51 protein-coding genes and 1 tRNA gene (1 of these 52 only partly in view) are annotated in these 55,857 nt (G+C 71.8%); 31 read left to right on the top strand and 21 right to left on the bottom strand.

The window, feature by feature from the left end; genetic code table 11:
- A protein-coding gene (locus ACZ3OF_RS19925; RefSeq protein WP_361672038.1) for an NAD(P)/FAD-dependent oxidoreductase crosses the window boundary here: on the top strand, positions 1–177 show its 3' portion. The gene continues 1,203 nt to the left of window position 1, outside the view; 177 of the gene's 1,380 nt are visible here — the last part of the coding sequence; its start codon lies beyond the left edge, outside the window; it ends in the stop codon at positions 175–177.
- 176 nt (positions 178–353) lie between these two features.
- Positions 354–1,652 carry a cyclopropane-fatty-acyl-phospholipid synthase family protein gene (locus ACZ3OF_RS19920; protein WP_361672040.1) on the top strand — a complete coding sequence of 433 codons (1,299 nt, stop codon included), beginning with the start codon at positions 354–356 and terminating at the stop codon, positions 1,650–1,652.
- Positions 1,653–1,715: 63 nt separating this feature from the next.
- Here the strand turns inward: ACZ3OF_RS19920 and ACZ3OF_RS19915 are convergent, their stop codons facing one another.
- Together ACZ3OF_RS19915 and ACZ3OF_RS19910 are read right to left on the bottom strand one after the other, a co-directional pair.
- Positions 1,716–4,253 carry an ABC transporter permease gene (locus ACZ3OF_RS19915; protein WP_467305910.1) on the bottom strand — a complete coding sequence of 846 codons (2,538 nt, stop codon included), beginning with the start codon at positions 4,251–4,253 and terminating at the stop codon, positions 1,716–1,718.
- A gap of 237 nt (positions 4,254–4,490) precedes the next feature.
- A complete protein-coding gene (locus ACZ3OF_RS19910; protein ID WP_361672046.1) occupies positions 4,491–5,261 on the bottom strand; it encodes an ABC transporter ATP-binding protein in 771 nt (256 codons plus the stop codon).
- Positions 5,262–5,649: 388 nt separating this feature from the next.
- Here ACZ3OF_RS19910 and ACZ3OF_RS19905 point away from each other — a divergent pair.
- Both ACZ3OF_RS19905 and ACZ3OF_RS19900 read left to right on the top strand, forming a co-directional pair.
- Positions 5,650–5,731, top strand: a tRNA-Leu gene (locus ACZ3OF_RS19905).
- Positions 5,732–6,045: 314 nt separating this feature from the next.
- Positions 6,046–6,933 (top strand): Bax inhibitor-1/YccA family protein, encoded by an 888-nt coding sequence (locus ACZ3OF_RS19900; protein WP_361672049.1) that lies wholly within the window; start codon positions 6,046–6,048, stop codon positions 6,931–6,933.
- A gap of 93 nt (positions 6,934–7,026) precedes the next feature.
- Here the strand turns inward: ACZ3OF_RS19900 and ACZ3OF_RS19895 are convergent, their stop codons facing one another.
- On the bottom strand, positions 7,027–7,590 hold the full coding sequence (locus tag ACZ3OF_RS19895) for a TetR/AcrR family transcriptional regulator (RefSeq protein ID WP_361672052.1): 564 nt from the start codon (positions 7,588–7,590) through the stop codon (positions 7,027–7,029).
- 59 nt (positions 7,591–7,649) lie between these two features.
- Positions 7,650–7,880: a DUF4287 domain-containing protein gene (locus tag ACZ3OF_RS19890; RefSeq protein WP_352188531.1), complete on the bottom strand. Its 231-nt coding sequence runs from the start codon at positions 7,878–7,880 to the stop codon at positions 7,650–7,652.
- A gap of 100 nt (positions 7,881–7,980) precedes the next feature.
- Here ACZ3OF_RS19890 and ACZ3OF_RS19885 point away from each other — a divergent pair, with 100 nt between their 5' ends.
- Entirely contained in the window at positions 7,981–8,319 is a 339-nt protein-coding gene (locus tag ACZ3OF_RS19885) for a hypothetical protein (protein WP_361672055.1), read from the top strand.
- Between the two features lie 77 nt (positions 8,320–8,396).
- On the opposite strand, the gene ACZ3OF_RS19880 is transcribed toward ACZ3OF_RS19885, so the two are convergent.
- The 3 genes from ACZ3OF_RS19880 to ACZ3OF_RS19870 all read right to left on the bottom strand — a co-directional run bounded on the left by ACZ3OF_RS19880 (position 8,397) and on the right by ACZ3OF_RS19870 (position 11,904).
- On the bottom strand, positions 8,397–9,251 hold the full coding sequence (locus ACZ3OF_RS19880; RefSeq protein ID WP_361672057.1) for a hypothetical protein: 855 nt from the start codon (positions 9,249–9,251) through the stop codon (positions 8,397–8,399).
- Between the two features lie 268 nt (positions 9,252–9,519).
- Positions 9,520–10,740 (bottom strand): acetyl-CoA C-acetyltransferase, encoded by a 1,221-nt coding sequence (locus ACZ3OF_RS19875; RefSeq protein ID WP_361672060.1) that lies wholly within the window; start codon positions 10,738–10,740, stop codon positions 9,520–9,522.
- A gap of 153 nt (positions 10,741–10,893) precedes the next feature.
- Entirely contained in the window at positions 10,894–11,904 is a 1,011-nt protein-coding gene (locus ACZ3OF_RS19870; protein WP_361672174.1) for an SGNH/GDSL hydrolase family protein, read from the bottom strand.
- Positions 11,905–12,023: 119 nt separating this feature from the next.
- Between ACZ3OF_RS19870 and ACZ3OF_RS19865 the strand changes: the two genes are divergently transcribed.
- Positions 12,024–13,424 carry a cystathionine beta-synthase gene (locus tag ACZ3OF_RS19865; protein ID WP_361672062.1) on the top strand — a complete coding sequence of 467 codons (1,401 nt, stop codon included), beginning with the start codon at positions 12,024–12,026 and terminating at the stop codon, positions 13,422–13,424.
- 300 nt (positions 13,425–13,724) lie between these two features.
- Here ACZ3OF_RS19865 and ACZ3OF_RS19860 read toward each other — a convergent pair whose 3' ends face one another.
- On the bottom strand, positions 13,725–14,153 hold the full coding sequence (locus ACZ3OF_RS19860; protein WP_361672064.1) for a hypothetical protein: 429 nt from the start codon (positions 14,151–14,153) through the stop codon (positions 13,725–13,727).
- 95 nt (positions 14,154–14,248) lie between these two features.
- Between ACZ3OF_RS19860 and ACZ3OF_RS19855 the strand changes: the two genes are divergently transcribed.
- Entirely contained in the window at positions 14,249–15,112 is an 864-nt protein-coding gene (locus ACZ3OF_RS19855) for a MurR/RpiR family transcriptional regulator (protein ID WP_467305903.1), read from the top strand.
- Positions 15,113–15,119: 7 nt separating this feature from the next.
- Here ACZ3OF_RS19855 and ACZ3OF_RS19850 read toward each other — a convergent pair whose 3' ends face one another.
- The 7 genes from ACZ3OF_RS19850 to ACZ3OF_RS19820 form a co-directional block, all read right to left on the bottom strand.
- Entirely contained in the window at positions 15,120–15,491 is a 372-nt protein-coding gene (locus ACZ3OF_RS19850; protein WP_361672069.1) for a hypothetical protein, read from the bottom strand.
- Positions 15,492–15,577: 86 nt separating this feature from the next.
- Entirely contained in the window at positions 15,578–16,024 is a 447-nt protein-coding gene (locus tag ACZ3OF_RS19845) for a roadblock/LC7 domain-containing protein (protein WP_361672072.1), read from the bottom strand.
- Positions 16,024–16,782, bottom strand: coding sequence for a transcriptional regulator (locus ACZ3OF_RS19840; protein WP_361672073.1), 759 nt, complete (start codon positions 16,780–16,782; stop codon positions 16,024–16,026). Before ACZ3OF_RS19840 ends, ACZ3OF_RS19845 begins: the two co-directional genes overlap by 1 nt.
- The gene (locus ACZ3OF_RS19835) at positions 16,779–17,264 is read right to left on the bottom strand and encodes a hypothetical protein (RefSeq protein WP_361672076.1); all 486 of its coding nucleotides are present in this window, start codon (positions 17,262–17,264) and stop codon (positions 16,779–16,781) included. Before ACZ3OF_RS19835 ends, ACZ3OF_RS19840 begins: the two co-directional genes overlap by 4 nt.
- Before the next feature lie 170 nt (positions 17,265–17,434).
- Positions 17,435–18,808, bottom strand: coding sequence for an APC family permease (locus tag ACZ3OF_RS19830; protein WP_361672078.1), 1,374 nt, complete (start codon positions 18,806–18,808; stop codon positions 17,435–17,437).
- Positions 18,809–18,952: 144 nt separating this feature from the next.
- Positions 18,953–19,417, bottom strand: coding sequence for an SRPBCC family protein (locus ACZ3OF_RS19825; protein WP_361672080.1), 465 nt, complete (start codon positions 19,415–19,417; stop codon positions 18,953–18,955).
- Between the two features lie 41 nt (positions 19,418–19,458).
- The gene (locus ACZ3OF_RS19820) at positions 19,459–20,781 is read right to left on the bottom strand and encodes a type III PLP-dependent enzyme domain-containing protein (RefSeq protein WP_361672083.1); all 1,323 of its coding nucleotides are present in this window, start codon (positions 20,779–20,781) and stop codon (positions 19,459–19,461) included.
- Positions 20,782–20,882: 101 nt separating this feature from the next.
- Between ACZ3OF_RS19820 and hutU the strand changes: the two genes are divergently transcribed.
- From hutU to ACZ3OF_RS19760, 12 genes are all read left to right on the top strand, one after another.
- Positions 20,883–22,547: a urocanate hydratase gene (hutU, locus tag ACZ3OF_RS19815; protein WP_361672086.1), complete on the top strand. Its 1,665-nt coding sequence runs from the start codon at positions 20,883–20,885 to the stop codon at positions 22,545–22,547.
- A gap of 17 nt (positions 22,548–22,564) precedes the next feature.
- Positions 22,565–23,755, top strand: a complete 1,191-nt coding sequence (locus tag ACZ3OF_RS19810; protein ID WP_361672176.1) for an allantoate amidohydrolase — start codon at positions 22,565–22,567, stop codon at positions 23,753–23,755.
- Positions 23,746–25,113 (top strand): formimidoylglutamate deiminase, encoded by a 1,368-nt coding sequence (locus ACZ3OF_RS19805; RefSeq protein WP_467305898.1) that lies wholly within the window; start codon positions 23,746–23,748, stop codon positions 25,111–25,113. The genes ACZ3OF_RS19810 and ACZ3OF_RS19805 overlap by 10 nt, the downstream gene beginning before the upstream one ends.
- A gap of 26 nt (positions 25,114–25,139) precedes the next feature.
- On the top strand, positions 25,140–26,387 hold the full coding sequence (gene hutI / locus ACZ3OF_RS19800; RefSeq protein ID WP_361672090.1) for an imidazolonepropionase: 1,248 nt from the start codon (positions 25,140–25,142) through the stop codon (positions 26,385–26,387).
- Positions 26,388–26,441: 54 nt separating this feature from the next.
- Positions 26,442–27,470 carry a S66 family peptidase gene (locus tag ACZ3OF_RS19795; protein WP_361672092.1) on the top strand — a complete coding sequence of 343 codons (1,029 nt, stop codon included), beginning with the start codon at positions 26,442–26,444 and terminating at the stop codon, positions 27,468–27,470.
- Positions 27,471–27,659: 189 nt separating this feature from the next.
- Complete coding sequence (locus ACZ3OF_RS19790) at positions 27,660–28,796, top strand: GNAT family N-acetyltransferase (protein ID WP_361672094.1); 1,137 nt, start codon at positions 27,660–27,662, stop codon at positions 28,794–28,796.
- Positions 28,797–28,817: 21 nt separating this feature from the next.
- Positions 28,818–30,101: a glycosyltransferase family 2 protein gene (locus ACZ3OF_RS19785; RefSeq protein WP_361672095.1), complete on the top strand. Its 1,284-nt coding sequence runs from the start codon at positions 28,818–28,820 to the stop codon at positions 30,099–30,101.
- Positions 30,098–30,904, top strand: coding sequence for a polysaccharide deacetylase family protein (locus tag ACZ3OF_RS19780; RefSeq protein WP_467305893.1), 807 nt, complete (start codon positions 30,098–30,100; stop codon positions 30,902–30,904). The genes ACZ3OF_RS19785 and ACZ3OF_RS19780 overlap by 4 nt, the downstream gene beginning before the upstream one ends.
- Positions 30,905–31,013: 109 nt before the next feature.
- Positions 31,014–32,954, top strand: a complete 1,941-nt coding sequence (locus tag ACZ3OF_RS19775) for a hypothetical protein (protein ID WP_361672099.1) — start codon at positions 31,014–31,016, stop codon at positions 32,952–32,954.
- Between the two features lie 86 nt (positions 32,955–33,040).
- Positions 33,041–33,505 (top strand): hypothetical protein, encoded by a 465-nt coding sequence (locus ACZ3OF_RS19770; protein WP_361672101.1) that lies wholly within the window; start codon positions 33,041–33,043, stop codon positions 33,503–33,505.
- A complete protein-coding gene (locus ACZ3OF_RS19765; protein WP_361672102.1) occupies positions 33,502–34,566 on the top strand; it encodes a glycosyl hydrolase in 1,065 nt (354 codons plus the stop codon). The genes ACZ3OF_RS19770 and ACZ3OF_RS19765 overlap by 4 nt, the downstream gene beginning before the upstream one ends.
- Before the next feature lie 103 nt (positions 34,567–34,669).
- Positions 34,670–36,094, top strand: a complete 1,425-nt coding sequence (locus tag ACZ3OF_RS19760) for a hypothetical protein (protein WP_467305889.1) — start codon at positions 34,670–34,672, stop codon at positions 36,092–36,094.
- Positions 36,095–36,156: 62 nt separating this feature from the next.
- Here the strand turns inward: ACZ3OF_RS19760 and ACZ3OF_RS19755 are convergent, their stop codons facing one another.
- The 3 genes from ACZ3OF_RS19755 to ACZ3OF_RS19745 all read right to left on the bottom strand — a co-directional run bounded on the left by ACZ3OF_RS19755 (position 36,157) and on the right by ACZ3OF_RS19745 (position 40,421).
- On the bottom strand, positions 36,157–38,226 hold the full coding sequence (locus ACZ3OF_RS19755; RefSeq protein ID WP_361672106.1) for a lipopolysaccharide biosynthesis protein: 2,070 nt from the start codon (positions 38,224–38,226) through the stop codon (positions 36,157–36,159).
- Complete coding sequence (locus tag ACZ3OF_RS19750; RefSeq protein ID WP_467305887.1) at positions 38,219–39,391, bottom strand: DegT/DnrJ/EryC1/StrS family aminotransferase; 1,173 nt, start codon at positions 39,389–39,391, stop codon at positions 38,219–38,221. Before ACZ3OF_RS19750 ends, ACZ3OF_RS19755 begins: the two co-directional genes overlap by 8 nt.
- A 118-nt stretch (positions 39,392–39,509) precedes the next feature.
- Positions 39,510–40,421, bottom strand: coding sequence for an RNA polymerase sigma factor SigF (locus tag ACZ3OF_RS19745; protein WP_467305885.1), 912 nt, complete (start codon positions 40,419–40,421; stop codon positions 39,510–39,512).
- A 209-nt stretch (positions 40,422–40,630) separates the two neighbouring features.
- Here ACZ3OF_RS19745 and ACZ3OF_RS19740 point away from each other — a divergent pair, with 209 nt between their 5' ends.
- The 6 genes from ACZ3OF_RS19740 to ACZ3OF_RS19715 all read left to right on the top strand — a co-directional run bounded on the left by ACZ3OF_RS19740 (position 40,631) and on the right by ACZ3OF_RS19715 (position 45,634).
- Positions 40,631–40,999: an STAS domain-containing protein gene (locus tag ACZ3OF_RS19740; RefSeq protein ID WP_361601230.1), complete on the top strand. Its 369-nt coding sequence runs from the start codon at positions 40,631–40,633 to the stop codon at positions 40,997–40,999.
- A 97-nt stretch (positions 41,000–41,096) separates the two neighbouring features.
- A complete protein-coding gene (locus ACZ3OF_RS19735) occupies positions 41,097–41,570 on the top strand; it encodes an ATP-binding protein (RefSeq protein WP_361672112.1) in 474 nt (157 codons plus the stop codon).
- 134 nt (positions 41,571–41,704) lie between these two features.
- Positions 41,705–42,388 (top strand): peptidase, encoded by a 684-nt coding sequence (locus ACZ3OF_RS19730; RefSeq protein ID WP_467305881.1) that lies wholly within the window; start codon positions 41,705–41,707, stop codon positions 42,386–42,388.
- A complete protein-coding gene (locus ACZ3OF_RS19725; protein ID WP_361672116.1) occupies positions 42,388–43,257 on the top strand; it encodes a COG1470 family protein in 870 nt (289 codons plus the stop codon). The genes ACZ3OF_RS19730 and ACZ3OF_RS19725 overlap by 1 nt, the downstream gene beginning before the upstream one ends.
- A complete protein-coding gene (locus ACZ3OF_RS19720) occupies positions 43,254–44,333 on the top strand; it encodes a hypothetical protein (protein ID WP_467305878.1) in 1,080 nt (359 codons plus the stop codon). Before ACZ3OF_RS19725 ends, ACZ3OF_RS19720 begins: the two co-directional genes overlap by 4 nt.
- Positions 44,334–44,347: 14 nt before the next feature.
- Positions 44,348–45,634 carry a hypothetical protein gene (locus ACZ3OF_RS19715; RefSeq protein ID WP_361672121.1) on the top strand — a complete coding sequence of 429 codons (1,287 nt, stop codon included), beginning with the start codon at positions 44,348–44,350 and terminating at the stop codon, positions 45,632–45,634.
- Positions 45,635–45,716: 82 nt separating this feature from the next.
- Here the strand turns inward: ACZ3OF_RS19715 and ACZ3OF_RS19710 are convergent, their stop codons facing one another.
- The gene (locus tag ACZ3OF_RS19710; protein WP_361672123.1) at positions 45,717–47,234 is read right to left on the bottom strand and encodes a peptide MFS transporter; all 1,518 of its coding nucleotides are present in this window, start codon (positions 47,232–47,234) and stop codon (positions 45,717–45,719) included.
- Between the two features lie 426 nt (positions 47,235–47,660).
- Between ACZ3OF_RS19710 and ACZ3OF_RS19705 the strand changes: the two genes are divergently transcribed.
- Together ACZ3OF_RS19705 and ACZ3OF_RS19700 are read left to right on the top strand one after the other, a co-directional pair.
- On the top strand, positions 47,661–48,338 hold the full coding sequence (locus tag ACZ3OF_RS19705) for a response regulator transcription factor (protein ID WP_260230159.1): 678 nt from the start codon (positions 47,661–47,663) through the stop codon (positions 48,336–48,338).
- Positions 48,339–48,716: 378 nt separating this feature from the next.
- The gene (locus tag ACZ3OF_RS19700) at positions 48,717–49,988 is read left to right on the top strand and encodes an ATP-binding protein (RefSeq protein WP_361672126.1); all 1,272 of its coding nucleotides are present in this window, start codon (positions 48,717–48,719) and stop codon (positions 49,986–49,988) included.
- Between the two features lie 103 nt (positions 49,989–50,091).
- Here ACZ3OF_RS19700 and ACZ3OF_RS19695 read toward each other — a convergent pair whose 3' ends face one another.
- A complete protein-coding gene (locus ACZ3OF_RS19695) occupies positions 50,092–50,610 on the bottom strand; it encodes a GtrA family protein (protein WP_467305873.1) in 519 nt (172 codons plus the stop codon).
- Positions 50,611–50,772: 162 nt separating this feature from the next.
- On the opposite strand from ACZ3OF_RS19695, the gene ACZ3OF_RS19690 reads away from it, so the two are divergent.
- Genes ACZ3OF_RS19690 through ACZ3OF_RS19675 form a run of 4 tightly spaced genes read left to right on the top strand, consistent with a single transcriptional unit; the run spans position 50,773 to position 54,234 of the window.
- Entirely contained in the window at positions 50,773–51,912 is a 1,140-nt protein-coding gene (locus ACZ3OF_RS19690) for a 5-(carboxyamino)imidazole ribonucleotide synthase (protein ID WP_361672130.1), read from the top strand.
- Positions 51,909–52,439: a 5-(carboxyamino)imidazole ribonucleotide mutase gene (gene purE, locus ACZ3OF_RS19685; RefSeq protein ID WP_361672133.1), complete on the top strand. Its 531-nt coding sequence runs from the start codon at positions 51,909–51,911 to the stop codon at positions 52,437–52,439. Before ACZ3OF_RS19690 ends, purE begins: the two co-directional genes overlap by 4 nt.
- Positions 52,436–53,662: a dipeptidase gene (locus ACZ3OF_RS19680; RefSeq protein WP_361672136.1), complete on the top strand. Its 1,227-nt coding sequence runs from the start codon at positions 52,436–52,438 to the stop codon at positions 53,660–53,662. The genes purE and ACZ3OF_RS19680 overlap by 4 nt, the downstream gene beginning before the upstream one ends.
- A complete protein-coding gene (locus ACZ3OF_RS19675; RefSeq protein WP_361672139.1) occupies positions 53,659–54,234 on the top strand; it encodes a membrane dipeptidase in 576 nt (191 codons plus the stop codon). Before ACZ3OF_RS19680 ends, ACZ3OF_RS19675 begins: the two co-directional genes overlap by 4 nt.
- A gap of 56 nt (positions 54,235–54,290) precedes the next feature.
- Here ACZ3OF_RS19675 and ACZ3OF_RS19670 read toward each other — a convergent pair whose 3' ends face one another.
- On the bottom strand, positions 54,291–55,619 hold the full coding sequence (locus ACZ3OF_RS19670; protein WP_361672141.1) for a UDP-glucose dehydrogenase family protein: 1,329 nt from the start codon (positions 55,617–55,619) through the stop codon (positions 54,291–54,293).
- Between the last annotated feature and the right edge of the window lie 238 nt (positions 55,620–55,857).

Here is a 55,857-nt window from a genome sequence, read left to right as displayed (position 1 = left end):
GTGCCGACCTGGAACCGCAAGATCCGCGTCTTCGCCGACTGGACCCTCGCGATGTTCCTGAAGCGTGAGGTCGTCTCCCTCGGTGCCATGGAGACGCCGCGCGAGGAGTTCTACGAGGCGGCCAAGCCCGCCCCGGCTCCCGCCACCCCGGCGCAGGAGAAGGCCAAGGCCTCCTGACGCGCTGACAGCAGGACCCGACGTTCACCGAAAGGGCCGTCCGCCATCCGTGGTGCGGACGGCCCTTTCGCGTGTTTTGCGGAGTCGTTGTGCGGCGGCGGGACTGTTTTCGCCTACGGACGGTGTTTACGTGGTGACGAGCATTTCTGGGGCACGACATCACGGAGGTGTGCACCATGGCCGACGCCGCATTGCGGCTGACCACTCTCGCGGAGGATCTGCTGGGGTCCCCGCTCCCGGTGCGGCTGCGAGCCTGGGACGGCAGCGAAGCCGGCCCCGCGGACGGCCCCGTTCTGATCGTCCGGGAGCGGCGCGCCCTGCGCCGGCTGCTGTGGAAGCCCGGCGAACTGGGCCTCGCACGGGCCTGGGTGGCCGGTGAGATCGACGTCGAGGGCGATCTCTACGAGGTCCTGGACCGGCTCGCGGGGCTGCTCTGGGAGCGGGGCGAGGGGACCAGGAGCGCCCTGGAGTCCGTACGCGACCCGAAGCTGCGGGCCGCCGCGGCGGCGTTCCTGAAGCTGGCCGGGCCGCTGCCGCCCCCGGCGCCGCCCGCCGAGGAGGTGCGCCGGCGCACCGGGTCGCGGCACAGCAAGCACCGCGACAAACAGGCGATCAGCCACCACTACGACGTGGGCAACGACTTCTACGCGCTGGTCCTCGGGCCGTCGATGGTCTACTCGTGCGCGTACTGGACCGAGGGCGGGACCCTGGAGGACGCCCAGCGCGACAAACTGGACCTCATCGCCCGCAAGCTGAACCTGAAGGAGGGCGACCGGCTCCTCGACGTCGGCTGCGGCTGGGGCTCGATGGCCATGCACGCGGCCCGCGAGTACGGCGCCCAGGTCGTCGGCATCACCCTCTCCCGCGAGCAGGCCCTCTACGCCCGCAAGCGGATCGCCGAGGAGGGCCTGACGGACCGGATCGAGATCCGGGTCCAGGACTACCGGGACGTCAAGGACGGGCCGTACGACGCGATTTCGTCCATCGGCATGGCCGAGCACGTCGGCGAGGCCCGCTACCGCGAGTACGCCGACGTACTGCACGCCCTGCTCAAGCCCGGCGGGCGGCTGCTCAACCACCAGATCTCCCGCCGCCCCGAGCCGGACGAGGAGGCCTACCAGGTCGACGCCTTCATCGACGCGTACGTCTTCCCCGACGGCGAACTCGCCCCGATGGGACGCACGCTGACGACGCTGGAGGACGCCGGCTTCGAGGTGCGCGACGTCGAGGCCATCCGCGAGCACTACGCCCTGACGCTGCGCCGCTGGGTGGCCAACCTGGAGAGCGACTGGGCGAGAGCCGTACGGAGCACCTCGCCGGGCCGGGCGCGGATCTGGCGGCTCTACATGGCGGCCTCCGCGGTCTCCTTCGAGCGCAACCGGATCGGCGTGAACCAGTTCCTCGCCGTGAAGACGCCGGAGTCGGGCACCTCGGGCGTGGCGCTGCGGCCGCGGGTGTGGAACGAGGAGGCGTAACCGTGGGAACGGCGAAGGGCCGGACTCCCGTGGGGGAGCCCGGCCCTTCGCTTCGAGGCGCCGCTACTCGGTCTTGATGGCCGTCAGCATGTTCAGCCTCGCCGCGCTGCGGGCCGGCCACAGGGAGGCCAGCACGCCGACCAGTCCGGCCAGGACCAGGAAGATCCCGATCCGGTCCCAGGGCAGGACCAGTGCGTAGCCCGGCAGGCTGTTCTTGAACGTCTCGCCGATCGCCCAGCCCAGGAACGAGCCGAGACCGATGCCGACCACCGCGCCGAAGAGCGAGATGACCACGGCCTCCAGACGGACCATCCGCTTCACGCGGCGCCGGTCGAGACCGATCGCCCGCAGCATGCCGATCTCCTGCTGACGCTCGAAGACGGACATGGCCAGGGTGTTGACGACGCCCAGGATCGCGATGATCAGGGCCATAGCCAGCAGGCCGTACATGATGTTCAGGAGCAGGTTGATCTGGCCGCCGAACAGGTCACGGATGTCCTTCTGGTCCATGACGGTGATGGCCGGGTTGTCGCCCATGGCCTTCGCCAGCGCCTTGTCGTTGGCCGCCGAGGAGCCGCCGTCCATCGAGACGAAGATCTGCGGGATGTAGGACTGCTGCTCGTGGGCGGTGACGATCTTCGCGTCGATGACGACCGGCGAGACGAACTCGCTGTCCTCGAAGATCGCGCCGACCGTCAGATTCCCCTTCTTCTTGTCCCCGAACTCGACCGGCAGCGTGTCGCCGACCTTCCAGCCCTGCTTGGTCGCGGTCTTCTCGGCGATCGCGATCCGGCCCTCGCCCAGCGAGCCGAGCGAGCCCTTCACGGTGTTGAGCTTGATGAGCTTCTCGATGTCGCCGGGGGTGACACCGGAGGCCGAGACGTCCTTGCCCTTGAGCGTGAACCAGCCGGCCAGCTGCGGCGAGACGGCGGTGGCGCCCGGCGTCTTCCTGATCGCCTCGAGGGCCGACGCGTCCAGGCCGTCACCCGCGCCGTCGGCCATGGTGATCATGTAGTCGGCCCGGATCTGATCCGTCGTCATCTTGTCCAGGGCCGCGCCGACGGTCGTACCGAGCACGGTCAGACCGGTGACCAGGGTCAGACCGATGGCGAGCGCGGAGGCGGTGGCGCCGGTACGGCGCGGGTTGCGGACCGCGTTGAGGCCGGCGAGCTTGCCGGAGACCCCGAAGAGACCCACGAACAGCGGACGGATCAGGGCGATCACCGGGCGGGAGAGCAGCGGGATCAGCACGATCACACCGATGAGGGTGGTGAACGCACCGCCCGCGATGAACATCCGGCCGTCGTCGCCGCCCTTGCCGGCGCCGAGCACGATCAGGACCGCGCCGAGCGCGGTGATCGCGGCGCCGATGGAGTTGCGGACCACCAGGGACTTGGTCGTCGCGGCGGCGTGGACGCTGCTCATGGCGGCGACCGGCGGGATCTTGGCGGCGCGGCGGCCGGGCAGCCAGGCGGCGAACATGGTGATCAGGACACCGACGCCGAGCGCGGCGACGAGCGGGGTCGCACCGAGGACCAGCGGGCCGCCCGGAACCTTCAGGTCGAAGGCGTTCATGCCCGCGCGGAGCCCCACGGCGAGCGCGATGCCCAGGCCGTAGCCGACGGCAGAGGCCACCAGGCCCACCAGACCGGCCTCGGCGAGGACGGAGCGGGTGATCTGCTTGCGCGAGGCACCGACGGCGCGCATCAGCGCGAGCTCCTTGGTGCGCTGGGCGACCAGCATGGTGAAGGTGTTGGCGATCAGGAAGACGCCGACGAAGAGGGCGATGCCGGCGAAGCCGAGCAGCACCTGCTTCAGCGCGCCGAGCCCGGCCTCGATGTCCTTGGCCTGCTGGTCGGCGAGCGCCTGGCCGGTCTGGGCCGTGGCGGCCTTCGGGACGACCTTCAGGACCTCGTCCAGGAGCTTGTCGGCGTCGGTGCCGGGGGCGGCGACGACGATGGCGTCCCGGTAGAAGCCCGGCTTCACGTACTGCTTCTGCGCGACGGTGTTGTCGAAGAGGACCAGGCTGCCGCCGGCGCTGACCGCGCCGTCGTCCGTGGTGAAGATGCCCGAGAGGGTGTACTCCTTCACCGGGCCGTTGGTGGCGACGCGGACGGTGTCACCGACCTTGTAGCCGCCCTTGGCCGCGGTCTCCTTGTCCAGGGCGATCTGGCCGTCCTGGAGCGGGCCCGCGCCCTGGGTGAAGTCGTACGCCCGGTCCTTGCCGTCGGCGCCCGGGGCGAAGTTGGTGCCCTTGTTCGACCAGCCGACGCCGATCAGCTTGCCGTTCTTGTCGGGCACGCCGGCGAAGCCGTCGACCCGGCCGGTGACGGAGGTGACGCCGTCGAGCTTCTCGATGCGGTCGATCACGGCCTGGGAGAGGCCGGGCGTCTTCGCGGCCTCCTCCTGGCTCGGGTAGAGGTTCACGGCGACGGCGACGTCGTCGTAGCTCTTCGCGGACTGGTTGCGGAAGGCCTGGGAGAGGGTGTCGGTGAAGACCAGGGTGCCGGAGACGAAGGCGACGCCGAGCATGACGGCGAGCACGGTCATCAGCAGCCGGGCCTTGTGCGCGAGCACGTTGCGCAAGGCGGTACGGAACATGTGTGTGTCCTGGGGTGGTGGCCGGCGCCTGCGGGGCGGGCCGGGAGGGAGAGGGCTGGAAGGGCGGGGGCGCACGCGGCCGGAGGCCGTTCACCGGTCGCCGCCGGGGTGCCGGGGTGCCCGGCGTCGGGCGCCGGTACGTTTCGCCCGCGGGCGGGGGCGTCGGTCGGCGTGACGTTTCGCCGCGCGGGCGGGGCGTCGGGGCCGGGGCCCGGGCGGCGCGGCGGCGCCGCTGCCTCAGCTCGTACGGCCCTTGGCGTCGAAGGCCTTCATGCGGTCCAGCACGCCGTCCGCCGTCGGGGCGATCATCTCGTCGACGATCCGGCCGTCCGCGAGGAAGATCACGCGGTCCGCGTAGGACGCGGCGACCGGGTCGTGGGTGACCATGACGACCGTCTGGCCCAGCTCCCGTACCGAATTGCGCAGGAAGCCCAGGACCTCGGCGCCCGAGCGCGAGTCCAGGTTTCCGGTCGGCTCGTCGCCGAAGATGATCTCGGGGCGGGAGGCGAGCGCGCGGGCGACGGCGACGCGCTGCTGCTGGCCGCCGGAGAGCTGCGTGGGGCGGTGGTGCAGCCGGCCGGACAGGCCGATCAGGTCGATGACCTTCTCCACCCACTGCTTGTCGGGCTTGCGGCCCGCGATGTCCATCGGCAGCGTGATGTTCTCCAGCGCCGTCAGCGTCGGCAGCAGGTTGAACGCCTGGAAGATGAAGCCGATCTTGTCCCGGCGCAGCTGCGTCAGCTGCTTGTCCTTGAGGGTGCCGAGCTCCGTCTCGCCGAGCCGGACCGATCCGGAGCTGAAGGAGTCCAGACCCGCGACGCAGTGCATCAGGGTCGACTTGCCGGAGCCGGAGGGGCCCATGATCGCGGTGAACTCGCCCTGCCGGAAGTCCACGGTGACCTGGTCGAGGGCGACCACCTGGGTCTCGCCCTGTCCGTAGACCTTCGAGAGATCCGTGGCGCGGGCGGCCACCGCGGTGGCGCGGGACACGGTGGGGGTGGTGGTCACGAGGGACTCCTGTCACTGCGGGATGTTCGGGAACCACTCCATCCTGTCGAGCGTTGAGGGCCGGGTCGTCCGCCCACATGCCCGTTCCCGGGGGCGACTGGAGTCGGACCGGGGAGCCCTGCCCTCCTCCTGAGGTATGACGGGGTCCCTGAGAACCGGTACCCCCCGGGGGAGTGCCGCTCCCGGCGGTGTCGAGGCGGCGACTTTCCGTCATTCCGGTGGGCGGGCCTTTGCGGCCGCGAGCCCTGTCACACTCCGTCAGACCAGGCTCCACCTGCGCTGACGCACACTCAGACGTCAATAAAATAAGACAACATCGGGCCGGCGCTCCGCTGAACGGGCGAAGCATCCCGATAGGCTCATGTGCCGACGCGGAGCCGCGCGCCATGCCCGGATGGTGGAATGCAGACACGGCGAGCTTAAACCTCGCTGGCCTTCGGGCCGTACCGGTTCGAGTCCGGTTCCGGGCACTCACGTGGACACACGGCGTGACGTGCGAGAACGGTGCGTGACACGGCACCGAGTGCCTCATCCCCCGAGGGCGGCGGCATGCGCGGCCTCATCCCGGGCAGGCGGAACGGGGAGATCACCGGCCGAACGGAGCCGGAGCGGACGCTCCGGCCGGGTCCCGGCCGGGCGGGCCCGTCCGAGGGACAGCCGACCGCTGTCACCCCGGCGATTCCCTAACGATCTCGGAAAGATCCTCCCCGAGCACTAGGGAGTTTCTTTTGCTTGCGCATTACTCTTGACGCAAGGCCGCGCAGTGCGGCCATGGAGGAGTGAGATGAGGAGCAGCAACCCGGTCTTCTCGCGACGGGGGTTCAGCCGCGACAACGGCCACGCCGGCTTCAGCGCGCCGCCGCAGCCGCAGGCCGGGGGCCCCGCCGTCGGAACCAACCCGTACGCCGAAGGCGCGACGAACCCGTACGCGACCAACCCGTACGCGCAGGACACCCAGCTCGGCGCCCCGCAGCAGGCACGCGGCAATGTGATGACGATCGACGACGTCGTGAGCCGTACGGCCATGACGCTCGGCACGGTCGTGGTCACCGCCGCCCTGGCGTGGTTCCTGCTGCCGGTCGACGAGGCGAACCTCGGCAAGTCCTACGGCATCGCCATCGGCGCCGCCCTGGTGGCCTTCGTCCTGGCGATGGTGCAGTCCTTCAAGCGCAAGCCCTCGCCGGCCCTGATCCTGGCGTACGCGGCGTTCGAGGGTGTCTTCCTCGGCGTGATCTCGGCCACCGTCTCGACGTACATCTCGCCCGGTGTCGTCGCGCAGGCGGTGCTCGGCACGATGGCGGTCTTCGCCGGTGTGCTGATCGCGTACAAGATGCGCTGGATCCGCGTCACGCGCCGCTTCTACGGCTTCGTGATGGCGGCCGCGATCGGCTTCATCCTGCTGATGGCGGTCAACGCGCTCTTCTCGCTCTTCGACGGCGCCGGTGACGGCCTGGGCTTCCGCAGCGGCGGCCTCGGCATCCTCTTCGGTGTCATCGGCATCATCCTCGGTGCCTGCTTCCTCGCCCTGGACTTCAAGCAGGTCGAGGACGGCGTGAACTACGGCGCCCCGCGCGAGGAGTCCTGGCTGGCGGCCTTCGGCCTCACCCTGACCCTGGTGTGGATCTACCTCGAGATGCTGCGTGTGCTGTCGATCCTGCAGGGCAACGACTGACGCACGACGCGTGCGCACACCCATGTGTGACGAAGGGCCCGTCCGGCTTCCGCCGGGCGGGCCCTTCCGCGTCTCCGTGTCACGTGGGCACGGTCAGCCCCTGAGCGCCGCGTCCAGGAGGACGTGTGCCGCGTCCTTCGCCCGGGCGGCCGGCTCGGGGGAGCCGTCGATGCCCGCGACGACCATGGCGCCGTTGGCGAGCAGCGCCAGCTGGTCGGCCAGCTCCCCGGGAGCCCCGAGGGCGACGGTCTGCTCGGCGAAGTACCCCCGCAGGGCCTGCTTGTGCCCGCGGGCGATGCCGGCGACGTCCGGTGAGATGCCGCCCATCTCGCCGAAGGTGTTGATGAAGGCGCAGCCTCGGAAGCCGGGGTCGGCGAACCACTCGCCGAGGTAGTCGAAGACCGCCAGGACGCGCTCGTACGGGGTGGTGGCGCGGGCGGCTCCGTGGGCGGCGATGGCCTCGCGCACGGCGACGTCGCGACGGTTCAGGACGGCCCACACCAGATGGTCCTTGGACGGATAGAGCTGGTAGAGGCGCTTGAGCGAGACGCCGGACGCGGTACGGATGGCGTCCATGCCGACCGCCTGCACCCCGCGCTCGTCGAAAAGCTCCTCGGCGGCCTCCAGAAGCCGCGCCTCGGCGGTCTCGGTGTCCATCGTCGCTTCACCCCCGGGGGTGGGAGATCCATCGTTCTCCCACTCTACCCGGGGCGCCGTCAGAGCAGTCTGCGGGCCGCTCGTCGAAGGTCGTACTCGTGGATGATCGCCTTCGCGTGGCCGTACGCGAGGTCGTGCTCGCCCCGGAGCCAGCTGACCTTCTCCTCGAAGCGGACGAGGGAGGGGCCTTCCTCGACGGTGCGGAGCCAGTCGGAGATCTCACGACCGGTGCAATGCGGGATACGGGCGAGCAGGTTGCGGTGGGTCTCTTCGGAGAATGCGTGGGACATCGGCGCCTCCGGACGCGTGTTGCCGTGTGCTCCTTCCCGACACCGTGCCCGAGCGTCGGCGCGTTGGCAACAGTGCGTGGAGGGCGCGTAGGGTCGCGGAGTGCTCGATACGACTGAACTGACCGCCGCCGTCGAACGGTTCGCCGACCGGCTGCGGGCCGCCCCGCAGAGCCGCCTCCAGCGTGGCGCCGCCGCCGAAGGGCTGGCGCTGGCCAGGGAGTTGGCGCTGTGGGCGCAGCGGATCGAGGAGCCGGGGGCGGTGCGGGACGAGGGCCGGATCATGCCGGACGCGGGCGTGTTCACCGTCGCCGACCAACTGCTCGTCGCGGGAACCGATCTGGCGGAGGCTCTGCGAACGGCCCCGGCCGGCCCCCGGGAACGGGAACTGGGCGAGGCCGTGAGGCTGGTACGTGAGGCGGTGGGGCGCTCGGGACTGTAGGCGCCTGCTGGGCGCCGGTGCCGGCGCCGGCTCGGGACCGCCGGTGCCCGTGGCGGCCGTGCGGCCGCCGGGCCGGGTCAGAGCGAGGCGATCACGCGGTCGGCGAGGATGTAGACGTTCTCGTCGTCCGCCTCTCCGAAGGAGAACGTCAGGGCGTACGCGCCCGATACGCCGGAGCCGCCGAGCAGGACCGGCGTACGGCCGGCGCGCAGGGCCTCGGCGAGGCGCTCCGCGGTCTCCCGGTGGCCGGGCGTCATGCAGAGCGTGGTGCCGTCGGCGAAGACGTACACGTCGAGCGTGCCGAGCGGGCCGGGGCGTACGTCCGTCAGCGCGGTGCGCGTGTCGGCGAGCTCCTCCAGGCGGGCCACGGTGCGCTCGTGGTCGGTGACGACGGGCGTCTGCACCGGGACGAAGTCCGGGTGCGAGGGGTGGCGGCGGCGGGCCGCGGCGAGCTCGGGGGAGTCCTCCGCGTACTCGGTCAGCTCCGGGAACTCCTCCAGGACGCTGTCGACCCCGGTGCCGTCGAGCGCGGCGGCCTCGGCCTCCATCGCCTCCAGGGCCATGGCCTCCAGGCCCGCGAAGTCGGCCTGGCGCGGCACGTAGAAGGGGCCGCCGTCCTCGGCTGGGCCGCCGAGGCCGCCCAGCAGGGAGGGTGCGTCGGCCGCGTCACGGGCCTCCTGGGCCGCCCAGAAGGCACGCGCCTCGGCGAGCTCGCGCTCGCGCTCCTCGGCGAGCGCCTCCGCGACCGCGGCGCGTATCTCCGAGGCGGGCGTCTCGCGGGCGTGCGGGACGGACACTCCGCGCGCGGCGGCGAGTTCGCCACGCAGGGCGACGACCTGCTTACGGAGACCGTGGGCGGCGTGCAGGGCGGCGGCGCCCACGGCCGTGGCGGCGGCCGTGGTCACCAGCAGGGCAAGAGACATGGCGCTCACTGACGTACTCCCGATTCCGAGTCGATCCCCCCGACTTCCTACATCAGCTTGTCCTGGGAGTGCGCCCCCTGTCAGTGCATTACGTCACGAAATGGACAGGTATTTGGGCCCGGTGTTTAACCCCGGAACTGCTGTGACCTGCGGGAACGACTCTCCCCCGGGACATAGGTCACATCCTGGGGGAGATTCGGTCACGGCTGGGACGCGGGACGGTTGGAATCCGCGTCAGAAGGCCATGGGAGCGCTGTCGAGCGCCCCCATGACGGGTTCAGCTCAGCCGCTCGATCACCATGGCCATGCCCTGGCCGCCGCCGACGCACATGGTCTCAAGGCCGAACTGCTTGTCGTGGAACTGGAGGCTGTTGATCAGCGTGCCGGTGATGCGGGCGCCGGTCATGCCGAAGGGGTGGCCGACGGCGATGGCGCCACCGTTGACGTTCACCTTGTCCAGGTCCAGGCCCAGGTCCTGGTAGGACGGGATGACCTGGGCGGCGAAGGCCTCGTTGATCTCGGCCAGGTCGATGTCGCCGATCGTCAGGCCGGCGCGCTTGAGGGCCTGCTTGGAGGCCTCGACCGGGCCGAGGCCCATGATCTCGGGGGAGAGACCCGAGACGCCGGTGGAGACGATGCGGGCGAGCGGGGTCAGGCCGAGCTCGCGGGCCTTGGTGTCGGACATGATCACGAGCGCGGCGGCGCCGTCGTTGAGCGGGCAGCAGTTGCCGGCGGTGACCAGGCCGTCGGGGCGGAAGACCGGCTTGAGGCCCTGCACGCCCTCCAGGGTGACGCCGGCGCGCGGGCCGTCGTCCGTGCTGACGACGGTGCCGTCCGGGGTCGTGACCGGGGTGATCTCGCGCTCCCAGAAGCCGTTCTTGATGGCCTGCTCGGCGAGGTTCTGGGACCGTACGCCGAACTCGTCCATCTCCTGGCGGCTGATGCCCTTCCAGCGCGCCAGGTTCTCTGCGGTCTGGCCCATGGCGATGTACGCGTCCGGGACGAGGCCGTCCTCGCGCGGGTCGTGCCAGGTGGAGCCCTCCGACGCGGCTACGGCGGCGGTACGGGCCTCGGCGTCGGCGAAGAGGGGGTTGTGGGTGTCGGGCAGGGAGTCCGAGTTGCCCTTCGCGAAGCTGGAGACCATCTCGACACCGGCCGAGATGAAGACGTCGCCCTCGCCCGCCTTGATGGCGTGCAGCGCCATACGGGAGGTCTGGAGGGAGGACGAGCAGTAGCGGGTGATCGTGCAGCCGGGGAGGTGGTCCATCCCCATCTGGACGGCGACGATCCGGCCCAGGTTGTTGCCCTGCTCGCCGCCGGGGAGGCCGCAGCCGAGCATCAGGTCGTCGATGTCGCGCGGGTCCAGCTCGGGGACCTTGGCGAGGGCGGCCTGGATGATCGTGGCGGTGAGGTCGTCGGGCCGCAGGTCCTTCAGGGAGCCCTTGAAGGCCCGGCCGATCGGGGAGCGGGCGGTCGAGACGATGACGGCTTCGGGCATCACGGCTCCAGAAGGATGCGGCGGGGTGGACGGACTGAAAGGGAAGTTACCTGCACGTACGGCACGGGTCACCGCCCGAGCGGTGTGACGCGGACCTCTTTTCTAAGCGACCGCTCAGTCGATCGGTCCCGCGGGGGCGGGGGCGGGGGTCTCTCAGGGCCGGTGGGCCTCCTCCGGGGAGGTGGCGGGGTCCGGGGCCGGGGCCGGTTCCGCGAGCCGCCGGCGACGGCGGTGCTTGAGCAGGGCCCACGGCGCCCGCGCGCCCGTGACCTCCGTACCGGCCTCCTTCGCCGCCTCCGCCGCCGCCTTCGCCACCGGCAGCATGTCCTCGTGGCGGTCCGGCTCCAGACGGTCGGTTTCCGGCCACACGCCGAGCACCGCGCACACCGTCGGCAGCACCGCCATCGCCGCCGTCGCGTACCCCTCCGCCGACGGGTGGTAGTTGTCCGCCCCGAACATCTCCCGCGGGTTCGCCGCGAACTCCGGGCCCAGCAGATCGCCCAGCGACACCGTCCGCCCGCCCTGCTCCACCACCACGATCGTCTGCGCCGCCGCCAGCTGCCGCGACACCCGCCGCGCCATCCACCGCAACGGCTGGTAGACCGGCTCGATCGTCCCCAGATCCGGGCAGGTCCCGACGACCACCTCCGCCCCGGCGGTCCTCAGCCGCCGCACCGCGGCCGCGAGCAGCCGCACCGACTCCGTGGCCGGCATCCGGTGGGTGACGTCGTTCGCGCCGATCATGATCACGCCCACGTCCGGCGGGCCCGACGGAGCGGACAGCAACAGTGACACCTGACGTTCAAGATCGTCCGAGCGTGCACCCGGCAGTGCCACATTCCGCAGCACCACCGGCCGCTCGGCCACCGCCGCGAGCCCCGAGGCCAGCAGCGCTCCCGGGGTCTGTCCCGCGCGACGTACGCCCTGACCCGCCGCCGTCGAATCACCCAGAAGGGCCAGTCGAAGAGGGTCCGAGCCGGGATCCGAGGCCGCGAACGAGCGCCCGTACAGCCCTTCCGCCCCCGGTGGCAGGGGTGCCACCCCGCCCCCCACGTTCCGCTTCGCCAGCTGCACCTCGGCCAGGACCACACCCACCGCCGCCACACCGAGCAGTCCGATGCTCCCGCCGCCGTACGCCGCGCCCGCCGCGATCCGCCGTGCCACCCTCGCCCTCGACATGGGGGCAGTCACCTCCTTCAAGCCGTTCAGGATGTAACTGCCCCGTAACCCGCTCCGACTACGCATACGCTGGACGCACCATTACGGAGACCCCGGAGATTACGGTGCAATTCCACGACTCGATGATCAGCCTCGTCGGCAACACCCCGCTGGTGAAGCTCAACAACGTCTCGGCGGGAATCCAGGCGACCGTCCTGGCCAAGGTCGAGTACTTCAACCCCGGCGGCTCGGTCAAGGACCGCATCGCCCTGCGCATGATCGAGGCGGCCGAGGAGAGCGGGGCGCTCAAGCCCGGCGGCACCATCGTCGAGCCCACATCCGGGAACACCGGTGTCGGCCTTGCGATCGTGGCCCAGCAGAAGGGCTACAAGTGCATCTTCGTCTGCCCCGACAAGGTGTCCACGGACAAGATCAACGTGCTTCGGGCGTACGGCGCCGAGGTCGTGGTCTGCCCCACCGCCGTCGACCCCGAACACCCCGACTCGTACTACAACGTGTCCGACCGCCTCGTCCGTGAGACCCCGGGCGCCTGGAAGCCGGACCAGTACTCCAACCCGAACAACCCCCGCTCCCACTACGAGACCACCGGTCCCGAGCTCTGGGAGCAGACGGACGGGAAGATCACCCACTTCGTCGCGGGCATCGGTACCGGAGGCACGATCTCCGGCACCGGCGGGTACCTGAAGGAGATCAGCGGCGGCAAGGTCACCGTCGTCGGCGCCGACCCCGAGGGGTCGGTCTACTCCGGCGGCTCCGGCCGGCCGTACCTGGTCGAGGGCGTCGGTGAGGACTTCTGGCCCACCGCGTACGACCGGAACGTCACGGACCGTATCGTCGCGGTCTCCGACAAGGACTCCTTCCAGATGACCCGCCGCCTCGCCAAGGAGGAGGGCCTCCTGGTGGGCGGCTCCTGCGGCATGGCGGTCGTCGCCGCGCTCGAGGTCGCCAAGGAGCTCGGCCCGGACGACGTCGTGGTCGTGATCCTGCCGGACTCCGGCCGCGGCTACCTGTCCAAGATCTTCAACGACGAGTGGATGGCCGACTACGGCTTCCTGGAGGACACCTCCTCCGCCACCGTCGCCGACGTGCTGCGGCACAAGGAGGGCGGCCTGCCCTCCCTGGTCCACATGCACCCGGAGGAGACGGTCGGCCAGGCCATCGAGGTGCTGCGGGAGTACGGCGTCTCGCAGATGCCGATCGTCAAGCCGGGTGCCGGTCACCCGGACGTCATGGCGGCGGAGGTCGTCGGCTCGGTCGTCGAGCGCGAGCTCCTCGACGCGCTGTTCACCAAGCGGGCGAACCTGGAGGACCCGCTGGAGCGTCACATGAGCGCGCCGCTGCCGCAGGTCGGCTCGGGTGAGCCGGTCGCCGACCTGATGTCCGTGCTCGGCGAGTCGGCGGACGCGGCGATCGTGCTGGTCGAGGGCAAGCCGACGGGTGTGGTGAGCCGTCAGGACCTGCTCGCGTTCCTGGCGAACGGCGGGGCGAAGGGCGCCACGAAGTAGCGCGACGCGTGGTCGAGCGGGCGTTCGCGCAATCGGTACGAGCGCGACACGTACGCGCAGCACCCGCTTAACACGCGTCCGGCACAGTGTTCTCTGTCGGCGTCAAGGACAACGGAGCGGCTCCCGGACCTCCTGACGACGCCTTCCGGACGCGAGACCGGCCCTGACCCGGGCCCGTGTCCCTCGCGGGGACCGCCGTCGTCCCGCCCCCCAGCAATGGGGGTGCGGCGGTCCCCGCCTTCCTCTTTTTCGGGCTCGTCGCCGCCCCGCCTCAGGCGCTGGGCCGCCCCGCCTCAGGCGTCAGAAGGCGTCCCGGTCGTCGTCGCGCTTCGGGCCGAGCTGAAGGCGGCCCCGGGTGGCGTGGACGAAGTTCACGCCGACGATGCCGAGCCAGGCCACGATCAGGCCTTCCAGGTCCGCCTGCGCGACGGCGATCGCGGACAGGGGGATCGCGAGGAGCAGCGAGATGATCCCGAAGCCGTAGCGCTCGCCGAAGCCCTCCGGCCCGGATCCCGGCGGGCGGACGCCGCGGGCCGTCGCCACCTGCTGCTCGGCCGTGCGGCGACGGACCTGGCGGTCGATCGTCGTCTCCAGGCTCTGTTCCACCTTGCCGAGGAAGGACTCGATGAGCGCGGACTCGTACTCCGCTCCCAGCTCCCGCCGGGCGTGCAGAGTGGCGTCCAGCTCGGTCTTGAACTCGTCGGTGCGGGCGGGGTCGCGGCTGTCCATACTCGTCACCGTAGGGAGCGCCCACCCCACGTGTCAGTAGGGGTACCCCCGCATTTCTTGCCCTCCTGCATATCTTCATGCAGAGTTCAAGGTGAATGAATAGGCGGAAGGGGGACGGCGTGAGCGACAGCCCGGCCGGACGGCTGCAGGCGCTCTTCGAGGGGCACCGGCTGACACCGACACAGCGACGGATCGCGCACTGCATGGTGCGCCGCGCCGGTGACGTGGCGTTCCTGTCCAGCGTGGAGCTGGCGGACCTGGCCGGCGTCAGCCAGCCCTCCGTCACCCGCTTCGCCGTCGCCCTGGGCTTCGACGGCTATCCCGCCCTGCGCCGCCACCTGCGGGAGGTCGCCCCCGCCGGGGAGGCGTCGGGGGAGGCGGGCGAGCACAACGAGTACCAGCAGGCCGTCCTCGCCGAGATCGAGAACCTCCGCCACCTCGCCGAGCTCCTCGCCGACCCCGGTCCCGTCGTCCGCGCCGGGCGGCTGCTCGCCGCCTCGCGGCCGCTGCCCGTCCTCGGGCTGCGGGCCGCCTCCTCGCAGGCGCGCGGCTTCGCGTACTTCGCCGCCAAGGTCCATCCCGACGTCCGCCTCCTCGACGAGGGCGGCTCGATGCTCACCGACCGCATCGACGCGGCGGTACGGGCCGGGGCCACGGCCCTGCTCTGCTTCGCGCTGCCCCGCCACCCGCGCGAGGTCGTCGAGGCCCTGGAGTACGCCCAGGGAGCGGGAGTGAGCGTGGTGACGGTCGCCGAGTCGGCGTTCGCGCCCGTCGCCGCCCACAGTGACCTGCTGATCCCGGCCGCCGTGGGCACCGGGCTCGCCTTCGACACGGCCTGCGCCCCGATGCTGCTCGGCCGCGTGCTCCTGGAGGCGATGGCGGACGAACTGCCCGACGCCCAGGCCCGCCTGGAGGAGTTCGACACCAAGGCGGCGGCTCGCGGCCTGTTCGTGGAGTAGCGGGCTCTCAGACCTCGAGCTCGGCCTCGATCTTCCTCAGCTGGTGGCGCGCCATCGCCAGGTTCGCCCGGTCCTTGTTCAGCGCCAGGTACAGGAACAGGCCGTTCGTCCCGCGCCCCTTCAGCAGTCGGATCAGGTGGTACTGGGTGCCGAGCGTGATCAGGATGTCCTCGATGTCCTCCTGGAGGCCGAGCATCTCCATCGTCCTGACCTTGGCGCGGACCACGTCCGTGTTGCCGGCCGCCGCCACGGTCAGGTCGAGATCCTTGCCGCCGCCGATAGTGCCGAGGGCCATGCCGCTGGTGTAGTCGACCAGCGCGGCGCCGATGGCGCCCTCGATGGTCGCGGCTTCCTTCAGAGCGGTCTCGGTGTTCGCCATGGGTGTCGCACTTCCTTTTCCGGTTCGGTTTCGGTTCTCGTTCGGTCTTCGTTCGGTCTGCATCGCGGTGCGCACTCGAGGTGCGGCTACGCCTGGTGTCGGTTCAGGTCCTTGCGCTCCAGCGCCCCGTCGACCAGCTCGCCTATCCGGGCACTGGACCGCCGGGCCTCCAGATGGAGCCGGCCCACGTTGATCCGGGGCTCGGCGAGCAGCGTCAGCACGGCGGAGCCTCCTGCCGCGTACGTGGCGACATAGCCTTCCTCGCCCCGGACGAGCAGTTCGCGGAAGGCGCCCTGCCCGGTGGACTCGGTCAGCCGTTGGGCCACGCCGAGGGCCGCCGCGGTCAGCGCGGCCACTCCCTCCGCCCCCGTGTCGGCCGTGTCATGGGCGAGGACCAGGCCGTCGGCGCTCGCCGCGAGCGCCCCCGTGAGCTGGGGCAGTCGGGCCCGCAGCCGTCTCAGCTCGCCGAGTACCTCGGCTTCTGCGGACATCAGTAATCTCCTCTCGGCGCGCAGGCGCAGGGCACGCCTCATCACAGACTTGCCTCCAGGGCGTCGCGGAGCCGGCGCAGCAGGGCGATGTCCGGATCGGCCGCGAACTCGCCGACCCAGGCAGGGACGGTGGGCGGGGCGGCCGCCATGGGGTCGGGCGGGGTCTCCACGAGGCCGGCGGCGGCGAGCCGGCGGACGTCGAGAAGCGTGTGGAAGGCCGGGCGCCCCAGCAGGCGCGCGATGTCCGCGGGCGTACGCCTCCCGTCGGCTGCGGCCAGCAGCGCCCGCTGACGCAGGCTCACCGTCTGCCCCGGGGCGGGGGCGCGGACGACGACCGGGGCCGTGTCCACCGTTCCGTACGGCCAGACGCTGTCGAGCAGTTCACGGCGGCGTACCGTCTCGCGCTCGACGGCCTCGGTGGAGACCGGGCGCACCGGGCCGAACCAGTGGGCCACCCCGTAACGGAAGCGGGTCGGGCCGGTGGCGGGGGCGAGGGCGAAGAACGCCGCGTCGAAGACCGCGCCGAGGTGGCAGATCTCCAGCTCGCCGTCGCGCAGCCGGCCGCTCTCCACCAGGAACCTGCCGACCTCGCGGCGCGCGCCGGCCCGGTCGACGGCCTCGTCCCAGCCCTCGCGCGGCAGCCGTCCGCCGGTGGTCAGCAGGACGTCCAGCCCGGGGGCGGCGGGGCTCTCGGCGTGCACGACGCGGCCGTCGACGAGGTAGAGCGTGCCGTGGTCGCGGAGCAGGGCGCCGGTCGCCCGCTCGGCGGCGAGCCGGACGAGCATGGGGGAGACGGTCATCCGAGCACCAGCCTCTCGGCGAGGTCGCGCAGTCTGAGACGGGCGAGCGCGAGGTTGCCGGTGTCCCGGTCAAGCCACAGGTGGAGGAAGACGCTGCTGTCGAAGGCGGTGTCGACGAAACGCAGGACGTGATAGCCGCTGCGGGTGGTGACGATCAGATCTTCGACGGGCGGTCCCTTGGGTAACCCGCCTTCGCGGGCCGGTCTTTCCGGACCGGGGCTCGTGGCCCGGGCGTTCGACGCCCTCGCGTTCGCCGTGGCCAGTACGATGGCCGTCGTCGGCGCAGGGACACCTGCGAAGGAGTCGTACTCCGCTGCCGCGCGCGCCAGTTCGGCCGCCTCGGCCGCCGTCGTCTCGTGGTCACCGACCGGCGAGTCGCCCGCCGCGCCGAGGGCGAGCCCGCTGGTCCAGTCGACCAGCCAGGCCCCGCGCGCGCCCGGCAGGCTCATGGCCTCCAGCAGGCACTCGTCGATTCCAGGCACGCGGATTCCCCTCCCGATGCAGCGCGCGGACGTACGGCAGTGACCGTGACGTTACTCAACGTTCCGGTGATGGGGAGGAGTTCTGGCATTTTCCATCGGAACATGCCGTCCGCTTGCTTGAATTCGCCCCCGGCACCCAGGGGGTGTCCCCTGAGGGCTCCGCGCGCGCCTCAGTCCTCCCCGCGCACGCGCAGGACGGCCCTGTTGACCGCCCACAGCCCGATCCCGATGGCGAGCAGCACCCCGGCCCGGACGTACACGTCCGCCGAGCGGTCGGCGAGCGGGCTCGCCAGGACCAGCGCGGTGACGGCGCCGAGGACCGGGAGCGCCGTCGGCGTCCGGAAGTGGGCGTGCTCCACGCGATCCCTGCGCAGCACCAGGACGGCGATGTTGACCACGGCGAAGACGCACAGCAGCAGGAAGGCCGTCGTGTCGCCGAGGCCTTCGATCTCGCCCGTGGAGACCAGACCGATGGTGAGGACGGTGGCGAAGACGATTCCGGTGAGGGGCGTGCGGCGGTTCTTCAGGACCCTGCCCATCACGCGCGGCAGCACCCGCTCGTTGGCGAGGCCGTAGCAGAGCCGGGAGGCCATCATGATGTTGATGAGCGCGGAGTTCGTGACCGCGAACAGGGCGATCAGCGCGAAGAGTTTCGGCGGGAAGTCGACCCCGCCGGCCTTCACGACCTCCAGGAGCGGCCCGCTGGACTTCTCCAGGGTCGCGTGGTCGACGAGGAGCGAGGAGACCAGGGCGACCAGGACGTAGACGGTGCCGGTGACGGCGACGCCGATGAAGATGGCCCGGGGGAAGGTGCGGACCGGATCCTGTGTCTCCTCCGCCATGTTGACGGAGTCCTCGAAGCCGACGAAGGCGAAGAAGCCGAGCGCGGTGGCCCCCAGCACGCTCGTGATCAGTGCGTAGCCGCTGCCCGACGCCTCGAACTCGCCGAGCCGCGACGGCTCCCCGTCACCGCTCAGGACGGCCCAGGCGCCGATCCCGAGAATGATCAGCAGGCCGGTGACCTCGACGAGCGTGAGGACCACGTTCGTCTTCACGGACTCCGACACCCCGCGCAGCGCGAGACAGGCGAGGGCGAGGACGAAGAGGATCGCGATGAGCGTGGCCGGGATCGCGTCCGTGAACTCCTGGAAGTAGTCCCCGCTGAAGGCGCGGGCCGCCGCGCTCGCGGAGGAGAGCCCCGAGCACATCACCATGAACGCGACGATGAAGGTGAAGAAGGGGACCTTGAACGCCTTCTGCGTGTAGAGCGCGGCGCCCGCCGCCTTCGGGTACTTGCCGACCAGCTCCACGTACGAGGCGGCGGTCAGCAGCGCGACCACGAAGCCGATCGCGAAGGGCAGCCAGAGCGCGCCGCCGACCTTGCCCGCGACCTTGCCGGTCGTCGCGTAGATCCCGGTGCCCAGGATGTCGCCGATGACGAAGAGGATCAGCAGCTTGGGCCCGATGGCGCGCTTGAGCGGAGGCTGTCCGGTCGGACCGGGCCGCTCGGCCGCGGGCTCGTCGGTCTGTGGTGCTGTGGTCATGGGCGGCCTCCCGTGCGTCGTCGAGAGAGTGCCTGCCCGGGCGTCCGTCACCTGATGCCCGCCGTACCGTCACTCGTGCGAGCGAACATGCGTACGGGCGACGGGTGGGGGGTGCCGGGTGCGGACGCGGGGTGCCGGCGACGGTCAGTGGCGGCGCTCCACCGAGGCCGCCACGTCGTCCAGGTCCTTCGCCAGCGCCCGGCTCACCGCCTTGGCGCCGAGGCCGCTCAGCAGCTTGGCCAGGAACCCCGTGCGGCTGCCCGCGGCCGGGGTCGCCGAGAACGTCATGCGTACCGTCGTCGCCCCCTGCCCGTCCGGCCGCAGCGCGATCTCGGAGACGTAGCGCATTCCGTGCGACTCGGCCACCGTCACATAGCGGTCCGGCGGCTCGGCCTCGGTCACGGTCATCTCCTCCGTGGCCTCCTTGCCCATCATCCGCCGGGTCTCGCGCCAGCGGGTGCCCACCCCGAAGGCGCCCTCGGTGAGCACCTCGACCCGCTCCACGCCGCTCAGGATCCGTGGCATGTCCCGCAGATCCGTCAGTACCTCCCAGACGGGCCCGGGAGATGCCGCGACCCGGCGCTCGACGGTGACGCTCTTCGTAGCCATGGCTCCATCGAACCACCGGGGGCGGACGAGCGCCCGCAGTGCTACGGCAGCAGGGCGTCCGCCCGGTCGCCGCCCGCCTCGGCGACGATCTCGTCCAGGCTCTGCGCCGTCCGCACGGTCGAGAACGAGACATGGCCGTCGTCGTCCGAGACGGTGAAGCCGTGCACGGCCGGCCGGGGCAGGCTGTTGTACGCGTAGTGGTGGGCGAAGTAGTACGCGCCGGTGTCCGGCACAGCCACGACGTCGTCCGGGCGCAGCAGCGGCAGCGGGCGCGCGGTGGCGAGCAGGTCTCCCGCGAAGCAGGCGGGGCCGGCCACGTCCTGGACGGTCTCCTCCCCGTCGTGCGGCCGGCCCTCGGAGTCGTACGCGAGGACGCGCAGCGGCCAGGAGGCCGGGTCGTAGACGGTGCGGGTGGCTACCTGCACGCCCGCGTGGGTGACCGCGATGGGGCGTCCGCCGGAGGTCTTGGTGTACTCGACGCGGGCGAGGACGGTGCCGTGCTTGGCGAGCAGTGAGCGGCCGAACTCGGTGACCAGGCCGTAGCGCCCGTCGAGGAGACCGGGCACGGTCTCGGCGAGCAGCGCCGCGTACGCGGCGTACGTCGGTGTCTCCACGTCGGAGGCGAAGTTCACGGGCAGTCCGCCGCCGATGTCGACGGTGTCGATCTGCTGCCGCCCGGCCTTGGTGTTGATCTCCTCGGCCAGCTCGTACACGGCGGCGACGCCCTCGGCCATGAGGGAGAACGGGACGCCCTGCGAGCCGCTGTGGGTGTGCAGTCGCGTCAGCCAGGGCCGGTCGAGGTACGCCTGGACGACGGCCTCCCGCGCCCCCTCGTCCCGGAGGGCCACCCCGAACTTGGAGGTGGCGGTCGCGGTCGAGAGTGCCCCGATCGAACCGGCTCCGACCTGCGGGTTCACCCGGATCCCGAGAGGTGAGGCGGTCGGTGCGGAGGTGACGAGCGCGTCGAGCCTGGCCAGCTCCTGGAGGTTGTCGGCGTTGACGGCGATCCCGAGCGCGAGGGCCTGGCGCAGCTCGGAGCGCGTCTTGGCGGGCGAGTCGAGCACGGTACGGGACGGGGCGACGTCGGCCGCCCGGGCGAGGGCCAGCTCGCCGGGGCTCGCGACCTCGACGCCGAGTCCGCAGGCGTCCAGGAGGCGCAGGACGGGCACGAGCGGGCAGGCCTTCACGGCGAAGGCGTGCAGGACGGGGGCGTCGGTGACGGCGGCGAAGGCGGAGACGAGGGCGGTGGCCGACGCGCGGATGCCGGCGGTGTCGAGGAGTCCGACGACCTGGCCGGAGGAAGGGGTGAGGAGGCCCTGCTCGACGGCGGCGCGGACGGCCTGATCGCGACGGTGGGATGCCATGGATCCATAGGACCACCGGCACGGGTGGCGCCGCAGCTGTTGACTACAACTATTCATCAGGTCAGGATGTGAATAGTTACGTCACATCGGAGGAGGCACCCATGTCAGGACCCCGCCCCGTACGGGCCCCGCGCGGTACGGAACTGAGCACCCTGGGATGGCAGCAGGAGGCCGCCCTCCGGATGCTGCAGAACAACCTCGACCCCGAGGTCGCCGAGCACCCCGACAAGCTCGTCGTCTACGGCGGGACCGGGAAGGCCGCGCGCGACTGGCGCTCCTTCGACGCGATGGTGCGTACGCTGCGGACCCTGAAGCAGGACGAGACGATGCTCGTCCAGTCCGGCCGCCCGGTGGGCGTCATGCAGACGCACGAATGGGCCCCGCGCGTGCTCATCGCCAACTCCAACCTGGTCGGCGACTGGGCGAACTGGGAGGAGTTCCGGCGCCTCGAAGCCCTCGGCCTCACCATGTACGGCCAGATGACGGCCGGCTCGTGGATCTACATCGGCACCCAGGGCATCCTCCAGGGCACGTACGAGACGTTCGCCGCCGTCGCCGCGAAGAAGTTCGGCGGCACCCTCGCCGGGACGATCACCCTCACCGCCGGCCTCGGCGGCATGGGCGGCGCCCAGCCCCTCGCCGTGACGATGAACGACGGCGTCGCGATCTGTATCGACGTCGACCCCCGCGCGATCGAGCGCCGCATCGAGCACCGCTACCTCGACGTGAAGGCCGACAACCTCGCCCACGCGCTGGCGCTGGCGACCGAGGCGCGGGACGCCCGTCGCCCGCTCTCCATCGGCCTCCTCGGCAACGCGGCCGAACTGCTCCCGCAGATGCTCGCCGAGGGCGCCCCGATCGACATCGTGACCGACCAGACCTCGGCCCACGACCCGCTCTCCTACCTGCCGATCGGCGTCGACTTCGACGACATGGCGAGCGCCGCCGCCAAGGACCCGGCGGGCTTCACGACCCGCGCCCGTGAGTCCATGGCCAAGCACGTCGAGGCCATGGTCGGCTTCATGGACGCCGGCGCCGAGGTCTTCGACTACGGCAACTCCATCCGGGGCGAGGCCCAGCTCGCGGGCTACGACCGCGCGTTCGCCTTCCCCGGTTTCGTACCGGCCTACATCCGGCCGCTCTTCTGCGAGGGCAAGGGTCCGTTCCGCTGGGCCGCCCTCTCGGGCGAGGCCTCGGACATCGCGAAGACCGACAAGGCGATGCTCGAACTCTTCCCGCAGAACGAGTCCCTCCACCGCTGGATCAAGATGGCCGGCGAGCGGGTCCACTTCCAGGGCCTGCCCGCCCGTATCTGCTGGCTCGGCCAGGGCGAGCGCGACAAGGCCGGCGACATGTTCAACGACATGGTCGGCAACGGCACCCTCGCCGCGCCCCTCGCGATCGGCCGCGACCACCTCGACTGCGGCTCGGTCGCCTCTCCGTACCGCGAGACCGAGGCCATGCTCGACGGCTCCGACGCGATCGCCGACTGGCCACTGCTCAACGCCATGGTCAACGTCGCCTCCGGCGCCTCCTGGGTCTCCATCCACCACGGCGGCGGCGTCGGCATGGGCCGCTCCATCCACGCGGGCCAGGTCACGGTCGCCGACGGCACGCCGCTGGCCGGCGAGAAGATCCGCCGCGTCCTGACCAACGACCCCGGCATGGGCGTCATCCGCCACGTCGACGCGGGCTACGACATCGCGGAGCGCGTCGCGGACGAGAAGGGCGTCCGCGTCCCGATGCGCGAGGGCGACGACGCGTGAGCGAGACCTTCCACGCCATGTGGCGTTCGCTGCGGCCCATCGGCCGCAGCGACGCCTCCGGCGGCTACCGCCGCCACGCCTGGACCGGCGCCGACGCCGACTGCCGGCTCTGGTTCCAGATGCAGGCGGAGGCCCGCCGGCTGAACTACGAGGTCGACCGGAACGGCAACCAGTGGGCCTGGCTCGGCGACCCCGCGGCCGGTGACGCGGTCGTCACCGGCTCCCACCTGGACTCCGTGCCCGACGGCGGCGCCTTCGACGGCCCCCTCGGCGTCGTCTCCGCCTTCGCCGCGCTCGACGAACTCCGCTCCCGAGAGGTCCAGTTCAAGCGCCCCTTCGCCATCACCAACTTCGGTGACGAGGAAGGCGCCCGCTTCGGTCTGGCCTGCGTCGGCTCCCGCCTCACCGCCGGCCGGCTGACGAAGGAGCAGGCGTACGAGCTCCGCGACGCCGACGGGATCACCCTCCCGCAGGCCATGGAGGCCGCGGGCCACGACCCCGACGCCATCGGCCCCGACCCCGAGCGCCTCGCCCGGATCGGCGCCTTCGTCGAGCTCCACGTCGAACAGGGCCGCGCCCTGGACCTCTCCGGCGACGCCGTCGGCATCGCGTCCGCGATCTGGCCGCACGGCCGCTGGCGGTACGACTTCGCGGGCGAGGCCAACCACGCCGGCACCACCCGGCTCGTCGACCGCCGCGACCCGATGCTCACCTACGCCGAGACCGTCCTCTCCGCCCGTCGTGAGGCCGAACTCGCGGGCGCCGTCGCCACCTTCGGCAAGATCGCCGTCGAACCGAACGGCGTCAACGCCATCCCCTCCCTGGTCCGCGGCTGGCTCGACGCCCGCGCAGCCGACCAGGACGCCCTGGACACCGTCATCGCCGGTATCGAGACGGCCTCCCGGGACCACGCGGCACGCCACGGCATCGACCTCACCGTCGTGCGGGAGTCCTTCACGCCGGTCGTCGAGTTCGCCCACGCCCTGCGGGACGAGATCGCCTCCCTCCTGGGCGGGAAGACCCCGGTCCTCGGCACGGGCGCCGGACACGACGCGGGCATTTTGTCCGAATCGATCCCGACCGCCATGCTGTTCGTACGGAACCCCACGGGCGTCTCGCACTCCCCGGCCGAGTTCGCGGCCGAGGACGACTGCGTGGCCGGAGTGCTCGCACTCGCCGACGTACTGGAAGGACTGGCGTGCAGGTGACGACGTACTGGCTGGAACACGCCTGGCTCGACACGAACGTCGAGCCCGGCGTGGTGCTGGAGGTCGCGGACGGCCGGATCACGGCGGTACGCACGGGGGCCGGCACGAGTGCGACCGCGGGGGCGGGCGGCGACGTTCCGCCGCCCGGCGCCGTCGTCCTGCGCGGGCTGACGATCCCCGGCCTCGCCAACGCCCACTCGCACGCCTTCCACCGCGCCCTGCGCTCCACCGTCCAGGTCGGCTCCGGCACCTTCTGGACCTGGCGCGAGATCATGTACCAGGTCGCGTCCCGGCTGACCCCGGAGACGTACCACGCGCTCGCGCGGGCGGTGTACGCGGAGATGGCGCTCGCCGGCATCACGGCCGTCGGAGAGTTCCACTACCTCCACCACGCCCCCGGCGGCACCCCCTACGCCGACCCCAACGCGATGGGCGAGGCCCTCGTCCAGGCGGCGGCCGACGCGGGCATCCGGATCACCCTCCTCGACACGGCGTACCTCTCCTCCGGCTTCGGCGCCGCCCCCGACCGCCACCAGCTCCGCTTCTCCGACGGCACGGCCGACGCATGGGCGGAGCGCGTCTCGCTGCTCAAGGAGAGCGACGGCGTACGCATCGGCGCGGCGATCCACTCCGTACGCGCCGTCCCGGCCGACCAGCTGTCGACGGTGGCGACCTGGGCGCACGAGCGGGGCGCACCGCTGCACGTCCATCTCTCCGAGCAGACGGCCGAGAACGACGCCTGCCTCGTGGCCCACGGTCGCACCCCGACCCAGCTGCTCGCCGACCACGGCGTCCTCGGCCCGCTGACGACCGGCGTCCACAACACCCACCTCACGGACACGGACATCGCGCTCATCGGCTCCTCGGCGACGGGCACGTGCATGTGCCCGACGACCGAGCGCGACCTCGCGGACGGCATCGGCCCGGCCGTCGCCCTCCAGCGCGCGGGCTCCCCGCTCTCGCTCGGCAGCGACAGCCACGCCGTCATCGACCTCCTGGAGGAGGCCCGGGCGATGGAGCTGAACGAACGCCTGCGCTCCCGTACGCGCGGCCACTGGACGGCCGCCGCGCTGCTGCGGGCCGCGACCGCCGACGGCCACGCGGCCCTCGGCTGGGGTCAGGCGGGCACCCTGGAGCCCGGCGCGCTCGCCGACTTCACCACGATCGCCCTGGACTCGGTCAGGACAGCGGGACCGGTGCCGCGTCTGGCAGCCGAGACGGCGGTATTCGCAGCGTCGGCCGCGGATGTGCGGCACACGGTCGTGGGCGGCCGCCATGTCGTACGGGACGGGGTCCACCGGTCCGTGCCCGACGTGCCCCGTGCCCTCGCGGACTCGATCGCCGCCCTGCGCGGCTGAAGCGGCTGAAGGAGAGACCTCTCATCATGAACACGGGCCCCGCGGCGAGGAACAACCCGGCGGCGACCTCCGGCCCCACGAGCGCGAACAGCGCCGTGGCGACGGCCGCGACCGCCATCGTCAACATCGCAAGCCTGGTCACCAACGATCCCTCCCTCGGTGATCGATCTCCCCTGGGTCTGATCCAGGACGCGGCCGTCGTCATCGAAGGCGACCGAGTCGTCTGGGTCGGTGAATCCAGCAAAGCACCCGCCACTGACAACCGGGTCGACGCCGGCGGCCGGGCCGTGATCCCGGGCTTCGTGGACTCCCACTCGCACCTGGTCTTCGCGGGCGACCGCACGACGGAGTTCAACGCGCGGATGTCGGGCCGGCCGTACAAGGCGGGCGGCATCCGTACGACAGTGGCGGCGACGCGCGCGGCGAGCGACGAGGCGCTCTCGGCGAACGTCGCCCGATACCTGGGCGAGGCCCTCGCCCAGGGCACGACCACCTTCGAGACCAAGTCCGGCTACGGCCTGACGGTCGCGGACGAGGCCCGAGCGCTGCGCATCGCCGCCGCGCACACCGACGAGGTCACCTACCTCGGCGCCCACATCGTCCCGCCGGAGTACGCCGACGACCCGGCCGCGTACGTCGACCTCGTCACGGGCGACATGCTCGACGCCTGTGCTCCGTACGCCCGTTGGGTGGACGTCTTCTGCGAGAAGGGCGCGTTCGACGGGGACCAGGCGCGGGCGATCCTCACGGCCGGCAAGGAGCGGGGCCTGCACCCCCGGGTGCACGCGAACCAGCTCTCGTACGGCCCCGGCGTCCAGCTGGCGGTGGAGCTCGACGCGGCGAGCGCGGACCACTGCACGCACCTGACGGACGCCGACGTCGACGCCCTGGCGCAGTCGTCGACGGTCGCGACGCTCCTGCCGGGCGCGGAGTTCTCCACCCGCGCCGAGTGGCCGAACGCCCGCCGCCTGCTGGACGCGGGCGCGACGGTGGCCCTGTCCACGGACTGCAACCCGGGCTCGTCCTTCACCTCGTCCGTGCCGTTCTGCATCGCGCTGGCGGTACGGGACATGGGCATGACCCCGGACGAAGCGGTCTGGTCGGCCACGGCGGGCGGCGCGGCGGCCCTCCGCCGCGCGGACGTGGGCCACCTCACCCCGGGCTCCGCCGCCGACCTCACGATCCTGGACGCCCCGTCCCACGTCCACCTGGCCTACCGCCCGGGCGTACCCCTGGTGACGGAGGTCTGGCGGCGGGGGAAGCGCGTGATCTGACGGTCGCGGGAACTCCGTCGAGGCGGACAGGGGTCCCGTGCCAGAATTCGGCGCATGTCAGTTCGACACCCGCGCCCCCTCCGTCCTGGTGACCGTGTCGGCGTCACCTCTCCCTCCAGCGGGGTCGGCAAGGACCTGCGTGCGCGTCTGGAGACGGCGATCCGTCATGTCGAGGCTCGCGGGTACGAGGTCGTCGTCGGGTCCTGCATGGACGGGACCGGTCATGTGAGCGCTCCCGCCGCCGAGCGGGCGCGGGAGTTCATGGAGATGCTGACCGATCCCGCCATCAGGGCCGTCGTGCCGCCGTGGGGCGGGGAGACCGGGCTCGACGTCCTGCCCCTGCTCGACTGGCAGCGGCTGCGCGAGGCCGAGCCGACGTGGCTCGTCGGGTACTCGGACATGTCGACCCTCATGACCCCGCTGACCCTCCTCGCCGGTGTGGCGACCCTGCACGGCAACAACCTGATGGACACCCCGTACCGGGCGCCCGAGGGGCTGCTGACGTGGCTCGACATCGCCGCCGCTCCGCAGGGCCGGCCGTTCACCCAGATCCCGCCGAACCGGCACCGCGCGGCAGGGTGGGACGACTGGCAGCGTCACCCCGAGGTCGCCGAGTTCACGCTCGACACACCCGGCCGGTGGACCCGGCTCGACGGCGACGGTGACGTGGATGTCGAGGGGCGCCTGATCGGGGGCTGCATCGAGACCCTGCGCAATCTCACGGGCACGCCGTATCTCGACGTGTCCGCCTTCGCGCGGACGCACGCCCCGGAAGGGCTCCTCGTCTACGTGGAGGCGGCCGGCGACGAAGCCTTCACCATCTGCGGGAACCTGCACGGGATGCGGATGGCCGGCTTCTTCGACCACGCGAACGCCGTTCTCGTCGGACGGACCTCGGCCCCCGCCGCGGCCTCACTCACCCAGCACGAAGCGGTGCTGGACGCCCTCGGCCCCCTGAACGTGCCGATCATCGCCGACGTCGAGTGCGGCCACGTCCCCCCGTACCTGCCCCTCGTCAACGGGGCGCGCGCCCGCGTCGTCCACACTTCCACGCGCAGCGAGCTGACCCAGTCCCTGGACTGACGCCCGAGGACGAGCGGACCCGTGGGAGCGGGCAGCCGTCCGACGCCCTCAACCGGCATGCCCCATTGGTCGCTTGATCATCACGAATTCCCCTGAGTCACAGATAGGCCGAGTGCCCTGTCCCGGAGGGTTTTCGACCGGTACCGTCCTGTAGCGGCAGGACTCAGGGGGAAGACCGGGGGGTCGGAGTTGAGCGCTGTCCGTCGTCAGGCTGTCCGCGAACAGGGCGGGGGCCGTAGGCAGTTCGTACGGATCGTGAAACCGGGGGAGCTGACCGCGCGCGAGGACGAGGCGTGGCGGGAGTTACGGGGGAAGTCCGGGGCGCCCGAGAACCCTTTCATGGGGCCCGAGTTCACCCGCGCCGTCGCCGACGTGCGGCCCCGGGTCAGGGTGGCCGTCTGGTGGGAGGACGGGGAGCCCGTCGGGTTCTTCCCGTACGAGAAGAGGTCCTTCGGGCGCGGGCGGGCCGTCGGGCTCGGGGTGTCCGACTGCCAGGGTGCCGTCACGCGGCCGGGCCTCGCGCCCTCCGCCCGCGCCCTCCTGCGCCTCTGCGGTCTCTCCGCCTGGGAGTTCGACAATCTGGAGGCGGGCCAGGCCGCCTTCCTCGACGAAGCCGCCGAGTCGTTCGCCTCGCCCGTCATCGACGTCGGCGAGGGCTACGGGGCGTACGAGGACGTCCTGCGCGCCCAGTCGCCCAAGTTCCTCAGGACCACCCTCGCCAAGGAGCGCCGCCTCGGCCGCCAGGTCGGCCCCACCCGGTTCGTCTTCGACGAGCGCGATCCGGCCGCCCTGCGCACCCTCATGGCATGGAAGTCCGCCCAGTACCGCAGGACCGGCCGGCGCGACCGCTTCGCCAAGGAGTGGATCAACACCCTGGTCCGGCGGCTGCACGAGCTGCGCACGCCCGGCTGCACCGGCGTCCTGTCCGTGCTCTACGCCGGTGACCGGCCCGTCGCCGCCCACTTCGGGCTGCGTTCCCGCACGGTCCTCTCCTGCTGGTTCCCCTCCTACGACCCCGAGTTCGCCAAGTACTCGCCCGGCCTCGTCCTCCATCTGCGGATGGCCGAGGCCGCCGCCGCGGCCGGGATCGGCATGCTCGACCTCGGCCGCGGCGACGCCGAGTACAAGGACGCGCTGAAGACCGGCGAACTGACCGTGTACGAAGGGTCGGTGACGCGCCCCGGGTTACGCGCCGGGCTCTACTGGCTCTCCCGCGAGCCCTCCCGCCGCGCCCACAGCTTCGTACGCAACCGGCCGGCGCTCGCCGCGCGCGGCCGCCGCACCCTCAACCGGATCGCCCGCCTGCGCGGCGCCGGCCAGGCCTGAGCCGACAGCGGGGACACGCACATGCGACCACCACACGCCCTCTCCGTCGTCGACCTCGACCTCGACTCGCCCGACGGACCTGTTCGCTCCCTCCGCCCCGCGCCCGGCGGCCCGCCGCCCGGACCCGGGGACGTCTACGCGCTCGTACGGCTCAGGGGCAGGCCCGCGGCCACCGTGCTCGGGCACGTACCCGAAGGGGCCGACACGGCGGAGACGCTCGCCGCCCTCGCCCGGGCCCGTCTCGACGAGTCCCGTCCCGACGAGTCCCGGCTCCCCGGGGCCCGGCTCACCGGGTCCCGGCTCGGCCAGGACCACCTCGTCCCGCCCCGCGCGAGCGTCGTCGTCGCCAGCCGTGAGCGCGCCGACCAGCTCGCCCGCGCCCTGGACTCCCTCCTCGACCAGGACCATCCCGACTACGAGATCCTCGTCGTCGACAACGCGCCCGTCACGCGCGACACCGAAGAGCTGGTCCGAGGCACGTACGGCGACCGCGTCACCTACGTCCGCGAGGACACCCCCGGGCTCGCCGTCGCCCACAACACCGGGCTCGCGCACGCCCGCACGGAGGTCGTCGCCTTCACCGACGACGACGTCGTGGCCGATCCGCACTGGCTGACCGCCCTCACCGCGCCCTTCGCCGCCGACCCGCGGCTCGGCTGCGTCACCGGCCTCATCCTGCCCGCCCGGCTTCGGACCCCCGCCCAGATCCTCCTGGAATCCCACGGCGGCTTCGCCAAGGGCTTCGCGCCCCGGCTCTACGACCCGGCGCGGCCGCCCGCCGACGAGCCGCTCTTCCCGTTCACCGCCGGCAGCTTCGGCTCCGGCGCCAACATGGCCTTCCGCACACGGGCGCTCGCCTCCGCCGGCGGCTTCGATCCGGCCACCGGCACCGGGACGGCGGCCCGGGGCGGGGACGATCTGTACGCCTTCGTCGCCGTCCTCTCCGCCGGGTTCCGGCTCCGCTACACCCCCGACGCCCTCGTCTGGCACCACCACCGCGAGAGCCGGCAGGACCTGCGGAACCAGGCGTTCGGGTACGGCGCCGGTCTCACCGCGTACCTCACCGCCACCCTCGTCCGCCGCCCCGCCCTGCTGCCCGCGCTCCTCGCCCGGCTGCCCCGCGGGCTGGTCCACGCCACGAACATGACCGCGAGCCGGCCCGCCGAGGAAGGCGGCGTTCCCGGCGAGCACGGCACCCACACCCACCCCTGGCCTCGCAGCCTCTCCCGACTGGAGCGACGCGGCATGCTCTACGGACCGTTCGGTTACGCCAAGGCCCGGCTGCGGATGCGGGGTACGAGATGAGCGCACCCGCCCACACCCGTATACCGGTCCTCCTCTATCACGCCGTGATGGACGATCCGCCCGACTGGATCGCCGAGTTCACCGTCACGCCCAAGGAGTTCGAGGCCCAGCTCGACGCGATCGTCGACAGCGGACGGACACCCGTCACGATCGGCGCCCTCGCCGACCACTTCGCCCGGCGCGCCCCGCTGCCGCCCCGGCCGGTCGTCCTCACCTTCGACGACGGCTTCGCCGACCTGCCGGGTCCGACCGCCGAGGCGCTCGCCGCCCGCGAGCTGCCCGCCACCGCGTATCTGACCACCGGGGCGATCACCCCGGGCGGGACCTCCCTGCTGCCGCCCGCGCCGATGATGGCGCTGGCGCAGGCGCCGCTCCTGGAGCAGTACGGGATGGAGGTCGGCGCGCACACCGGCACCCATCCGCAGCTCGACACGCTGCCGCCCAAGGAGCTCGGACGCGAGCTGCGCGAGCCGAAGGCCGCCCTGGAGGACGTCCTCGGCCACGAGGTCCGGCACCTGGCCTACCCGCACGGCTACAACAGTCCGGCCGTGCGCAGGGCCGCCGTCACCGCCGGGTACGCCTCGGCCGTCGCCGTACGGCACGCGCTCAGCTCCGAGACCGACGAGCGGTACCGGATCGCCCGGCTCATCGTCCGCCGCGGGCACACCGTCGCCGACGTCGAGCACTGGATGGACGGCCGGGGCGCCAAGGCGGCGCCGTACCCGGACTCGCTGCCGACGGTGGGCTGGCGGATGTACCGCAGGGCCCGCGCGCTGGTCAGAGGGCCGGAGTTCGCGGGCTGACCGCGACGGAGACGGCGTCACCGCGTGCATCCGAGGGCCGTGGGACCCGAGGGCCGCAGAACCCGATGGGCGTGACCTGATGGCGAAGAGTTCGAAGGGGAGTTCCACCGTGCAACAGCGTGTGCCCGCACCGGCCACGGGAAGCGACGTGCCGCCGCTTCCCTCCGCCCAAAGGCCGGAGGCGGACCCGGACGCGGAAGCGTCCTCGAACGCCGCCCCGCACGCGGACGCGGACATCTCCGCGCCGCCCCGCGGACCGCGCCGCCCCGCCCCGCAGACCCTCTTCAGCGCGCTGCCGCTGCTCGTGGCGGCCGCCCTCTGGGTGTACGCGCTGCCGCGGATCGGTTTCCGGGACATCGCCGACTACGGACTCCTCGACCGCTTCCCGCCCGCGTTCTACGCCTCTCTCGCCGTCCTGACCTGCGGCTTCCTGGTCACCCTGCGGCGCGCCGGTACGGCTCCTTGGTGGCCGGCGGCGTACAGCGTCGCCATGCTCGTGGCGCTCAAGGCGCCGCCGGCGATCCTCTACGACTCCGTGCGCTACGCCTGGGCCTCGAAGCACGACGCCGTGATCAGCCGGCTCCTCGTCGAGGGCACGGTGTACCCGCAGCGCGAGCTGTCCGGCGGGATGTCCGCGTACGACCAGTGGCCCGGGTTCTTCTCGCTCGACGCCGCGCTCGTACGCGCCTTCGGCGTGGAGTCGGCGGCCTCGTTCATCAACTGGGCGCCGATCGCCCTGGGCGTCCTCACGCTCCCCGTCCTGCTGCTGATCTACCGCACCTTCAGCGACGACTGGCGGCTCGTGTGGACCGGGGTGTGGATCTTCCAGCTGGCGAACTGGGTCGGCCAGGACTACCTGTCGCCGCAGGGCTTCTCGTACCTGCTCTATCTGACCGTCTTCGCCGTCGTCGTCCGGCACTTCGTCCGGCCCGGATCGGCGGGACGGCTGCGGGACCGTACCGTCCTCGACCCGGCGGCGGCCGCCGTTCCGCCGCCCACGACACCGAAGCAGCGCGCGATCGCCGTACTGATCGTCGCCCCGCTGATCGCGACCGTCAACGCCTCGCACCAGCTCACGCCGGTGATGCTGTGCGCCACGCTCTTCGCGCTCTGCCTCACCCGCCGCTACCGCAACATCGGGCTGCTCGTCGTCACCGGCCTCATCATGCTGGCCTGGGACCTCACCATGGGCCGGGTCCTCTTCCTGGAGACCATGAGCACCCTGAAGGACTCGGCGGGCGACCTGCTCTCCAACTCCCGCGCGGGATACGCGGGCGAGCCCACCGGGCCGGGACCCGAACTGGTCGGCGCCGCCAACATCCTGATGGTGCTCGCGCTCGCCGTGCTCGCCGGAACGGCGGTCCTGCTGCGCCGCAGACTCGTCCGCAGCGCGCTGCCGCTGCTGCTCGCCGCCGCCGCGCCGGTGCCGATGTTCGCCGTCAACGACTACGGCGGCGAAATGCTCTTCCGCGTCTACCTGTTCGGGCTCCCCGGCACCGCGTTCTTCGCCGCCGCCGCGCTCGTCCCAGCGGCGGGCGCGGCCGGCAGGGCGGCCAGGGTGGCCCGGCGCACGGCCGCCGTCGCGCTGCCGCTCGCCGTCACCGCCCTGCTGGCCGGCTTCCTGCCCTCGTACTACGGCAAGGAAGGCATGCACTACGCCCCGCCGGCCGAGCTCGCCCTCACCCGGCGCGCCTACGACCGGGCGCCGGACGGTGCGCTGATCCTCGCCACCACCGGCTCCTTCCCGGGCGCCTACTACCGCTACGACCACTACGAGCGCTGGTTCTTCACCGAGCAGGAAGTCCCCGAGAACCTGAAGATGCTGAAGGATCCGGCGGGCTATCTCGCCCGGGGCATCCCCGAGGACCGCCCGGCGTTCGTCGTCCTCACCCCGACGCAGGAGAAGGCGGTCATCGGCGAGGGCTATCTGCCGCCCGGCAGCTTCCGGATCCTGAGCGAGGACCTGAAGCGCTCGCCGCTGTTCCGCGTGGTGGAGGAGAGCGACCACGGGCTGGTCCTGGAGTACCGCCCGCCGTCCCGAACCTCCTGACCGCCCCGCCACCGACCGTCCCGCTGCCGCCGCCCGTTTCCAGCCCGCCCCACGCTTCCCGACCCGACCGATCACGGGAGTACGCCATGCCCCTCGCACACCTCCGGCTCAGAGCGGGCCTGGCGGCCTCCGGCTGGCTCGCGCTCGGCGCCACCGCGCTGCCGGGCGGTTCCCCGCTGCGCTGGATCCCCGTCCTCGCCTTCGTGGCCCTCGTGCCGGGCCTCGCGCTGCTCCACCCGCAGCCGAGCGGGCTGCGGCCCGGCGCCCGGCTGGAGGCGCTCGCGCTCGCCGCGCCCGTCAGCCTGTCGCTGGCCGCGCTCGCCGCGACCTCGCTCTTCCTGGTGGAGGGCTTCTCCACGACGGCGTTCCTGGTCTCGCTCGCGGTCTTCGTGACCGTCGTCGCCGCCCTGCCGGGCGTGCCGCTGCCCGCCGCCACGCGGGGCGCCGTCGAGCGCGAGCCCCGGCGGACCGGCGGACCGCGCACCCGGAAGGGGCTCGGCTGGGCCGGGAGCCGGCCGCGGGCCAAACGAAAGCCCGGTGACGGGCGATGACGGGACGCCATGCGATACCGCAGCGGCGCGCCCACATGGCCGTCGCCCTCGCCGCCGTCGGGGCGCTCGCCGCCGCGATAGGGGTCTACAGCAGCCGGACCGGCGGCGCCGACGACCGCTGCGCCCCCGACGCCAAGCTCGTCACGCCGTGCGGCGCGTGGTGGGGCGCCTACGTCCCGTACGACAAGGACAGCTCGCTCACCGAGCCGGTGTACGCCCTGGAGAGGAAGATCGGCCGCAGGCTCGACCTCGTCTACACCTACCACGACATGTCGGGGAACCCGGTCGACGGCGAACTGCTCACCGCCGACGAACAGGAGCTCGGCCGCGACCGGCTGCTGATGCTGGCCTGGGAGTCCACCGTCTGGAAGGAGAAGCACCACGCCAACTGGAGCGAGAACCAGCTCGGTTGGAAGAACATCGCCTCCGGGATGTACGACGGGTCGATCATCGATCCGCAGGCGAAACGCATCAAGGCGTACGGCAAGCGGGTCTTCTTCTCCTTCGACCAGGAGACCGACTTCCGCATCAAGGAGGGCGCGGGGACCCCGGCCGAGTACGTCGCCGCCTACCGTCATCTGCGCGACCGCTTCGACAGGCTGGGCGTGACGAACGTGGTGTGGGTGTGGACCGTGTCCGGCTATCTCGGCAACAAGGACACGATGAAGGCGCTCTACCCGGGGGACGCGTACGTCGACTGGATCGGCATGGACCAGTACAACTACTACCTGTGCCACAAGTCGCCCAACTGGCTGGACTTCGAGGCCAGTCAGCGGCCGAGCTACGAGTGGCTGCGGGCGAACATCTCCGCGAACAAGCCCATCATGCTGTCGGAGTTCTCCACCGCGCCCGACCCACGGCGGCCGGAGCGGCAGCGGGAGTGGTACGCCGACATCCCCGAGGTCGCCCCGAAGCTGCCGAAGGTCCGCGCGTACGTCCACTGGAACCGCCCCGTGCCGGGACCGAACTGCGACCTGACCGTCAACTCCGGCCCCGCCCTGGAGGGATACAAGGCCGCCGGAGCCGCCCCGTACTTCAACCAGCCGGTGCCACGCGGCTGAGGGGTGTCATGAGGCGCCCGCCTATGCTTCTGCGTGGTGATCACGCGGGTCGACCTGCGGAAACACCCTCATCCACGCGTAACAGGCGGAAAGCAACGGGGATATGAACAAGTACACAGTGATGGCCGCGGGCCTCGTCCTGTCGCTCGGGCTCGTCACGGGCTGCGGATCCTCCGACGGTCCGGAGGCCGGCAAGCAGGCGGAGAAGGGGAGTTCGGAGGCGCCCGAGAAGGCGCCGGAGGCCGAAGGCCCGGTCTACCGCGGCACCGCGATACCCGGCCTGGCCGCGAAGCAGGCGTGGAGCCTGCCGGCCGCCGACCCCATCGACCTCGGTGACAGCTTCCTCTTCGTCAAGAACGCCTCGGGCGAGTACGCCCGGGGCGGGCAGTTCGAGAACGAACCGCTCGACGGCACCACGGGCACCCTCCACTCCAGCAGCCAACCGGAGCCCCTCGAGCTGGAGTTCCGCGATGTGAGGACCGGCGCCGTACAGAAGACCCTCAAGGTGACGGCCGACCGCGTCGCCGCCACCACCTGGCGCGACGGCGTGCCCGCGTTCGAGGTGCGCACCAGCACCACCACGGAGTCCGACGGGCTGAGCGCGGAGGGCACCACCGTCGCCATCACCGTGTACGGAAGCGACGGCGCCGAGCTGGGCAAGGCGGAGCACAAGGGCGACACCCCGTTCCACGTCCACGAGGGCCACCTGATCGAGCAGGCGGAGCAGGCGAGCCTCCTGCTCACCCCGATCGGCGGCGGACAGCCCCGCAAGGTCACCTGCGGCGGGAACCAGGCGAGCTGCTCGTTCGACCCCCGAAACAAGGACATCGACGGCGGCCAGGGCCACGCCCCGCTGATCACCGGCGAGTACACCTTCCACGTGGAGAACGGATCCACGTACGAGACGGCGCCGGAAGAGCTCGTCATGTCCGATCTCGCCACCGGCAAGAAGGTGTGGAGCACGGCGGACGTCACGCCGCCCAAGGGCGTGGAGCTGGACGACGAGGGCGTGCGGACCAGCGGCAGCATCCGCGTCCTCGACGTCCGCGACGGCCGGGTCCTCACCGCGTGGGGTGCCGGGGCCTTCGCGACCGACACCTGGGTCACGGCGACGTACGACCTGGCGAGCGGGAAGCAGATCGGCGGCTCCACGAAGTACTCCTACGCCGACTTCCCCGGTGACACGATCAACACCGAGGGCTCGTCCGTCTTCTCCCCGGACCACCGGCTCGCCGCGGCCGCCACCGAGCGCGGCTCCACCGTGTGGCAGCTCGCGGACGGCAAGGAGGTCTGGGCGCAGAAGGAGGGCGAGAAGGCGATGACGCCGCTGCGCTTCTCCCCGAACGGCGGCGTGCTGTACGGCACGACGGAGGACAGCGACGAGACCGCGCTCGCGGTCGACGCCGCCACGAAGAAGGTCCTCGCGAAGGACCTGCCCGAGGACAGCGTCCCGCTGTCCTCGAAGCAGTCCGGCTACGGCTACTTCAGCACCGAGGCCGGCTTCTTCGTGTTCCCCGCGGCGGGTTAGCCACCCGGACCGCCCCGGAACCCGGTCCGCTCCGGGGCGGTCCGAGGCCCGCGTACGAGGCCTCAGCGCCGTCGCAGTCCCCGTACCGCCACCGCCGTCATCGTGGCTCCGCACACCCCCAGGAGGACGGGCAGCGGGGCCGCCGCGAAGGCGTGCTGGGCCGCCCAGCCCGCCCACACCAGGACCCATACAGCGCACGCCGTGACCCGGACGCCCGCGCCGAGGACACGCAGCAGGACGGCCGCGAGCCCCAGGCACAGCGCCTGGAGGACGATCGGCAGGGCCTCCAGGGCGCCGGCGGGCACGAGGGTGGCGCCGGGGCCGGCCGCCGCGTCCGGGTGGATGCCGAGCAGCGGTGGCGCGGTGTGCAGGGCCAGGAACGTGGCGAGCAGGACGGTCGCGGCGAGCAGGGGCCGCACCCGGCGCGGCGACACCACGGCGCCGTGCAGGACGACCAGCAGGATTCCGGCGGCGAGGGTCACCGGAGGCAGGGCGGCGATCAGCCCCGTACCCGACAGCCGGTCCAGGCCGAGCCCCTCCGCGCGGACGAGCGGGATCCAGAAGAGCCCGGTCGTCAGGCCGAGGAGCAGCCACAGCCAGGTCCCGGCCCCGTCCTCCCCGGCCCGCGGGTCGGGCCGCGGCGGCCGCGGTACGTACACGGGGAGGCCGAAGGCCGGTGTGACCGTGTCCGCCGAGGCCCCCCGGGGCGTCCACTCCCGCTCGGCGGCGCGCCGAGCCCAGGTCGTGCCGTACTCGATCTCCTCCCGGCCGCCCCGCAACGCCGCCCGCAGGCCGGGAGCCGAGGCCGCGGCCATCAGCGTCATCGAGCCGAGCATCGCGAGCCCGGCGCCGGAGATCCCGACCGGGCCGAGGAGCAGCGCGGCCGAGCCCAGGACGAGAAGGCACATCGCGCCCTGGAGGACGGCGAGCGCGCCCGTACGCCCCTGGACGCGCAGCACGCCGATGTACAGCTCGACGGCGACGCGGGGGAGCGCGGCGGCGGCGAGCAGACGCAGGACCGTCGTGCCGTGGTCGGCGTAGTCCGGGCCGAACGGGGCGAGGATGTACGGCGCGAAGACCAGCAGGAGGAGGACGACGGGGACGAGCAGCAGCGCCATGCGCCGCAGCGCCCCGCGTACGCCCTCGGCGAGCGACTCCGGGCTGTGGGAGGCGTGCGCGGTGAGCGAGGAGGCCATGTTGATGGCCATGAACTCCATCGTGCCGCCGACGGTGTACGCGGTGTAGAAGAACGCGTTGTGCGCGGCGTCGAAGCGGACGGCGACCATCACCGGCAGCAGGTTGATCATGGCGAGGCTGAACAGCGCGCCGACGGAGTCCCCGGCCATGAAGCGGCCGATCTCGCGCATGGCGGGCGGCTCGCGGTCCTGGTCGGCGCGGGCCTGGCGGGGGATGAGGCGCCGGAAGACGAGCCAGCCGAGCGGGACGACGGAGAGGGCGATCGCCGCCGACCAGGACACGAAGACGCCGAGGACCGGCATCGTGGTGGCGAAGGCGGCCAGCAGGAGCAGCTTGCCGATGGAGAAGCCGGCGTTGCCCACGGGCACCCAGAAGGCGCGCCTGAGGCCGGTGAGGACGCCGTCCTGGAGGGTGAGGAGCGCCCAGCCGACGCAGGAGGCGGTGAAGAAGAGCCCGGCGGAGAGCGAGCCGAGCGGTGCGTACGAAGGACCCCACCAGTCCAGGGTGAGCAGGAAGACCCCGCAGGCCAGGGCGACGACGACGGAGCTGACCAGGTAGATCCGCCCGACCAGGGGGCCGGTGGCGCGGCCGGCCCGGGGCACGTAGCGGACGACCGCGCCGATCATGGTCGTGGCGGTGATGGAGGCGAGCAGGCGCTGCGCGGCGATGGCGGCGGAGCCCTGCCCGACCGCCTCCTCGGAGTAGTACCGGGCGGCGACCAGCCAGAACCCGAGGCCGAGCGCGGCCGAGACGCCGGTGGATAGCATGAGCGCGTACGCGTTGCGGAACATGGAGTCCCCGCCGGATTCGCCGGGGCGGCCGGAGCCGCGGCCGTCGGGTTCCCGGCCCTCGGAGCCGCCCGGGGCCGAGCCGTCCGAGCCGCTTCCGTCCCGCTCCTCCCCCTCCGGCTTGCGCAGCCGGACGGTCTCAGCCACGGTCGCCGTGCCGCACCGGCCGGACGCCCGTGGCGCGCAGCGTCTCGATCACCTCGCCGGCCCGCCGTGGATCCACCGGCAGGGCGTGACGGGCGAACCAGGCAGCCGGTTCCGGGGCGGGCGAGAGGTCGGTGAACAGCTCGCCCGCGTAGGTGTCGAGCGGCGGGTCGTAGAGGTAGCCGGTGACGATCCGGCGGCGGGCGAGCGCGGCGACGGCCGCCTCCCGGTCCTCGACGAGCAGTGGGACCCGGAAGAGCGGCTGGCCCGTGTCGAGCCCGCCCCACTCGCTCGCGAGCAGTCGCTCCGTTCCCGCCCGGTGTGCGGCGAGCGTGGCGTCCAGGCGGGCCAGGAGCCGTCCCGTACGGCGCAGCCGGCCCGGGCCCGGCCCGAGGCGGTAGTCGTGCATGTCGACGCGGACCCATGAGTGGAAGGGCGCGAGCCCCGGCGCGGCGGCGAGGGCCTGCTTCAGCTCGCCGGCCCGCAGCGGCATCCGGATCTCCTCGCGCTCCTGCTGCCCGAGCAGCCGCAGGGTGGCGTGTGCGGCCTTCACCAGGCGCAGCCCCCGGACGGTGGCCTCGGCGTACGGCCGTACGAGATAGGCCAGTTCGGCGGTCGTACGGGACGGGTGCAGCAACTCGTCCCGGGCGGAGGTCAGTTCGTCCCGCAGGGCCGGGTCGTCGAAGGCCAGGAAGCCCCCGGTCTTCGCCCCGGTGTGCTTGGAGAGGCTGAACACGGACGCCTCGCCCCAGGTGCCGACCGAACGGCCGCCGACAGTCGACCCGATGGCGTGCGCCGCGTCCTCCAGGAGCGGGATGCCCCGTGCGTCGCAGCGGGCCCGCAGTTCGGGAGCCGGGTCGGGATTCCCGTACAGATTCGTGGTCAGGACGGCGGAGAGTCCGCTCCAGAGGGACTCGGGCACGGCGGCCGTGTCGATCGAGCCGTCGCGCGGGTCGAGCGGCGCCTGGACCGGACGGAGTCCGGCGGCGAGGACGACGAAGAAGATGACGTCGTCGTTGACCGGCGACATCAGCACCCGGCCGCCGGGTCTGCACCAGTGGCGCAGCGCGAGATAGAGACCGAAGCGGCACGACGGCACATGGAGGCACTCTCTGCCCCCGAGCCGGCCGCGCATGCGCTCTTCCAGTTCCGCGTACGCAGAAACCATGCGATTCCCCCCTGAACCCCGGCCTCAATGTGTCCCATTCCGGGCGGCCCGTCAATAACGCAGAAGGGCCCGTTCCGTGAGGAATAGGCCCTTTCCACAAGGCTCTTGGGGGCGGAGGTCACTCCTCCAGGGTCAGCCCCTTGCGCAGCCGCCCCAGTGTCCGCGACAGCAGCCGGGAGACGTGCATCTGGGAGATGCCCAGCTCCTCGCCGATCTCCGACTGGGTCATGCCGGCGACGAAGCGGAGGGAGAGGATGCGCCGGTCCCTGGCCGGCAGCGAGGCGATCATCGGCTTGAGGGACTCGATGTACTCGATGCCCTCGATGCCGTGGTCCTCGTAGCCGATCCGGTCGGCGAGCGCGCCCTCGCCGTCGTCCTCCTCGGGCTGGGCGTCCAGCGAACTCGCGGTGTACGCGTTGCTGGCCGCCATGCCCTCGACGACCTCGTCGCGGCTCAGGTGCAGCTCCTCGGCCAGTTCGCCGACGGTCGGTGCGCGGTCGAGCCGCTGGGAGAGTTCGTCACCGGCCTTGGCGAGGTCGAGGCGGAGCTCCTGGAGCCTTCGCGGGACGCGCACGGACCACGAGGTGTCGCGGAAGAAGCGCTTGATCTCGCCGACGATCGTCGGCATCGCGAAGGTGGGGAACTCGACGCCCCTGGCCAGCTCGAAGCGGTCGATGGCCTTGATGAGGCCGATCGTTCCGACCTGGATGATGTCCTCCATCGGCTCGCTGCGGGAGCGGAACCGGGAGGCGGCGAACTTGACCAGGGCGAGGTTGAGTTCGACCAGGGTGTTGCGGACGTACGCGTACTCGTGGGTGCCCTCTTCGAGGGCGTCGAGCCGGGCGAACAGCGTCTTCGACAGGGCCCGCGCGTCCAGCGGGTCGACCTGGTCGAAGGGCCCGATCTCGGGGAGCTCGGGGATCGCGGTGATCCCGGGAAGTTCTGCGAGGGTGGGGGGCGGAGTTGCTTCTGCCGACGGCGCGTCGTGGGTACGCGGGGCGTCGAGCCGGGGTGACATGGTCTCCTCCATCGTTTCTTCCTGCTGCGGTTTGCGGCGCCTCCAAGCCGGCCGTTCCGGGTGTTCTCTACTAGGCCTACCCGCTCGACGCACATGGTTGCAAGTGTCAATTGTCTGTTTTGGGGCAGTATGTTGCAGTGTTCGGGTGCACGGCTTGACGTCTCGCTTGTATGGTTCAGGCACGTCAACCGGCATCCGCGAGAGCGAGAAGAGGCACGGGCATGGACCGCCAGCACATCGGCAGCACGCAGCCAGGACGGCTGCGGGTCGAGGTCCGCACCGTCGGGGCGACCGAGGTCCTCACTCCGGTGGGTGAGCTCGATCACCACACGGCCGAGGTGTTGCGTGCGCCACTCGACCACGCACTGGACGCAGGACGCTCACGGCTCGTGGTCGACTGTTCACGGCTCGAGTTCTGCGACTCCACGGGTCTCAACGTGCTCCTCGGGGCACGGCTGAAGGCGGACGCCGCAGGGGGCGGCGTCCATCTGACGGGGATGCGTCCGGTGGTGGCCAGGGTCTTCGAGATCACCGGTGCGGACGTCGTCTTCACCGTGCACGAGTCGCTGGCGGCGGCACTGCCCGACTGAGCGGCGGGTGTCGTCGGCCGAGGACCGGGCAGGAGAGCCCCGGTTTGGTCCGTTGTCTGGTGAATCTGTCTGGTGAATCGGTGAGGTGAAAGCGCTGATGGACACTGCTGCCGGTGGCAGGGAGGTCGAGGAGTCGGTGGGTCCGGTCGTGGACGCCGCCGTTCTCGACGTACGCACGCTCGCGCTCGGCGCCACCAGCGGCACCGTTCCGCTCGCCCGCGACTTCACCAGGACCGCGCTGTACGACTGGGGCTGGCTCCCGGCCGCGACCGCCGACGCCAGAGCCGCCGCCGAGGACGTCCTGCTCGTCGTCTCCGAGCTGGTGACCAACGCCTGCCTGCATGCCGAGGGCCCCGAGGCGCTGCGCGTGGTGCGCCGGGCCAAGGTGCTGCGCCTGGAGGTCACCGACCGCGGAGCCGGCCAGCCCGCACCGCGCACCCCGCACCGCGCCGGGCGGCCGGGCGGCCACGGCATGTTCATCGTGCAGCGCCTCTGCCTGGACTGGGGGATCGACCGCACGACGGGCGCCCCCGGCAAGACGGTCTGGGCCGAACTGGCCGCCCCCGCCTAGCGACCGCCCACGGATCAGGCCATCAGGGGCGCACTTCGGTGCGCCCTTTGTCTTCCCTCCTCAACGCCCCAGGCGTACCTTGACGCGCAATCTGATATGCCGTCAGTAACTTTGCGGTGAGGGGTGCATGGATCGTGCCGTACCGGAGGAGAGCAGCGTTCACGCTGGCAGCGGCCGTGGCGGGCTCGGCGGTCCTGGCCTCGGCCCCCGCCGCTCAGGCCGCCGTGGTCGATGTGAACTACGCGTGCGAGACGAAGATCGGGCCCAAGGGCGCGGTCTCGCCCGTCGACATCAAAGCCGTCAAGAACGGCTCCTCGTACACCATCACCATGTCCTTCGAGAAGGGCGTCTCGGACAGCCCGATCGAACTGCCCAAGGGCGTCATGACCCCGCGCGCCGAGCTGAAGCTCGGTGGCGCCGACACGGGGACGCTCAAGGTCGAGGGAACGCCGAACACGGCGGCCATCCCGCCCAACACCCCCATCAAGATCGGGCAGTTGACGGGCACGTACACGCCGATGAAGAGCGGCAAGGTCACCTTCACGGCCGGGCTGCTCACCGTCCACGCGCTCGGTATGGACGCGGCCGTCTGCACCCCGAAGAACAACCCCGCGCCGTCGCTCGAACTCGACGTCACGGTCGCCGGCGGCTCCTCGGACACCGGCTCCGACTCCGGGGGAACGGAGTCCACGAGCGGGGGCGAGCTGCCGAAGACCGGCCCGCTCGACTCCGCCACGGCGCTCGGCACCCTCGGCGGCACGGTGCTCCTGACCGGCGCGGCCGGCGTGCTCTGGCTCACGCGGCGCACGGCACGCTGATGCGGAGGGCGTGGGCCGGGGCCCTGACCGCCGTCGCCGCGCTGATCGGGGCGGTGGCGGCGGCCCCCATGCCCGCGCCCACGCCCACGCCGCCGGCATGGACGGCGGAGGCGGCGGCGGGACGGCCGTACGTCTACCTCGAAGGCGCCGCGGGCAGCGTCCTCCAGGACACGCTCTCCGTGAGCAACCCCGGCGCGCGACCGCTCACCGTACGGCTGAGCGGGCAGGGCGCCCCGCTCGCCTTCGCCGCGCGGACGGTGACGGTCCCGGCGCGGACGCGGGCGGACGTGCCGTTCGCCCTCACCGTCACGGCGGACACGGCCCCCGGCGACCACCGGGGCTCGGTGACCGCGGCGGCCGGCGGACGCGAGGTGCGGGTGCCGGTGCACCTACGGGTGAGCGGGCCGAGCCTCGCGGCGCTCACGGTCGAGCAGGTACGGCTCGACGACTCGGGCACCGTGCACTACACCCTGGTCAACCGGGGCAGCACGGTCATCGCGCCGCGCCTGTCCCTGCGCGCGGACGGCGCGTTCGGGACGGTGCTCGACCGCCCCGCCCGGCCCCTCGGGCTCACCCTCCGCCCCGGCGAACGCCTCACCCGCACCGAAGCCTGGTCCGACCCGCCCGCACTCGACTCGGTCACGGTCCGCGTCCGGGCGGAGGCCCCCGGCGCACCGGCGGCGGAAGCCGGCGCCGAGCGCGTGTTCGTCTCCGGCGGCGCGCTCGCCGTCGGCGCGGCCGCCCTGATCGCGGCGGCGGTGGCGGCGGCGCTCGCCGTCCGAAGACGCCGCGCCCGGGCCGTACGGGAGCCCGGATTCCCTGTGGAGCAACCCCAGTTGGTGGACGTGACGGCAGGAGCGGACCGATGAGGACGAGCGGTACGGGACGGGCGGCGGCCCTGAGCCTTCGCGCGACGGCGGGCGTGGGACTGATCCTCGCCACGCTCGCGCTCACCCTCCTGCCGACCGCCGCCCGGGCGTCCGCTCCCGGGCCCACCGTCGCGCTGTCGCAGACCGAGGGCGGCAAGGGCGGCGAGATCACCGTGAGCGGGGCCGGGTGGAAGCCGGGCGCGCTGCTCATGCTGCTGATCTGCGGTCAGGGCGCGCCGGGGAAGGGCGTCATCGGCGGCACCAACTCCTGCGCCAACACCCTCGGCCGGGCCGCCACCGTCGATGCCAAGGGCGCCTTCAGCCAGAAGATGCCGGTCGCCGAGCCGCCCAAGCCGTGCCCCTGCGTCGTGCACGTCGCCGGCGTCACCGGCCAACAGGACGTCGTGGACGTGGCGTTCACGGTCGCCGGCCATCCGACCGCCCCGCTCCCGGAGGCCTCCGGCGTCGGCAGGCTGGCCGTGCTCGCCTCCGTACGCCTCGAAGGCTCCAGCGGCGTCCTCGTCCGGTTCGGCGCGCCCCCCCGCCGCGAGGTCGTCTTCACCGTCGGCAACCTCGGCCAGACGCCCGTCAAGGACCCGGTCTTCCAGGTCGGCACGAGCCACGGCGTCTTCTCGCCGCAGTACGAGGAACGGCAGTGGCGCGGCACGATCGAGCCGGGCCAGAAGGCCCGGATCAGGCTGCCCGTCGAGCTGTCGGCGGGCGCGCACGGCGACTACGAGGTGTCGGTGAAGTACGCCGGCAAGGTCCTGGTCGACCAGCCGTGGGGCGTCGGCCGGCCCTGGGGCGTGACGCTCTTCTGGCTGCTCCTCGCCGTGGTCGTCCCGGCCGCGCTCTTCCGGGCCGGCATGGCGGTGGTGGACCGGGTCCGCCCGGGCGGCTCCGCCGGGGCCCGCTCCGGACACCGCCGCCGACGCGCTCTCGTACGTACCTCCCGACCCGGCCGCGTCCCCGAGCGGGACGAAACCACGACGACCGCGGTCCTGCCGTGGTTCACCCCGGACTCCGCACCGTCCGCACCGTCAGAGCACAGCCCGACGACGAAGGGACATCAGTGAGCACGCAACGGAGGATGAGCGCGGCGGGAGTCGCGCTGATGCTCGGCGGCGCGGGGATCATGCTGGCCGCCAGCCCCGCTCAGGCCGCCGAGGTCTCGTACAGGACCGAGTGCATTCCGCCGTCCATCTCCGGCCTCCCGCCGGTGCAGGGCACCACGAAGGTGCAGATCACCGCACCCGCGGAGGCGAAGGTCGGTGACGAGGTCGAGGTCGTCTGGAAGACGGTCGCGGCCGCGTCGAAGAACCCCGACATCCTCGATCTGGAGAAGGACACGGTGAAGCCGACCGGTGTCATCAAGGTCGGCGGCGCGGCGAGCGGCACGCTGAACATGGAAGGACCGCGCCAGAACCCGGCGATCCCGAAGAACAGCCCGATGGTGCTGCCGGACATGAAGGGCAAGCTGAAGCTGGAGAAGGCCGGCGAGATCACGCTGACGCCGGACAAATACACCATCAACGTCTCGAAGCCGATGTCCACGGACACGAAGTGTTCGCCGAAGGAGACGGTGCCGGTCGGGGCGACGATCAAGGTGTCGGCGGGCGGGGGAGCCACGACGGGCGGCACCACGACGTCCGGCGGCACGACCACGTCCGGTGGCACGACCTCGTCCGGCGGCACGACGACGTCCGGCGGGAGCACCTCCGGAGGCGGTGGGGGGCAGACCGACTTCACCGGCAAGGAGGTCTCGGTCCAGTTCGCCTGCCAGTCGCCCGGCCCGGCGAACATCACCTCCAAGGTCACCATCAACGCCAAGAAGAACGGCGGCTCCTACGACCTCACGGTCAAGACCGCCAAGGGCGTCATGAACAGCCCCGCCCCGCTGCCCGCGGGGGCGCTCAAGCCGTCCATGGCCGTCAAGATCGGCGGCGCGGACAGCGGCACGGTCAAGGTCGAGGGCCCGGCGAACGCCGCCCCGCTGGAGCAGGGCAAGCCGGTCGACCTGCCGGACATGAAGGGCACGTACAAACCCGGTGCGAGCGGCAAGTCCACGCTCAGCCCCGGCACCCTGACCATCAACGTCTCGCTCGGCGGCTCGCCGATCGTGATCCCCTGCCAGGTCAAGGGCGCCGTCCAGGCCTCGCTGGAGCTCGACACGACCAAGCAGGACGGCGGCGCGGCGGGCGGCGGTGACGCGGCGTCCGGCGGCGGCTCCGGCTCGGCCGGCTCGGGCGGCGGGCTCGCCGAGACGGGCGCCGAGGACGACGGCGCCCTGCGCGCCCTCGCCCTGGTCGCCGGCACGGTGATCCTGCTCGGCGGCGCGGTGTTCACGTTCACCCCGTGGGCCCGGCTGAGGCGCTGACCTACCGGTACCCACGGAAACTGCTGAGGGCCGCCGCACCGAAACCGGTGCGGCGGCCCTCAGGCGCGCGGGGTGCGAGGCGTCAGTGGACGCCGCCCATGAGCGCCTGGACCTTCTTGCGGTACATGTAGACCGCGAAGCCGGCGCCGACGGCGAGAGCCGCCTGCAGGGCGATGATCCCTGTGCCGTTGAGGTCCACACCGGCGAGCGAGAGCAGACCCGTGGTGCAGTCACCGGCGGTGACGGCGAGGAACCAGACACCCATCATCTGCGAGGCGTACTTCTTCGGCGCCATCTTCGTGGTGACGGAGAGGCCGACGGGGGAGAGGCACAGCTCACCGATGGTCTGGATCATGTAGATCGAGACGAGCCACATCGGGGAGACCAGGGAGCCGTCGCCCGCCATGCCCATCGGGACGATGAAGACGAAGAAGGAGGCGCCGACCAGGACCAGGCCCATCGCGAACTTCACGATGGTGTTCGGCTCCTGGTTCTTACGGGCCAGCCACAGCCACAGGAAGGCGAAGACCGGGGCCAGCGCCATGACGAACATGGGGTTGAGCGCCTGGTACCAGGTGGCCGACGGGTCGAAGCCGAAGAGCGTGCCGGTCTTGGAGTCGGCGAACAGCGACAGGGTGGAGCCACCCTGGTCGTAGATCATCCAGAAGATGGCGGCGGCGACGAAGAACCAGATGTAGCCGTTCATCTTCGACTGCTCGGACTTGTCGAGGTCCTTGTCGCGCTTGATGCGGGCCAGGACGGCGACCGGGATGAGCAGACCGGCGAGGGTGAGCGGGACCAGGGCCCAGTTCAGAGTGAAGACGTCGAGGGCGACGATCACGCCGTAGAAGACGGCGGCGAGCACGACGACGAGCGAGGCCTTGACCAGGATCCGCTTCTTCTCCTCGGAGGAGAGCGGGTTCGGGACGATGTTGCTGGTCGGGCTCAGGCTCTTGGTGAAGGCCAGGAAGCAGGCGAGGCCGAGGCCCATGCCGACGGCGGCCAGGGCGAAGCCCAGGTGCCAGTTGACCTTCTCGCCGACGGTGCCGACGACGAAGGGCGCCACGAACGCACCCAGGTTGATGCCGATGTAGAAGAGGGTGAAGCCACCGTCACGACGCGGGTCGTCCGGGCCGTTGTAGAGGTGGCCGACCATCGTCGAGATGTTGGCCTTCAGCAGACCGGAGCCGGCGGCGACGAGCGCCAGGCCGACGAAGAACATCGCCTGTCCGGGCAGGGCCAGTGAGGCGTGGCCGGCCATGATGACGAAACCGGCGATCGTGACGGTCTTCCGGGCGCCCCAGACGCGGTCGCCGAACCAGCCGCCCGGCATGGCCATCAGGTAGACCATCGAGACGTAGACGGAGTAGATCGCCGTTGCCGTGGCCGCCGTCATCGCGAGGCCGCCACCCTGGCTGCCGGTCGCGGCGTCCGCGCCTCCGGAGACCAGGTACAGGACGAGGAGGGCCCTCATGCCGTAGTAGGAGAAGCGCTCCCACATCTCGGTGAAGAAGAGGGTGGCCAGGCCGCGGGGGTGGCCGAGGAACGTCTTCTCGGAACCAGGGGTTCCGGCCGAAGCCGTCGTCAGGCTGGACGCCATGTCGATCCTTGCTCTGTCGGGACGCGCGCCTTGTGAGCGTGGTGCGCCCGGTGGGGGAGGCCGGCACCGGCGGGAGTGGTCGCACCCCACCGGGATCCACGCCCCGGGACGCCGTATCGCGCCACGGAACCCGGCCCACAGGTCGTTCACCGTCTCAAGGTTGGCGATGCCTACCTCGTGCAGAAAAGAGACCCTTGGCGCACTTAGCGAGCCAAAGGTCCCCGATTACCGCTACAGACGTCTCGCCACCATACGACACGACAGTGCCTGAAATGGAAGGACTTGAGAGATGGATCACAGGTGAGGAAGGAACCAACAGCCGCTATTCGAAGGTCATGTGCAGGTTACCCACCTTGATCCGCAGGAGCCTCCGTGAGCCTGTGGATCATGCCCCTGGCTGTCCACCGTGCGGACTACCATCACTCCATGACCCGTGTACTGCTCGCCGAGGACGACGCATCCATCTCGGAGCCGCTGGCTCGCGCGCTGCGCAGGGAGGGGTACGAGGTCGAGGTGCGGGAGGACGGACCGACCGCGCTCGACGCCGGACTCCAGGGCGGCGTGGACCTCGTGGTGCTCGACCTCGGGCTGCCCGGCATGGACGGCCTGGAGGTGGCCCGGCGGCTGCGCTCCGAGGGACACACGGTTCCGATCCTGGTCCTGACCGCCCGTGCGGACGAGGTCGACACGGTGGTCGGGCTCGACGCGGGCGCCGACGACTACGTGACGAAGCCGTTCCGCCTCGCCGAACTCCTCGCCCGCGTCCGGGCCCTGCTCCGGCGCGGCTCCACGGAGCCGGCGGTCGCCCCGGCCACGCACGGCGTCCGGATCGACGTCGAGTCGCACCGCGCGTGGATGGGCGACGAGGAGCTCCAGCTCACGGCGAAGGAGTTCGACCTCCTCCGGGTCCTCGTCCGCGACGCGGGCCGGGTGGTCACCCGCGACCAGCTGATGCGGGAGGTCTGGGACACCACGTGGTGGTCCTCGACGAAGACGCTGGACATGCACATCTCCTGGCTGCGCAAGAAGCTGGGCGACGACGCGGCGAACCCCCGCTACATCGCGACGGTCCGCGGCGTCGGCTTCCGCTTCGAAAAGAGCTAGCGACCGCTCGGGCCACGTCGGCGGTGACGCCGGGCCCGGCGGTCGGCGCTCGCCCTCCGGGCCCAAGGGGCGCTGTTCGCGCCGGTGCCGGGCTCTCGGGTCGGGCGCTGCTCGCCCCCGAGCGGTCGGCGCTCGCCCTCCGGGCCCAAGGGGCGCTGTTCGCGCCGGGCCGGGCTCTCGGGTCGGGCGCTGCTCGCCCCCGGGGGCGAGCGCTGCTGGACCCCCGGCCGTGAGGCGTCAGCCCGCCGGGTCGGCAGGCATTGGATCCCTGCTCCAGGAGACGCCGGCGCCCCCGGGCGCGGCCCCGTTGCGGTTCGTGGGGGTCTGGTGCCGCCGTAGGCTCGGGGGAGCTTCTAGATCGCCCGTCCGGAGGGCCCCGTGCGTCGTCGTCTGATCAACTCCACCCTCGCCGTCGTCCTCGTCGTCATCGCCGTCTTCGGGGTCTCCCTCGTCATCGTCGAGACGCGCACGATCTCCTCCAGCGCCCAGGAGAGCGTGGACTCCGAGGCCCTCCGGCTCGTCTCCATCGTCGACAGCCGGCTCTTCGGCGGGGAGCCCGTCAACCCCGACATCCTCGCCGAGCAGAGCGGCGCCAAGCGGTACGCCCTGATCGAGATCCCCGGCCGCGCCCCCATCGAGATCGGCACCCGCCCCGAGGGCAGCGTCATCCGCGGCAGCGCCGAGGGCGAGCGCGGCGAGACCGTGACCGTCGAGGAGTCCCGCTCCACGATCACCAGCGAGGTCGCCCGCACCCTGCTGATCATCGGCGCCGTGGCGCTGCTCGCCGTCGTGGCCGCCGTCCTGCTCGCCGTACGGCAGGCCAACAGGCTGACGTCCCCGCTCACGGACCTCGCCGAGACCGCCGAGCGCCTCGGGTCCGGCGATCCGCGCCCGCGCCACAAGCGGTACGGGGTGCCGGAGCTGGACCGGGTCGCCGACGTCCTCGACGCGTCCGCCGAGCGCATCGCCCGGATGCTCACCGCCGAGCGCCGGCTCGCGGCGGACGCCTCGCACCAGCTCCGTACGCCCCTCACGGCGCTCTCGATGCGCCTGGAGGAGGTCGCCGTCGCCGACGACCTCCACACGGTCAAGGAGGAGGCGACGATCGCGCTCACGCAGGTCGAGCGGCTCACCGACGTCGTGGAGCGGCTGCTGACGAACTCCCGCGACCCCCGCACCGGCTCCGCCCTCGCCTTCGACCTCGACGAGGTCATCAAGCAGCAGATCGAGGAGTGGCGTCCCGCCTACCGCAGCGCCGGCCGCGCCATCGTCCACTCGGGCAAACAGGGCATGCGCGCGGTCGGCACCCCGGGGGCCGTGGCCCAGGTCCTCGCCGCGCTGATCGAGAACTCCCTCATGCACGGCGGCGGCACCGTCGCCCTGCGGACCCGGGTCACCGGCAACCAGTCCGTGATCGAGGTCACCGACGAGGGCCCCGGCGTCCCCGCCGACCTCGGCGCGCGGATCTTCGAGCGGGCGGTCAGCGGCCGCAGCTCCACCGGTATCGGTCTGGCCGTCGCCCGGGACCTCGCGGAGGCGGACGGCGGCCGGCTGGAACTCCTCCAGCAGCAGCCGCCGGTCTTCGCGCTCTTCCTGAGCCGCGAGGTCAGAGGCCGCGGGGACGAGGAGCGGGACCGCCCCGTCCGGTGATCACACCGGCGAGCGCCCCACAGCCGGCGGCACCCGCCACGAGTCCCGCACCCGCCACGCGCTCGGCGCGGCACCCGCCACGAGGCCGGCACCCGCCACGCACTCAGCGCACCCGGTCCGGCTGCTTCCTCGTCGGCTGCTGCGGCGCCTGCTCCAGGAACGATTCGGCGGTCTGCACGGCCTCCCGGGCCGGCAGCGTGCGGAACACCCACGTGCGGTACGACCAGAAGCGGAACAGCGTCGCGACGCCGATCCCGAAGAACTTGAAGAAGTTGCTCTGCAGCGGGGTGTCCCAGCCGAAGCCGTACGTCGCCGCGTAGAGGATCCCGTTCTGGATCACCAGACCCGCGACGCTGAAGAGCAGGAAGAGCGTCAGCTCCTTCGTGCGGCTGCTCTTGTCGCGGTCCCGGTAGGTGAAGTACCGGAAGCCCAGATAGTTGAACCCGATCGCCACGACGGTGGCGATGACGCTCGCCCGGACGACGGGAAGCTCCGTCACATGGCGGACGAGGTTGAAGACCCCGAGGTCCACGAGAAGGCCGACACCACCGACCGCGCCGAACTTGGCGAACTCACGTGTGAGCCGGTCAAGCCGCACACGCAGTGCGCTTCGTTCACTCATGGTGATTGCTCAGCCCCGTCCGTTCGGTTTCGTCAACCAAGCCATGCTAACCAGCACACCTGTGACCCGCTCCGGGAGATTGCAAACCTCCGAAAATCCGGCTCCGCTGTCGTAAAGCACAGGCGGGACGGGCTCCCCCGATGGTGCGGATACCCTAAGAGGGTGACGTTCCCGGTAGTCGGCATGGTCGGTGGCGGTCAGCTCGCCCGTATGACCCACGAGGCGGGCATCCCCCTCGGCATCAAGTTCAAGCTGCTCAGTGACACCCCGCAGGATTCGGCGGCCCAGGTGGTGAGCGAGGTCGTCCTCGGCGACTATCGCGACCTGGCTACGCTGCGTGACTTCGCGCGCGGCTGTGACGTGATCACGTTCGATCACGAACACGTCCCCGCCGAACATCTGCGTGCCCTGGAGGAGGACGGCGTCGTCGTCCGTCCCGGGCTCGCCGCGCTGGTGCACGCCCAGGACAAGGGGGTGATGCGCGCGAAGCTCGACGAGATCGGCGCACCGAGCCCCCGCCACCGGATCGTCGCCGATCCGGCGGACGCGGCGGCCTTCGCGGCCGAGGTCGGCGGCTTCCCGATCATCCTCAAGACCGTCAGCGGCGGCTACGACGGCAAGGGCGTCTGGTTCGTCCGTACGGAGGAGGACGCCCAGGACCCGTTCCGGGCGGGCGTCCGGGTCCTCGCCGAGGAGAAGGTCGACTTCACGCGTGAGCTGGCGGCGAACATCGTCCGCTCCCCGCACGGCCAGGCCGTCGCCTACCCGGTCGTCGAGTCGCAGCAGGTCGACGGCGTCTGCGACACGGTGATCGCGCCCGCGCCGAACCTGTCCGACGAGCTGGCCGGTCAGGCGCAGGAGCTCGCCCTGCGGATCGCCAAGGAACTCGACGTCGTCGGCCACCTCGCCGTGGAGCTGTTCGAGACGCGCGACGGGCGGATCCTCGTCAACGAGCTCGCCATGCGTCCGCACAACTCCGGTCACTGGACCCAGGACGGGGCGATCACCTCGCAGTTCGCCAACCACGTCCGCGCCGTCCTCGACCTCCCGCTGGGCGACCCCCGCCCGCGCGCGACGTGGACGGTCATGTGCAACGTGCTGGGCGGCGACTACCCGGACATGTACTACGCGTACCTGCACTGCATGGCCCGCGACCCCCAGCTCAAGATCCACATGTACGGCAAGGACGTGAAGCCCGGCCGCAAGGTGGGGCACGTCAACACCTACGGCGACGACCTGGACGACGTGCTGGAGCGCGCGCGTCACGCCGCCGGCTATCTGCGAGGAACGATCACCGAATGAGCCCTGTGAGCCCCGTCGTAGGCATCGTCATGGGATCCGACTCCGACTGGCCCGTCATGGAGGCCGCGGCGCAGGCCCTGGACGAGTTCGAGATCGCGTACGAGGTCGATGTCGTCTCCGCGCACCGGATGCCGCGCGAGATGGTCGCGTACGGCGAGGAGGCCGCCGACCGCGGTCTGAAGGCGATCATCGCGGGCGCCGGCGGCGCCGCCCATCTCCCCGGGATGCTCGCCTCGGTGACCCCGCTCCCGGTCATCGGCGTGCCGGTGCCGCTGAAGTACCTCGACGGCATGGACTCGCTCCTCTCCATCGTGCAGATGCCGGCCGGTGTGCCGGTGGCCACGGTCTCCGTCGGCGGGGCGCGCAACGCCGGTCTGCTCGCGGCCCGGATCCTCGCCGCGCACGACGCCGAACTGCTCGGCCGGATGCGGGAGTTCCAGCAGGAGCTGAACGACCAGGCGACCGAGAAGGGCAAGCGGCTGCGGGCCAAGGTCGAGGGCTCGGAGTCGTTCGGCTTCGCCAAGTGAGCCGCCCGGCGAGCACCCCGGCGGGCGCGTCGGAACGCCTGGCGGAAGCCCTCGAACTGCTGGCGGACCACCCCGTCGTGGACGGCCACAACGATCTCCCCTGGGCGCTGCGCAAGCACGCCGGCTACGACCTGGACCGGCTCGACATCGCGGCCGACCAGACCGGGGCGCTCCACACCGACCTCGCCCGGCTGCGGGCCGGCGGCGTCGGCGCGCAGTTCTGGTCGGTGTACGTCTCCACCGAGCTGACCGGGGACGACGCCGTCAGCGCCACTCTGGAGCAGATCGACGTCGTCGACCAGCTCCTGGAGCGGTACGCGGGCGAGCTGGCCCCCGCCCTGACCGCGGACGACATGGAGTCGGCGCGGAAGCAGGGCCGTATCGCGTCCCTCAAGGGCGCCGAGGGCGGCCACTCCCTCAACAACTCCCTCGCCACCCTGCGCGCGCTGCATACTCTGGGCGTGCGCTACATGACGCTCACGCACAACGACAACACCGCGTGGGCCGACTCGGCGACCGACGAGCCGGGCGTCGGCGGGCTCTCCCCGTTCGGCCACGAGGTCGTCCGGGAGATGAACCGCACCGGCGTACTCGTCGACCTCTCGCACGTCGCCGCGACCACGATGCGGGACGCGCTGGACACCTCCGTCGCGCCGGTGATCTTCTCGCACTCCTCGTCGCTCGCCATCTGTGACCACCCGCGGAACATCCCGGACGACGTGCTGGAGCGGCTGCCGGGGAACGGCGGGGTCGCCATGGCCACGTTCGTACCGAAGTTCATCCTGCCCGCCGCCGTCGAGTGGACGGCACGCGCGGACGACAACCTGCGGGCGCACGGCTTCCACCACCTCGACACCACCGCCGAGGCGATGAAGCTCCACCGCGCCTTCGAGGCCGAGAACCCGCGCCCGATCGCCACCGCCGCGACGGTGGCGGACCACCTCGACCACATGCGCGAGGTGGCCGGCGTCGATCACATCGGCATCGGCGGCGACTACGACGGTACGGCGTTCACACCGGCCGGCCTCGACGACGTCGCGGGCTATCCGAACCTGATCGCCGAGCTTCTCCACCGCGGCTGGTCCCGCGCCGACCTCGCGAAGCTGACGTGGTCCAACACGGTCCGCGTCCTGCGTGACGCAGAGGCGGTCTCCCGCGACCTGCGCGCCCGCCGCGGACCGTCGAACGCGACGATCGACTCCCTGGACGCACAGGGTTCGTGACGGGACGTCAGTCCCGCAGGTCGATGGTGCCCCGCTTCCGGTTCACGTTCCCGCCGAACCGGGAGCGGTCCACCACCGGCCCCGCCGCGTCCCGCACGGTGCGGGCCGTCAACCTCACCCGGTTCGACGGCTTCGCCCGCGAGGCCGTACGGGAGATGAACCGCCTCGGGCTCGTCGTGGACCTCTCCGGGGCCGACCCGGATACGGCCCGCCGGACCCTCGCGCTCACCAGGGCCCCGGTCCTGCTGACCCGCGCGGAACCGGAGGAGGTGACGGACGACGTCCTCGGCCTGCTCGGCGAGAACGGCGGCGTCTGCATGCTCCCGGTGACCGAGGACCTGACGGCGACCGCCGACGCCCTCGACCGCGTCCGCGCCCTGGCGGGCCCGCACTGTGTGGGCCTGTCGCACACCACGGACCCGGCGGCCGGCTACGCCCCGCTCTTCGCCGAGCTCCTGCGCCGCGACTGGCCCGCCCAGGACCTGATCGCGCTCTCCCACGACAACGTCACGCGGACCCTGCGGGAGGCGGAGTTCCTCGCCCGCACGTCCCGTCTGCGCCGCGCGGCCTGAGTACGGGAAAGGTCCCGCCCCCGAGGGGGCGGGACCTTTCCGGTTCCGGAGGGGCGCTACGCCCGCGGACGCCCCATCGCGCGGTACGTCCAGCCCGCCTCGCGCCACCGCGTCGCGTCCAGCGCGTTACGGCCGTCCAGGATCACCCGCGAGCCGACCGCCCCGGCCAGCTCCGCCGGGTCGAGGTCGTCGCGGAACTCGCGCCACTCGGTGAGGTGCAGCACGACGTCCGCCCCGCGCACCGCGTCCAGGGCCGACTCCGCGTACCCGAGCGTCGGGAAGAGCCGGCGGGCGTTCTCCATGCCCTTCGGGTCGTAGACCGTGACCTGGCCGCCCTGGAGGTGGATCTGTCCGGCCACGTTCAGCGCCGGCGAGTCCCGTACGTCGTCCGAGTCCGGCTTGAACGTCGCGCCGAGCACCGCGACCCGCTTGCCCAGGAACGACCCGCCGCCGACCGCGTCCCGCGCCATCTCGACCATCTGGCCGCGCCGCCGCATGTTGATGGAGTCGATCTCGCGCAGGAAGGTCAGCGCCTGGTCCGCGCCGAGCTCGCCCGCCCGCGCCATGAACGCGCGGATGTCCTTCGGCAGACAGCCGCCGCCGAAGCCGATCCCGGCCCGCAGGAACTTGGACCCGATCCGCTCGTCGTAGCCGATCGCCTCCGCCAGCTTCGCGACATCGCCGCCCGCGGCCTCGCAGACCTCCGCCATCGCGTTGATGAAGGAGATCTTGGTCGCCAGGAAGGAGTTCGCCGCGGTCTTCACCAGCTCCGCCGTCGGGAAGTCCGTCACCACGAAGGGCGTGCCCTCGCCTATCGGCCCGGCGTACACCTCCCGCAGCAGCTTCTCCGCCCGCTCGCTGCGCACACCGGCGACCACACGGTCCGGGTGGAGCGTGTCCTTCACCGCGAAGCCCTCCCGCAGGAACTCCGGGTTCCAGGCCAGCTCGACGCCCTCCGGCAGCAGCTCGGAGAGCCGCTCGGCGGAGCCGACCGGCACGGTCGACTTGCCGACGACCAGCGCGCCTTCGCGCACCACGCCCGCCAGCGAGCCGAACGCCGCGTCGACGTAGCTCATGTCACACGCGTACTCGCCGTGCTTCTGCGGGGTGTTCACGCAGACGAAGTGCACATCGCCGAAGGCGCCGACCTCGTCCCAGGAGGTGGTGAAGCGCAGCCGCCCCGTCGACCCCTCGATCCCGGCGACGTGCCGGGAGAGCAGCTCCTCGAGGCCGGGCTCGTACATCGGAACGCGACCGGTGGCCAGCAGCTCGATCTTCTCGGGCACGACGTCGAGGCCGAGCACCTCGAAGCCGAGCTCCGCCATGGCCGCTGCGTGCGTGGCGCCGAGGTAGCCGGTGCCGATCACGGTGATCTTGAGGGCCATACGGGACTCCAGTGAGGTCGGGCGGAATGCCTGCCCGAGCATAGTCGGGCCCTGGCCGGGGGCCCGGACACGCCCTACCATTTGGGTTACTTAACGGTAGTTAGCAGATGTGGGAGTGAATGAGCATGGCGGCTTCTGCCGATTTCGACCTGTATCGCCTGTCCGAGGAGCACGACATGCTCCGGGAGACGGTCCGTGCGCTGGCGGAGGCGAAGATCACGCCGTTCGCGGCGGCGGT

This window comes from Streptomyces sp. NPDC022552 (assembly GCF_055561875.1).
The sequence above is the reverse complement of the archived record's forward strand: the minus strand, read 5'-3'. Positions and strand labels throughout refer to the sequence as shown.

What these genes read in the sequence shown, in the direction of transcription:
- hutU (WP_361672086.1), top strand. Translation starts at nt 20,883, where the DNA reads ATGTCAGGACCCCGCCCCGTACGGGCCCCGCGCGGTACGGAACTGAGC.
- ACZ3OF_RS19785 (WP_361672095.1), top strand. Translation starts at nt 28,818, where the DNA reads ATGCGACCACCACACGCCCTCTCCGTCGTCGACCTCGACCTCGACTCG.
- ACZ3OF_RS19735 (WP_361672112.1), top strand. Translation starts at nt 41,097, where the DNA reads ATGGACACTGCTGCCGGTGGCAGGGAGGTCGAGGAGTCGGTGGGTCCG.
- ACZ3OF_RS19780 (WP_467305893.1), top strand. Translation starts at nt 30,098, where the DNA reads ATGAGCGCACCCGCCCACACCCGTATACCGGTCCTCCTCTATCACGCC.
- ACZ3OF_RS19725 (WP_361672116.1), top strand. Translation starts at nt 42,388, where the DNA reads ATGCGGAGGGCGTGGGCCGGGGCCCTGACCGCCGTCGCCGCGCTGATC.
- ACZ3OF_RS19825 (WP_361672080.1), bottom strand. Translation starts at nt 19,417, where the DNA reads ATGGCTACGAAGAGCGTCACCGTCGAGCGCCGGGTCGCGGCATCTCCC.
- ACZ3OF_RS19750 (WP_467305887.1), bottom strand. Translation starts at nt 39,391, where the DNA reads ATGGTTTCTGCGTACGCGGAACTGGAAGAGCGCATGCGCGGCCGGCTC.
- ACZ3OF_RS19875 (WP_361672060.1), bottom strand. Translation starts at nt 10,740, where the DNA reads ATGCCCGAAGCCGTCATCGTCTCGACCGCCCGCTCCCCGATCGGCCGG.
- ACZ3OF_RS19845 (WP_361672072.1), bottom strand. Translation starts at nt 16,024, where the DNA reads ATGAGGCGTGCCCTGCGCCTGCGCGCCGAGAGGAGATTACTGATGTCC.
- ACZ3OF_RS19840 (WP_361672073.1), bottom strand. Translation starts at nt 16,782, where the DNA reads ATGACCGTCTCCCCCATGCTCGTCCGGCTCGCCGCCGAGCGGGCGACC.
- ACZ3OF_RS19915 (WP_467305910.1), bottom strand. Translation starts at nt 4,253, where the DNA reads ATGTTCCGTACCGCCTTGCGCAACGTGCTCGCGCACAAGGCCCGGCTG.
- ACZ3OF_RS19715 (WP_361672121.1), top strand. Translation starts at nt 44,348, where the DNA reads ATGAGCGCGGCGGGAGTCGCGCTGATGCTCGGCGGCGCGGGGATCATG.
- ACZ3OF_RS19745 (WP_467305885.1), bottom strand. Translation starts at nt 40,421, where the DNA reads ATGGAGGAGACCATGTCACCCCGGCTCGACGCCCCGCGTACCCACGAC.
- ACZ3OF_RS19695 (WP_467305873.1), bottom strand. Translation starts at nt 50,610, where the DNA reads ATGAGTGAACGAAGCGCACTGCGTGTGCGGCTTGACCGGCTCACACGT.
- ACZ3OF_RS19860 (WP_361672064.1), bottom strand. Translation starts at nt 14,153, where the DNA reads ATGGACAGCCGCGACCCCGCCCGCACCGACGAGTTCAAGACCGAGCTG.
- ACZ3OF_RS19855 (WP_467305903.1), top strand. Translation starts at nt 14,249, where the DNA reads ATGAATAGGCGGAAGGGGGACGGCGTGAGCGACAGCCCGGCCGGACGG.
- ACZ3OF_RS19705 (WP_260230159.1), top strand. Translation starts at nt 47,661, where the DNA reads ATGACCCGTGTACTGCTCGCCGAGGACGACGCATCCATCTCGGAGCCG.
- ACZ3OF_RS19895 (WP_361672052.1), bottom strand. Translation starts at nt 7,590, where the DNA reads ATGGACACCGAGACCGCCGAGGCGCGGCTTCTGGAGGCCGCCGAGGAG.
- ACZ3OF_RS19720 (WP_467305878.1), top strand. Translation starts at nt 43,254, where the DNA reads ATGAGGACGAGCGGTACGGGACGGGCGGCGGCCCTGAGCCTTCGCGCG.
- ACZ3OF_RS19770 (WP_361672101.1), top strand. Translation starts at nt 33,041, where the DNA reads ATGCCCCTCGCACACCTCCGGCTCAGAGCGGGCCTGGCGGCCTCCGGC.
- ACZ3OF_RS19670 (WP_361672141.1), bottom strand. Translation starts at nt 55,619, where the DNA reads ATGGCCCTCAAGATCACCGTGATCGGCACCGGCTACCTCGGCGCCACG.
- ACZ3OF_RS19810 (WP_361672176.1), top strand. Translation starts at nt 22,565, where the DNA reads ATGTGGCGTTCGCTGCGGCCCATCGGCCGCAGCGACGCCTCCGGCGGC.
- purE (WP_361672133.1), top strand. Translation starts at nt 51,909, where the DNA reads ATGAGCCCTGTGAGCCCCGTCGTAGGCATCGTCATGGGATCCGACTCC.
- ACZ3OF_RS19850 (WP_361672069.1), bottom strand. Translation starts at nt 15,491, where the DNA reads ATGGCGAACACCGAGACCGCTCTGAAGGAAGCCGCGACCATCGAGGGC.
- ACZ3OF_RS19765 (WP_361672102.1), top strand. Translation starts at nt 33,502, where the DNA reads ATGACGGGACGCCATGCGATACCGCAGCGGCGCGCCCACATGGCCGTC.
- ACZ3OF_RS19890 (WP_352188531.1), bottom strand. Translation starts at nt 7,880, where the DNA reads ATGTCCCACGCATTCTCCGAAGAGACCCACCGCAACCTGCTCGCCCGT.
- ACZ3OF_RS19795 (WP_361672092.1), top strand. Translation starts at nt 26,442, where the DNA reads ATGTCAGTTCGACACCCGCGCCCCCTCCGTCCTGGTGACCGTGTCGGC.
- ACZ3OF_RS19760 (WP_467305889.1), top strand. Translation starts at nt 34,670, where the DNA reads ATGAACAAGTACACAGTGATGGCCGCGGGCCTCGTCCTGTCGCTCGGG.
- ACZ3OF_RS19900 (WP_361672049.1), top strand. Translation starts at nt 6,046, where the DNA reads ATGAGGAGCAGCAACCCGGTCTTCTCGCGACGGGGGTTCAGCCGCGAC.
- ACZ3OF_RS19830 (WP_361672078.1), bottom strand. Translation starts at nt 18,808, where the DNA reads ATGACCACAGCACCACAGACCGACGAGCCCGCGGCCGAGCGGCCCGGT.
- ACZ3OF_RS19740 (WP_361601230.1), top strand. Translation starts at nt 40,631, where the DNA reads ATGGACCGCCAGCACATCGGCAGCACGCAGCCAGGACGGCTGCGGGTC.
- hutI (WP_361672090.1), top strand. Translation starts at nt 25,140, where the DNA reads ATGAACACGGGCCCCGCGGCGAGGAACAACCCGGCGGCGACCTCCGGC.
- ACZ3OF_RS19920 (WP_361672040.1), top strand. Translation starts at nt 354, where the DNA reads ATGGCCGACGCCGCATTGCGGCTGACCACTCTCGCGGAGGATCTGCTG.
- ACZ3OF_RS19820 (WP_361672083.1), bottom strand. Translation starts at nt 20,781, where the DNA reads ATGGCATCCCACCGTCGCGATCAGGCCGTCCGCGCCGCCGTCGAGCAG.
- ACZ3OF_RS19710 (WP_361672123.1), bottom strand. Translation starts at nt 47,234, where the DNA reads ATGGCGTCCAGCCTGACGACGGCTTCGGCCGGAACCCCTGGTTCCGAG.